42 protein-coding genes, 1 tRNA gene and 1 pseudogene are annotated in these 55,263 nt (G+C 71.1%); 16 read left to right on the forward strand and 28 right to left on the reverse strand.

The window, feature by feature from the left end; all coding sequences use genetic code 11:
• A partial coding sequence (pgl, locus tag MXD95_RS19195; protein WP_250642049.1) for a 6-phosphogluconolactonase occupies positions 1 to 660 on the forward strand: 660 nt, incomplete at its 5' end.
• Between the two features lie 69 nt (positions 661 to 729).
• Here pgl and MXD95_RS19200 read toward each other — a convergent pair.
• The 12 genes from MXD95_RS19200 to uvrC all read right to left on the reverse strand — a co-directional run bounded on the left by MXD95_RS19200 (position 730) and on the right by uvrC (position 15,654).
• Positions 730 to 1,116: an SHOCT domain-containing protein gene (locus MXD95_RS19200; RefSeq protein ID WP_250642050.1), complete on the reverse strand. Its 387-nt coding sequence runs from the start codon at positions 1,114 to 1,116 to the stop codon at positions 730 to 732.
• Positions 1,117 to 1,297: 181 nt separating this feature from the next.
• A complete protein-coding gene (locus MXD95_RS19205; protein ID WP_251078657.1) occupies positions 1,298 to 3,124 on the reverse strand; it encodes a serine/threonine-protein kinase in 1,827 nt (608 codons plus the stop codon).
• Positions 3,125 to 3,250: 126 nt separating this feature from the next.
• Complete coding sequence (locus MXD95_RS19210) at positions 3,251 to 3,586, reverse strand: RNA polymerase-binding protein RbpA (RefSeq protein WP_250642052.1); 336 nt, start codon at positions 3,584 to 3,586, stop codon at positions 3,251 to 3,253.
• A gap of 283 nt (positions 3,587 to 3,869) precedes the next feature.
• Positions 3,870 to 5,645 (reverse strand): ABC transporter substrate-binding protein, encoded by a 1,776-nt coding sequence (locus MXD95_RS19215; protein ID WP_250642053.1) that lies wholly within the window; start codon positions 5,643 to 5,645, stop codon positions 3,870 to 3,872.
• A complete protein-coding gene (secG, locus tag MXD95_RS19220; RefSeq protein WP_250642054.1) occupies positions 5,642 to 5,872 on the reverse strand; it encodes a preprotein translocase subunit SecG in 231 nt (76 codons plus the stop codon). Before secG ends, MXD95_RS19215 begins: the two co-directional genes overlap by 4 nt.
• A gap of 339 nt (positions 5,873 to 6,211) precedes the next feature.
• Complete coding sequence (tpiA, locus tag MXD95_RS19225; RefSeq protein ID WP_374122079.1) at positions 6,212 to 7,099, reverse strand: triose-phosphate isomerase; 888 nt, start codon at positions 7,097 to 7,099, stop codon at positions 6,212 to 6,214.
• Between the two features lie 69 nt (positions 7,100 to 7,168).
• Complete coding sequence (locus MXD95_RS19230) at positions 7,169 to 8,371, reverse strand: phosphoglycerate kinase (protein ID WP_250642055.1); 1,203 nt, start codon at positions 8,369 to 8,371, stop codon at positions 7,169 to 7,171.
• 144 nt (positions 8,372 to 8,515) lie between these two features.
• Positions 8,516 to 9,523, reverse strand: a complete 1,008-nt coding sequence (gene gap / locus MXD95_RS19235) for a type I glyceraldehyde-3-phosphate dehydrogenase (RefSeq protein WP_250642056.1) — start codon at positions 9,521 to 9,523, stop codon at positions 8,516 to 8,518.
• Between the two features lie 536 nt (positions 9,524 to 10,059).
• Complete coding sequence (gene whiA, locus MXD95_RS19240) at positions 10,060 to 11,037, reverse strand: DNA-binding protein WhiA (protein WP_250642086.1); 978 nt, start codon at positions 11,035 to 11,037, stop codon at positions 10,060 to 10,062.
• Between the two features lie 14 nt (positions 11,038 to 11,051).
• Positions 11,052 to 12,200, reverse strand: a complete 1,149-nt coding sequence (locus MXD95_RS19245) for a gluconeogenesis factor YvcK family protein (protein WP_250642087.1) — start codon at positions 12,198 to 12,200, stop codon at positions 11,052 to 11,054.
• Between the two features lie 83 nt (positions 12,201 to 12,283).
• Positions 12,284 to 13,153: an RNase adapter RapZ gene (rapZ, locus tag MXD95_RS19250; protein WP_250642057.1), complete on the reverse strand. Its 870-nt coding sequence runs from the start codon at positions 13,151 to 13,153 to the stop codon at positions 12,284 to 12,286.
• Entirely contained in the window at positions 13,150 to 15,654 is a 2,505-nt protein-coding gene (uvrC, locus tag MXD95_RS19255; RefSeq protein ID WP_250642058.1) for an excinuclease ABC subunit UvrC, read from the reverse strand. The genes rapZ and uvrC overlap by 4 nt, the downstream gene beginning before the upstream one ends.
• A gap of 284 nt (positions 15,655 to 15,938) precedes the next feature.
• On the opposite strand from uvrC, the gene MXD95_RS19260 reads away from it, so the two are divergent.
• Positions 15,939 to 16,319, forward strand: a complete 381-nt coding sequence (locus MXD95_RS19260; RefSeq protein ID WP_251078660.1) for an SsgA family sporulation/cell division regulator — start codon at positions 15,939 to 15,941, stop codon at positions 16,317 to 16,319.
• A gap of 74 nt (positions 16,320 to 16,393) precedes the next feature.
• On the opposite strand, the gene uvrA is transcribed toward MXD95_RS19260, so the two are convergent.
• On the reverse strand, positions 16,394 to 19,315 hold the full coding sequence (uvrA, locus tag MXD95_RS19265; protein ID WP_250642060.1) for an excinuclease ABC subunit UvrA: 2,922 nt from the start codon (positions 19,313 to 19,315) through the stop codon (positions 16,394 to 16,396).
• A 280-nt stretch (positions 19,316 to 19,595) separates the two neighbouring features.
• Between uvrA and MXD95_RS19270 the strand changes: the two genes are divergently transcribed.
• Entirely contained in the window at positions 19,596 to 20,258 is a 663-nt protein-coding gene (locus MXD95_RS19270) for an MBL fold metallo-hydrolase (protein WP_250642061.1), read from the forward strand.
• A 1,015-nt stretch (positions 20,259 to 21,273) separates the two neighbouring features.
• Here MXD95_RS19270 and MXD95_RS19275 read toward each other — a convergent pair.
• The 3 genes from MXD95_RS19275 to MXD95_RS28615 all read right to left on the reverse strand — a co-directional run bounded on the left by MXD95_RS19275 (position 21,274) and on the right by MXD95_RS28615 (position 22,776).
• On the reverse strand, positions 21,274 to 22,011 hold the full coding sequence (locus MXD95_RS19275) for a hypothetical protein (RefSeq protein ID WP_250642062.1): 738 nt from the start codon (positions 22,009 to 22,011) through the stop codon (positions 21,274 to 21,276).
• A complete protein-coding gene (locus tag MXD95_RS19280; protein ID WP_250642063.1) occupies positions 22,008 to 22,397 on the reverse strand; it encodes a hypothetical protein in 390 nt (129 codons plus the stop codon). The genes MXD95_RS19275 and MXD95_RS19280 overlap by 4 nt, the downstream gene beginning before the upstream one ends.
• A 109-nt stretch (positions 22,398 to 22,506) precedes the next feature.
• Positions 22,507 to 22,776, reverse strand: a complete 270-nt coding sequence (locus MXD95_RS28615; RefSeq protein WP_285223682.1) for a DUF397 domain-containing protein — start codon at positions 22,774 to 22,776, stop codon at positions 22,507 to 22,509.
• A gap of 429 nt (positions 22,777 to 23,205) precedes the next feature.
• Here MXD95_RS28615 and MXD95_RS19290 point away from each other — a divergent pair, with 429 nt between their 5' ends.
• The 4 genes from MXD95_RS19290 (at position 23,206) to MXD95_RS19305 (ending at position 26,373) form a co-directional block, all read left to right on the forward strand.
• Positions 23,206 to 24,423, forward strand: a complete 1,218-nt coding sequence (locus tag MXD95_RS19290; protein WP_250642064.1) for a helix-turn-helix domain-containing protein — start codon at positions 23,206 to 23,208, stop codon at positions 24,421 to 24,423.
• Positions 24,420 to 24,974 carry a GNAT family N-acetyltransferase gene (locus MXD95_RS19295; protein WP_250642065.1) on the forward strand — a complete coding sequence of 185 codons (555 nt, stop codon included), beginning with the start codon at positions 24,420 to 24,422 and terminating at the stop codon, positions 24,972 to 24,974. The genes MXD95_RS19290 and MXD95_RS19295 overlap by 4 nt, the downstream gene beginning before the upstream one ends.
• 60 nt (positions 24,975 to 25,034) lie before the next feature.
• On the forward strand, positions 25,035 to 25,853 hold the full coding sequence (locus MXD95_RS19300) for a hypothetical protein (RefSeq protein ID WP_250642066.1): 819 nt from the start codon (positions 25,035 to 25,037) through the stop codon (positions 25,851 to 25,853).
• 268 nt (positions 25,854 to 26,121) lie between these two features.
• Positions 26,122 to 26,373 carry a hypothetical protein gene (locus MXD95_RS19305; RefSeq protein WP_250642067.1) on the forward strand — a complete coding sequence of 84 codons (252 nt, stop codon included), beginning with the start codon at positions 26,122 to 26,124 and terminating at the stop codon, positions 26,371 to 26,373.
• A gap of 190 nt (positions 26,374 to 26,563) precedes the next feature.
• Here the strand turns inward: MXD95_RS19305 and MXD95_RS19310 are convergent, their stop codons facing one another.
• Positions 26,564 to 27,973, reverse strand: coding sequence for a glycosyltransferase family 2 protein (locus MXD95_RS19310; RefSeq protein WP_308301527.1), 1,410 nt, complete (start codon positions 27,971 to 27,973; stop codon positions 26,564 to 26,566).
• Positions 27,974 to 28,653: 680 nt separating this feature from the next.
• Between MXD95_RS19310 and MXD95_RS19315 the strand changes: the two genes are divergently transcribed.
• Positions 28,654 to 29,439, forward strand: a complete 786-nt coding sequence (locus tag MXD95_RS19315) for a helix-turn-helix transcriptional regulator (RefSeq protein ID WP_250642068.1) — start codon at positions 28,654 to 28,656, stop codon at positions 29,437 to 29,439.
• 105 nt (positions 29,440 to 29,544) lie between these two features.
• Here the strand turns inward: MXD95_RS19315 and MXD95_RS19320 are convergent, their stop codons facing one another.
• Positions 29,545 to 30,633: a TerC family protein gene (locus MXD95_RS19320; RefSeq protein ID WP_250642069.1), complete on the reverse strand. Its 1,089-nt coding sequence runs from the start codon at positions 30,631 to 30,633 to the stop codon at positions 29,545 to 29,547.
• 326 nt (positions 30,634 to 30,959) lie between these two features.
• Complete coding sequence (locus tag MXD95_RS19325; RefSeq protein WP_250642070.1) at positions 30,960 to 32,384, reverse strand: peptidase M50; 1,425 nt, start codon at positions 32,382 to 32,384, stop codon at positions 30,960 to 30,962.
• Positions 32,385 to 32,694: 310 nt separating this feature from the next.
• Between MXD95_RS19325 and MXD95_RS19330 the strand changes: the two genes are divergently transcribed.
• Both MXD95_RS19330 and uvrB read left to right on the forward strand, forming a co-directional pair.
• Positions 32,695 to 34,248: a PucR family transcriptional regulator gene (locus MXD95_RS19330; protein WP_250642089.1), complete on the forward strand. Its 1,554-nt coding sequence runs from the start codon at positions 32,695 to 32,697 to the stop codon at positions 34,246 to 34,248.
• 146 nt (positions 34,249 to 34,394) lie between these two features.
• The gene (gene uvrB, locus MXD95_RS19335; RefSeq protein WP_250642071.1) at positions 34,395 to 36,527 is read left to right on the forward strand and encodes an excinuclease ABC subunit UvrB; all 2,133 of its coding nucleotides are present in this window, start codon (positions 34,395 to 34,397) and stop codon (positions 36,525 to 36,527) included.
• Here the strand turns inward: uvrB and coaE are convergent.
• Positions 36,521 to 37,114 (reverse strand): dephospho-CoA kinase, encoded by a 594-nt coding sequence (gene coaE / locus MXD95_RS19340; RefSeq protein WP_250642072.1) that lies wholly within the window; start codon positions 37,112 to 37,114, stop codon positions 36,521 to 36,523. The genes uvrB and coaE overlap by 7 nt on opposite strands.
• Positions 37,115 to 37,195: 81 nt before the next feature.
• On the opposite strand from coaE, the gene MXD95_RS19345 reads away from it, so the two are divergent.
• Both MXD95_RS19345 and MXD95_RS19350 read left to right on the forward strand, forming a co-directional pair.
• The gene (locus MXD95_RS19345) at positions 37,196 to 37,936 is read left to right on the forward strand and encodes a hypothetical protein (RefSeq protein ID WP_250642073.1); all 741 of its coding nucleotides are present in this window, start codon (positions 37,196 to 37,198) and stop codon (positions 37,934 to 37,936) included.
• A gap of 329 nt (positions 37,937 to 38,265) precedes the next feature.
• Positions 38,266 to 39,306, forward strand: a complete 1,041-nt coding sequence (locus tag MXD95_RS19350; RefSeq protein WP_250642074.1) for a M4 family metallopeptidase — start codon at positions 38,266 to 38,268, stop codon at positions 39,304 to 39,306.
• On the opposite strand, the gene MXD95_RS19355 is transcribed toward MXD95_RS19350, so the two are convergent.
• The 3 genes from MXD95_RS19355 to polA all read right to left on the reverse strand — a co-directional run bounded on the left by MXD95_RS19355 (position 39,296) and on the right by polA (position 45,336).
• Entirely contained in the window at positions 39,296 to 39,796 is a 501-nt protein-coding gene (locus MXD95_RS19355; RefSeq protein ID WP_250642075.1) for a GAF domain-containing protein, read from the reverse strand. The genes MXD95_RS19350 and MXD95_RS19355 overlap by 11 nt on opposite strands.
• Positions 39,793 to 42,192, reverse strand: coding sequence for a putative bifunctional diguanylate cyclase/phosphodiesterase (locus tag MXD95_RS19360; RefSeq protein WP_250642076.1), 2,400 nt, complete (start codon positions 42,190 to 42,192; stop codon positions 39,793 to 39,795). The genes MXD95_RS19355 and MXD95_RS19360 overlap by 4 nt, the downstream gene beginning before the upstream one ends.
• A 477-nt stretch (positions 42,193 to 42,669) precedes the next feature.
• Positions 42,670 to 45,336 (reverse strand): DNA polymerase I, encoded by a 2,667-nt coding sequence (gene polA, locus MXD95_RS19365; protein ID WP_250642077.1) that lies wholly within the window; start codon positions 45,334 to 45,336, stop codon positions 42,670 to 42,672.
• Position 45,337: 1 nt separating this feature from the next.
• Here polA and MXD95_RS19370 point away from each other — a divergent pair, with 1 nt between their 5' ends.
• Positions 45,338 to 45,520, forward strand: coding sequence for a hypothetical protein (locus MXD95_RS19370; protein WP_250642078.1), 183 nt, complete (start codon positions 45,338 to 45,340; stop codon positions 45,518 to 45,520).
• Between the two features lie 98 nt (positions 45,521 to 45,618).
• On the forward strand, positions 45,619 to 46,164 hold the full coding sequence (locus MXD95_RS19375) for a hotdog fold thioesterase (RefSeq protein ID WP_480024006.1): 546 nt from the start codon (positions 45,619 to 45,621) through the stop codon (positions 46,162 to 46,164).
• A 418-nt stretch (positions 46,165 to 46,582) separates the two neighbouring features.
• On the opposite strand, the gene MXD95_RS19380 is transcribed toward MXD95_RS19375, so the two are convergent.
• The 3 genes from MXD95_RS19380 to MXD95_RS19390 form a co-directional block, all read right to left on the reverse strand.
• Positions 46,583 to 47,755, reverse strand: a complete 1,173-nt coding sequence (locus MXD95_RS19380) for a branched-chain amino acid ABC transporter substrate-binding protein (protein WP_250642079.1) — start codon at positions 47,753 to 47,755, stop codon at positions 46,583 to 46,585.
• A 276-nt stretch (positions 47,756 to 48,031) separates the two neighbouring features.
• Complete coding sequence (locus tag MXD95_RS19385; RefSeq protein ID WP_250642080.1) at positions 48,032 to 49,801, reverse strand: branched-chain amino acid ABC transporter substrate-binding protein; 1,770 nt, start codon at positions 49,799 to 49,801, stop codon at positions 48,032 to 48,034.
• Complete coding sequence (locus MXD95_RS19390; RefSeq protein WP_250642081.1) at positions 49,798 to 50,397, reverse strand: ANTAR domain-containing response regulator; 600 nt, start codon at positions 50,395 to 50,397, stop codon at positions 49,798 to 49,800. The genes MXD95_RS19385 and MXD95_RS19390 overlap by 4 nt, the downstream gene beginning before the upstream one ends.
• A gap of 300 nt (positions 50,398 to 50,697) precedes the next feature.
• Here MXD95_RS19390 and MXD95_RS19395 point away from each other — a divergent pair.
• Positions 50,698 to 50,770: transfer RNA gene (locus tag MXD95_RS19395), tRNA-Leu, on the forward strand.
• Between the two features lie 620 nt (positions 50,771 to 51,390).
• Here MXD95_RS19395 and MXD95_RS19405 read toward each other — a convergent pair.
• Positions 51,391 to 52,491 (reverse strand): annotated as a pseudogene (locus tag MXD95_RS19405) (recombinase family protein); the annotation flags it as partial.
• 1,267 nt (positions 52,492 to 53,758) lie between these two features.
• Positions 53,759 to 54,331 (reverse strand): hypothetical protein, encoded by a 573-nt coding sequence (locus MXD95_RS19410; RefSeq protein WP_250642083.1) that lies wholly within the window; start codon positions 54,329 to 54,331, stop codon positions 53,759 to 53,761.
• A 724-nt stretch (positions 54,332 to 55,055) separates the two neighbouring features.
• Between MXD95_RS19410 and MXD95_RS19415 the strand changes: the two genes are divergently transcribed.
• Positions 55,056 to 55,263 (forward strand): hypothetical protein (locus MXD95_RS19415; protein WP_250642084.1); only part of this gene is annotated, 208 nt, incomplete at its 3' end.

A 55,263-nucleotide genomic window follows, 5' to 3' on the forward strand; every position in this document is an offset into this window, starting at 1 on the left:
GGGGGGGGGGGGGGGGGGGGGGGGGGGGCGGGGGGGGGGGGGGGGGGGGGGGGGGGGGGGGGGGGGGGGGGGGGGGGCCCCCCCCCCCCCCCCCCCCCCCCCGACTCCCCCGACCGCAACGATCGGCAGGCCCGCGAGGCGCTGATCGACCACATCCCGGTCGACCCCAAGCGGGTCTTCCCCATGGGATACCTGGCCCCGCCGGCAGCTCCAGCCAGCGGGGGCGATGCCGACGGCCCGCCGGCCGGGGGGTACCCGGCCCCGGAGGCCGCCGCTTCGGAGTATGCGCGGCTGCTCGCCAGCCGGGCGGCGCCGGGTGCGAGCGTCCCCGTGTTCGACGTGGTGCTGCTCGGCCTCGGCCCGGACGGGCATGTCGCATCACTGTTCCCGAACCTGTCCGGCGTGACGGCGACGGAGGCCGTCATCGCCGTCCATGACAGCCCGAAGCCACCGCCCGTGCGCGTCTCGCTGACTCTGTCGACGATCCAGTCGGCCCGCGAGGTGTGGGTGATCGTCGCTGGCGAGGAGAAGGCCGAGGCGGTCGCCGCGGCGTTCTCCGGGGCCGGACCGATCGCCGTCCCCGCGGCCGGAGCGGTCGGCCGGGAACGCACCCTGTGGCTCGTCGACCGCGCGGCCGCCTCCCGCCTCGCGTCCGGCTGACGCCCGTTCCAGCCGCGTTCCATCCCCGCGTGCCGGCCGGCGCTTCTCAGCACCGGCCGGCACGCCTTCTCAGGTGAGAATCTTCGTCTTGCCGCGTTCGTACTCCACGTCGGAGATGACTCCCTGGTCATGCAGGTGGGCGAGCTTGCCAAGCTCGTCGGCACTGCTCGTCCCGGCCGCCTCGCGCAGATAGGAACGCCAGGCCCGCTCGTCCCGCTCGGCGACAGCCCGGCTGCGCTCGTGCATGCTCCCACCCCGGACGATCAGATAGCCGAGCACGCCCAGACACGGAAGCACGATGATGGCGGCGGTCCAGCCGGCCTTCCCCCATCCGGACAGATCACGACTGCGAAAGACATCCGTGATCACCGCCACCAACAGCCAGATCCACAACACGAACGCGAAAAACCACAGCATGTAGAGAAATACACTCAAGAGCGGAAAATCCGGATCCATCGCGGTACCTCCTGTAGCCACCGTTACGCGGGGCCCGCCAGGCCATTCCCACCCATTCCCAGAGCAGGCCACCGAGCCCAGACCCAGGTAATACCCGCTCACCCTCCGCGCCACCTCCCCACCCGCCCTCCGCCCCGCCCTCGCCTCGCCTCGCCTCGTTCTCGGCGCGACGAGGCGAGGGTCAGGGGGCCGCGCGGCGCAGGACGCCGTGACCGGAGGAGGTGAGCAGGGACGCGGAGTAGGAGAGATCGAGGTCGCCATCAGACCGCACGGTGACCACATCGACGTCCACGGCGGTGCAGGACGGCGCGCCGCCCGTGAGCTGCTCGTGGAACCGGGCGGAGGTGGCCCCCTGCCCGTCGTCGGTGGCAGGGACCTCGTGGCTGCTCGGATCGTCGTCGGCCCCGGCCGAGACCAGCCGCAGGTCGCTGGTGCAGCCGTCCCGCGGGTTACGCGCCGTGCCGACGGTCTCGCCGACCTGGCCCGCGCGCAGGGTCATCGTCAGGGGGAAGGACAGTGCGCCCTGCGCGACCGTCCCCTGCCACCGTCCGATCATGGCAGCCGGCACTGTCGCGATCAGTGGGCTGGGCGGAGCCGAGGTGGGAAAGCCGGACGGATCACGACCGTGGGCGTCGGCGTTCGACCCGCTGGCGGCGAGCAGATAGACGGCCCCCGCCACGAGCGCCGCCACCACCGCCACCATCACCATCACCGCGGATATGCCGGCGGGCAGCCATCCGCCGATCGGCAGCGTCCGGCCAAGGCTCGGCCGCCGCGGCCCGCCAGCGGCCGGATTCCGACCGCTGGATCGGCCGGGCGCCCCGAATCGGGCCTGGCCCGGAAGGCGGCCGAGCGGGACGGGAGCACCGGGGTCGAGAGACGACCGCCGTCGATCAGACGACGGGAGGGGTGGCGTGGCACTCGCCCCGGAGGCGGCAGGAGCATCCTCGGCACGGTCCGCTCGGGCAGCCTCCGCACCGGACAGGTCCGCCCCGCGATCCGTGGTGGTCGGGGTGAGAACGGCCGGCGCACGGGACAGGGCAGGCTGGCGGGCCCAGCGTAGTAGGGTCCCGGCACCGTCAGCGCCGAGTCGGGTCGCGGGGGACTTCGCCAGCAGGCCGGCGATGGCGTGGGCGACCGGACCGGCGCGGGTGAACTCCGCGGGATCGTCCTCCATGACGGCGCGGACGGTGGCGGCCAGGTCCTCTCGGGCGAACGGCGAGTGGCCCTCGACGGCCAGGTAGAGGCTCGCGCCCAGGGAGAACAGGTCGCTGGCGAGCGTCGCCGTCCCGTTGATCAGCCGCTCGGGCGCCGTGTAGGCGGGTGTGCCGCCCCCGCTGCGCAGGCGTTCCAGCGCGGCGACCACGAGCAGGCCACGATCGGCCGGCAGGATCTGGCCGTCCCCGCCGGCTCGAACCACCGGGCCGGGCCGGGCTGCGCCCGCCGAACGGTCGGGCAGGGTGGGGTCGGAGGCGTGGGCCGCGATACCGAAATCCGTCAGCAGCACCCGTCCGTCGTGGGCCAGCAGGACGTTCGACGGTTTGACGTCCCGGTGCAGAACGCCGAGCCGGGCGCCGGCGACGAGCGCGTCCAGAACGGCGAGGCCGATGTCGGCGACCTGGCTGACCGGCAGCGGGCCGGACCGGTCGACCACGGTGGCCAGCGTGTCGGCCGGCACGTATTCCATCACCAGCCAGGGCAGACCGTCATGTTCGACGGCGTCATGAACCGTGACGACGTGCGGATTGCCCCGCAGTTGGGCGGCGGCGCGGGCCTCACGCATCGCCGCGTCCACCTGACCAGCCCGCTCGGCGGCCTCGAGATCCGCCGGGAAACGGATCTCCTTGAGCGCGACGTCGACCCGCAGCACCTCATCGTGGGCCCGCCAGACCCGGCCCATCCCGCCGGCGCCGAGCCATGCCTCCAGCCGGTACCGCCCGCCGACGACCCGACCCACCCCGGCAGCGTCCCGGGCAGCCGGTGGCCCACCGCCAGTGCCAGCGTCCAGGGTCACAGGCCGTCCAGGGTCACAGGCCGTCCAGCGTTGTGGGAGAGGACGGCACGAAGCGCCAGGCGCACGGGCCGCGCGTCTCGGCTGGCCCTTGGAACGGGGGCGAGCCGGCCCCGTTCCAGCCTAGGAGGCGCCTCGCAGCTTCGCGAGCGCTTCGGCAAGGATCGCCTCGCCGTCCTTCTCGTTGCGCCGTTCCCGCACATACGCGAGATGCGTCTTGTACGGCTCTGTCCGCGGCGGGGCGGGAGTGTTCTCCCGGTCCCGGCCCGCCGGCAGGCCGCAGCTCGGACAGTCCCATGTGTCGGGGACCGCCGCGTCCGCCGCGAACGACGGCCTTGTCTCGTGCTCGTTCGCGCACCAGAAGGAGATGCGCTGGCGGGGCGCGGTCTCGCCCCGCTCAGCCTCTCCCATCGGTCCGGCCCCGACTCGGCTCCCCCGAATGGCGTTGCCACCTGCCACGGCCCGCGTGCTCCTTCGTCTCGTCCCATGGATGCGGCCCGCCGGCGCCGACCGACCCGCTCCCCCAGCACGGTGCCCACGTGCAGCGCACCGTGCTGGGCGGCGACCGGCCCGCAAGCCCGACGTTCCCGGCTCTCCCCCGGTTGTCCCTCCGGGTACGTCCTGGGGGGAGTGTAGGACGCCACAGCTCGACGTGGATGCACCGACCACCCCAAGTCGGCCACGCACACCCCGGACGATCATGAATGGCTGGCCCGCGACCCGCCCCGGGGCGGCAATGCGGTCAGCCGGAACCGAGGGAGATGGCGGTCGGATCAGCCGTGCCGATCGACGGCACGATCGTGAACGTGGTGACGTTGCCGCTGTGCAGCACCGGAGCGTGCACGACCGCGAGCGGGATGACCGCGGCGCTGGCGACGACGGTCTGCTCGAGCTCCGCCCAGTCGGTGGCCGCGTCCGACTCGGACCTCGCCCGCAGGGCGGCGTCCAGCTGACGCGCGGCGACCGGGTCCCGGTAACCGCCGTCGGCGGGCCGGGAGCCGACCCAGGTCTCGTCCAGCAGCGGTTGGAAGACGGTGCGCCCCGCGTCGCCGAACCAGGCCGGCATGATGCGGGTCAGTGCCAGGTCCCAGAACTGGCCGTTCGGCGCGACGGCGGCGGCGGTGTACTTGTCACCGGTGCGGATCCGCACGTCCAGGCGGATCCCGGCGCGGGCGAACGAGGTACGCAGGGACTCGGCGACCGCGGCGTCCGCCTGGCCGTCGGAGGTCAGCAGGGACAGCGCCGTCACGGGCCCACCGGGTGTGTCACGCAGCGCCTCCCGGCAGCGGTCCGCGTCGCCTGTGCCGCCCGCGCTCGGGAACGGATCGGCCTCGGTGTAGCCGGTCATCGGCTCCTGCAGCAGGCTGGTGGCCGCCGTGGCGAACTCCGGGCCGCCCAGCGCCGCGGCGAGACTCGTCCGGTCCACACAGTAGGGCAGCGCCTGGCGGATGCTCTGTTCGCGCAGCGCCGCCGCGGACGGGCCGTCCAGACCGACCGTGAGCGCCAGGGTGGTGCCGACCTGGTCGACCTCGAGCCGGTCGTCCTTCGCCTTCGCGAGTTCCTCGGCCCGGGCCGTGGGCAGCACGGCGCCAAGCGACATGTCGGCGTTGCCGGCCTCGAGCTCCTGCAGCATCTGATCCGAGGTCTGCCCGTCCGTGATCGTGATGTGGTCGACCAGCGCGGGACGGATCGGATCCGACGAGGCGTTCCACGACGGATTGCGGGACAGCCGGAAACCGGGACTGTCGTCCTGCGCCACGGTGAAGCGGTACGGCCCGGCCGAGACGAGGTTGTGGAGGTAGTCCAGCGAGTTCGGCTGATAGGCCAGCACCTCCAGCGGCACCGGGGACGCGGCGGGCAGGGCGAGCACGTCGACGAAGTCGTTCACCGGCGCGAGCAGGTGGAAGGCGACGGTGTCATCTCCGACGATCTCCACGCCCTCGATCGTGTTGCTCTCGATGAACGCGGCGGCGTCCGCGAGCGGCGTGGCGGCGAGCTCGTCGCAGAACTGGCTGAACCCGACGATCGTCGCGGCGAAGTAGCCGCGCAGCGGCGACGGGTTCGGCGGGGTGCACAGCCGCTTGACCCCTCGGGCCACGTCGTTCGCCGTGATCCGGCGCTGGTTGGGCGTGTCCCACCGGGCCGCCGCGCGCAGCCGCACCGTGTACACGAGACCGTTGTCGGAGACCACCGGCGCGCCGACGGCCAGATCCGGGCGGGGAACCGTCGACCTGGTCGGATCTCTGTCGGTCGGGTAGCTGTACAGCTGGCGGGTGACGAGCCGAGCCACCGCCTGCTCGCCGGACGAGACGGCCCAACCCGGATCGCCGTTGGGCATCCGCCCGGTGACGATGCGCAGCGTCCCCCCCGGCTTCGCCACCGGCGCCGTGGTGGCCGCGGCGGACGGGCTGGGGGTCGCGGCGATCGGACCATCGTCGCTGCCGCCGCCGCTACATGCCGCAAGGAGGGCAACGGCCGCGACCAGCGCGGCCACCGCCCGGGCTGACCGCGGGCTCAATTTTTCAGCAGCAGACCGAGGCCGATAATGCAGACGAACCACACGCTGCCCACGATGATCGTCAGCCGGTCGAGGTTCTTCTCCACCACGGAGGACCCGCCGAGCGAGGACGACACGCCACCGCCGAACAGCGTCGACAGGCCGCCGCCCTTCGCGCGGTGCAACAGCACGAGAAGGATCATCAGAATACTCGCGATGATCAGGGCGATCGACAGACCGACCGTCATTTTCGGACCAGCTCCCGCTCCCGGGGGAAGCGGTGGATCACCGCATCCCGATTGATCGTCGCGCCGGCGACGAGCCCGCATGTCACAGCGGCTCACGTTTCACCGCCGGGCTCGGGTCCGTCAGACCTGAACCGGCGTGAGATGCAAAAGTATCGCACCCGGCCAGGCCTGCCCCGCCCACGCGGCCCGGGCACTCCACCAGACCTCGCCCATCACGCACACAGCACCAGCGCCGCCCACCTCGCCGCGCATCCAGCCCCACCCAGCCGCACCTTCAGCAGCAGAGCGACCACCGCGGGCCCGCCCGAAGCAAAATTCCCGGACCGACCCGCCGGCCGGTCAGGCGGCGGGGCCGCTGCGGACGATGCCGACGAACTCCTCGGCGACGAGGCTCGCGCCGCCCACCAGGCCGCCGTCGACGTCGGGCATCGTGAACAGCTCGCCGGCGTTGGCCGCCTTCACCGAGCCGCCGTAGAGCACCCGGATGCCGTTCGCGACCTGTTCGCCGTACAGCTCGGCGAGCTTGCCGCGCACGGCGGCGCACATGTCCTGCGCGTCCTGCGCGGAGGCGGTGCGACCGGTGCCGATCGCCCACACCGGCTCGTAGGCGATGACAATGGTCGCGGCCTGCTCGGCGGTGATTCCAGCCAGCGAGCCGGCGAGCTGGCCGAGCACGTGCTCGACCTGGGTGCCGGCGACCCGGATCGCCTCGACCTCCCCGACGCACAGGATCGGCGTGATCCCGACGGCGAAGGCGGCCTTGGCCTTGGCGGCCACGGTGGCGTCGTCCTCGTGATGGTCGGCGCGGCGCTCGGAGTGCCCGACGACGGCGTAGGAGCAGCCGAGCCTGGCGAGCATCGACCCGGCGATGTCACCGGTGTGGGCGCCCGACGCGTGCGGGGAGAGGTCCTGCGCGCCGTAGCCGAGCGCGAGCTTGTCCCCGTCGATGAGGGTCTGCACGCTGCGGATGTCGGTGAACGGCGGGATCACGACGACCTCGACGGCCTCGAGCTCGGCGGGTTTGAGATCGAAGGCGATTTTCTGCACCAGCGCGATCGCCTCGAGATGGTTGAGGTTCATTTTCCAGTTGCCGGCGACCAGCGTCCGGCGCCCGCCACCGTTGGTGGATGTCGCGCTCACGGCTGAGCCCTTCTCGGATCGGCCCTTCTCGGATCGGCCCTTGTCGGAACGGCCCTTGTCGGATCGTCCGCGTCCCAGTGGTGGCATGTCCCGGTGTCCCCCGGTCCTTCCTGACGTGCGGTGCCCGGCGAACGCACTGCCGGGCGAGTGCGGCGCTCAGACGTCCAGGGCGGCGAGGCCCGGCAGGTCCTTGCCTTCGAGGTATTCCAGGCTCGCCCCGCCGCCGGTGGAGATGTGGCTGAAGTCCGCGTCGGGGATGCCCAGGCTGCGCACGGCCGCGGCGGAGTCACCCCCACCGACGACGGAGAAGCCGGAGCCGGCGGCGATGGCCTCGGCGACGCCCCGGGTGCCGGCGGCGAACGGCGCCAGCTCGAACACGCCCATCGGCCCGTTCCAGAAGACGGTAGCGGCATCGGCGAGCCGGGCGGCGAAGGCCGCCGTGGAGGCGGGGCCGATGTCCAGGCCCAGCCAGCCCTCGCCGATCGCGTCCGCGGCGACGGTCCGCGTGGCCGCGTCGGCGGCGAAGCGGTCGGCGATGACGACGTCGGTGGGCAGCACGATGCGGTCACCGCCCTCGGCGAGCAGCGACGTGCAGGTGTCGATCATCTCGGCCTCGAGCAGCGAGGCGCCGACCCCGTGGCCGAGCGCGGCCAGGAACGTGAAGCACATCCCGCCGCCGACCAGCAGGGCGTCGACCTTCGGCAGCAGGGCGCGGATCACGCCCAGCTTGTCGGAGACCTTCGAGCCGCCGAGGACCACCGCGTAGGGGTGGGCGGGGTCGCTGGACAGCCGGCGCAGCACGTCGAGCTCGGTGAGCACGAGGCTCCCCGAGGCGTGCGGCAGCCGCTTGGGCACGTCGACGACGCTGGCGTGCGCGCGGTGCACGGCGCCGAAGGCGTCCCCGACGTAGAACTCGCCGAGCGCGGCCAGCTCGTCGGCGAACGCGGCGCGCACCGCGACGTCCTTGCTGGTCTCGCCCGGGTGGAACCGTAGGTTCTCCAGCAGTGCCACCTCGCCGTCGCCGAGGGCCGCGACGACCTCGCGGGCGCGGGAACCGGCGATGTCACCGCTGCCGTCACCGGCGAACGCGACCGGGCGGCCGAGCAGCGCGCCGAGGCGGGCGGCGACCGGCTCCAGCGAGTACTGCGCGTCCGGCTCCCCCTTGGGCCGGCCCAGATGGGAGGCGACGATCACCCGCGCGCCGCGGTCGAGCAGCGCGGCGATCGTCGGGACACTTGCCCGGATCCGGCCGTCGTCGGTGATGCGCGGAATGTCACCCGACCGGTCCAGCGGGACGTTCAGGTCACAGCGGACCAGAACGCGGTGCCCGGCGACCTGCAGGTCGTCGATCGTCCTCACTCTGTGTTACTCCTGGGGCTCGAGCCGGGGGGCCGGCGGCAAGGGGGTGGGCAGCAGTCGCGACAGGCGGCGGCCGGCACCACCGCGGTCCCGGCCCGATCCCGCCGCCGGCACCGCGAGGGCGGCCGGCGGCGGATGCCCGGGCTAGAGGCGGGCGGCGACGAGCGCGGTCAGGTCGACCAGACGGTTGGAATAGCCCCACTCGTTGTCGTACCAGCCGATGACCTTGACCTGGTTGCCGGCGGACATCGTCAGCAGCGAGTCGAAGGTGCACGACGCCGGGGTGTTGACGATGTCGGAGGAGACGATCGGGTCCTCGGTGTAGACCAGGTAACCCTTGAGCGGGCCCTCGGCCGCCGCCTTGAACGCCGCGTTGACCTCCTCCTTGCTCGCCGGCCTGGTCAGCGTGGCGACCAGGTCGGTGACCGAGCCGTCGAGCACGGGAACCCGCATGGCGAGGCCGTCGAGCTTGCCCTTGAGCTGCGGCAGGACCAGCGCGGTGGCCTTGGCGGCACCGGTGGTGGTCGGGATGATGTTCTGCGCGGCGGCGCGGGCCCGACGCAGGTCGGAGTGCGGGAAGTCGAGGATGACCTGGTCGTTGGTGTAGGCGTGCACGGTGGTCATCAGGCCCTGGGCGATGCCGAACGCCTCGTCGAGGACCTTCGCCAGCGGCGCCACGCAGTTGGTGGTGCAGGAGGCGTTGGACAGGATGTGGTGCGTGGCCGGGTCGTAGGCGTCGTCGTTCACGCCCATGACGACGGTGATGTCCTCGTCCTTGGCCGGGGCCGAGATGATGACCTTCTTCGCGCCGGCCGCCAGGTGCTTGCCGGCGTCGGCGGCCTTGGTGAAGCGGCCGGTCGACTCGATGACGACGTCGACTCCCAGCTCACCCCACGGCAACGCGGCCGGGTCCCGCTCGGCCAGTACCTTGATCACCGAGTCGCCGGCCTTGATGCCGCCGTCGGTGACGCTGACCGGCGCGGCGAGCGTGCCCAGCGTGGTGTCGTACTTCAGCAGATGCGCGAGGGTCCTGCTGTCGGTCAGGTCGTTGACGGCGACGATCTCCAGGTCGTCCCGCTTGCTCGCCGCGAGCGCCCGCCAGAAGTTACGGCCGATCCGCCCGAAGCCGTTGACACCCACCCTTGTCGCCACGTCCTGGACTCTCCCTACCGTCGTGTGTCTCGTCGTGTGTCTCGTCGTTTGACCGTCACGACACCGTCGCGCCATGACGCCGTTCGGTATGACGTTGTCGAGGGAGGAGCCTAACGAGTTCGCACATCATCGGCCGCAATCCGAAGCGTGCGGTGTTGGTCTCCTCACACGAGGTCGCATTTCCCTCGCCCGTGCCGATCGCCGACAAACGCTGCCGGGCAGCCGCGCACGGTCGCGCCCCGCGCCGCCTCGACGGGCCCCGGGCCAGCACCGACCCGCCAGGCGAGTCCCTGCCGACCGCGCCCGGTTCCCACCTGGGGATGCCGGGCCGGGGCCCTGGTTCCGCCCCCTGTGGGCGATCCCGATAGTGCTATCCAGGGCACATTATTCCATCCCGACCACGGCTCACCGATCAGGCCGCAGCAGCCTCGCGAGTCAAGGCCCGGATCAGTCCCGGCGAGACTCGCCCCACCCAATTTCGTCTAACGATGCAGCGAATTGCCCGAAATCGACGGAGAGGCTCTGGCCGCGGTCAATCAGGCGTTCTCGAGTAGATCCGGGGAGACACTCGCCTCGGTGTTGGGGATACCGAGGGCGTTGGCCCGCTTGTCGGCCAGTGCCAGCAGCCGGCGGATGCGCCCGGCCACCGCGTCCTTGGTCAGCGGCGGGTCGGCCAGGGCCCCCAGCTCCTCCAGCGAGGCCTGGGCGTGCTCGAGACGCAGCCGGCCGGCGGCCAGCAGATGCTCGGGCGCGTCCTCGCCGAGGATGCGCATCGCCGCCTGCACCCGCGCCCCGGCCGCGACCGCCGCCCGCGCCGAGCGGCGCAGGTTGGCGTCGTCGAAGTTGGCCAGCCGGTTCGCGGTCGCCCGGACCTCCCGGCGCATCCGCCGTTCCTCCCAGGCCAGCAGGCTGTCATGCGCGCCGATGCGGGTCAGCAACGCGCCGATCGCGTCGCCGTCGCGAATCACCACGCGGTCGACCCCGCGCACGTCCCGGCTCTTGGCCTGCACACCGAGCCGCCGCGCCGCGCCGACGAGCGCGAGCGCCGCCTCCGGCCCGGGAGAGGTGACCTCCAGCGAGCAGGACCGCCCCGGTTCGGTCAACGAGCCGTGGGCGAGGAACGCGCCCCGCCAGGCCGCCGCCGCGTCGCAGGCCGAGCCGGTGACGACCTGCGGGGGCAGGCCACGCACCGGCCGGCCGCGCTGGTCGAGCAGCCCGGTCGAGCGGGCGAGCTGTTCACCGTCGCGCTCGACCCGCACGATGTAGCGCACCGAGCGGCGCAGCCCACCCGCGGCGAGCACCGCCACGGTGGACGGGAAGCCGAACACCTCGGCGACCTCTCGGCGCAGCCGGCGCGCGGTCGCCCCGGTGTCCAGCTCGGCCTCGACGACGATTCGGCCCCCGACGATGTGCAGGCCGCCGCCGAAACGCAGCAGTGCTGCCATCTCCGCTCGCCGGCAACAGGGCTTCGCGACCCGTAGCCGGCTCAGTTCGTCCTTGACGGTGGCCGTCATCGCCGCCACACCGATCACTCCTTGGCTTCGCCAGATGAGGTCCAGCGGACCACTCCGCCAGACGAGGGGCACACCGGCCGGGCGGCTCCGTTGACCGGAGCCCCGGTCTGTGCCGGAGGCACGGCTGCCGCGGGTGCCGTGGATGCCGTGGATGCCGTGGATGCCGCGGATGCCGCGGGATCCTCCGCCGCGAACACTGCCTGGAAGGCTGCGGCAAGCCGGGCCGGGTCGTGCACGGACGCGTCCGGGACCCGCACCGGAGCCAGATAGAGCTGGGCACCCAGGCGGGCCGCCGCCGCGGCAAGCGGTTCGAGTTCAGGCACCGCCGTCGGATCCGCCAGGACCACGTCGAGGTGCAGGCCGGGCACATGCCGGCGCAACGCCTCCAGATGTGCCTGCGGGGTGTAGCCGGAGGTCTCCCCCGGTTGGGCCGCCAGGTTGAGCACCATGAGTGTGCGGGCCCGGGACGAGGTGATCGCCTGGCGCATCCCGGGCACCAGCAGGTGCGGCAGCATGCTGGTGTAGAGCGAGCCCGGCCCGAGGACCAGCCAGTCCGCGGCACGGGCAGCCGCCACCGCCTCCCGGCAGGCCACGGGTTCGGCTGGAGCCAGGCGCACCCCGCGCACCCGGCCGGTCGTGGTGGCCACCGCGGCCTGCCCGCGCACCTCGCTGGTCACCTCAGGCGCGTTCGGGTCCAGCCCGGCGACGTCGGCGACGATGTCGATCCCCGCCGTCGCCAGCGGCAGCACCCGGCCCCGCACTCCGAGCAGCCCAGCGGCGAGGTCGAGGGCGGCCACCGGCGATCCGACGCGTTCGGCGAGCCCGGTGAGCACCAGGTTGCCGACGGCGTGCCCGCCGAGCGGACCGGGCCCGCCGAAGCGGTGCTGGAACAGATCGGCCCAGGCCGCCGGGCCCCCGTCCGATCCGGCGAGGGCGGCCAGGGCCATCCGCAGGTCGCCCATGGGCAGCGCGCCGAGTTCGGCTCGCAGCCGGCCGGAGGACCCCCCGTCATCACCCACTGTCACCACCGCGGTGAGCGCCGGGGTCAGCCGGCGCAGCGCCGCCAGCGACGCGGCAAGGCCGTGCCCGCCGCCGAAGGCGACGACCGCCGGCGCCGGACGTGCCGCCGCCGACCCGCCGGGACCCTCGCCCGGACGCGGCACCGCCCATGCGCCGTTCTGCCCGCCGGGCCGGATGATCGCCGAGCCACCCTGACCGCCGTCCTGCTCACCGGAACGGATCACACTCACTCCCGACCCAGGTCGCGGTGAACCACGCGGACGCCGACGCCGTCGGCCGCCAGGCGCGCGCCGATCTGCTCGGCCATGGCGACACTGCGATGCTTGCCGCCGGTGCACCCGACCGCGAGGGTCAGGTAGCGCTTGCCCTCCCGGGCGTACCCCTCCCCCACCAGATGCAGCAGCGCCGCGTACTGGTCGAGGAACTCCGCCGCTCCCGACTGGGCGAGCACGTAGTCGCGGACCTGCGGATCCCGCCCGGTGTAGGGCCGCAGCTCCTCCACCCAGTGCGGGTTGGGCAGGAACCGGCAGTCGGCCACGAGATCAGCGTCCAACGGCAGCCCGTACTTGTAGCCGAACGAGACGACGGTGGCGTTGAGCCGGTGCGCGCGGGGCTGCCCGAAGGAGGCGTCGATCTTCGCCCGAAGCTCGTGCACGTTGAGGTCGGTCGTGTCGAGCACGAGGTCGGCCTCGCCTCGTAGCTCGGCGAGCAGCGCCCGCTCCCGGCCGATACCGTCGACGACCCGCCCGTCGCCCTGCAGCGGATGCGGCCGGCGGACATGGTCGAACCGGCGGATCAGCGCGTCGTCGCTGGCTTCGAGGAACAGCATCCGCGGCTGCATGCCGCGGATGTCCAGGGACGCGACCGCCGCCCGCAGATCCGAGAAGAACGCCCGGCCCCGGACGTCCACGACCACGGCGATCCGGCTGACCGCCCCGCCGGACCGATGACCGAGCTCGGCCATCGTCGACAGCAGCGCCGGCGGCAGGTTGTCCACGACGAACCAGCCGAGATCCTCCAGGCACTTCGCGGCCGTACTCCGCCCCGCCCCGGACAGGCCGGTGATGATGGCGAGCTCGAGAGTCGGCGTGGTCATGACGTCCGCCCCGCGTCCGCATGCTCCGCCCGCCTGGCACGCTTCGCCTGGTCAGCGGGGTCAGCCTGGTCAGCGGGGTCAGGCTCGCCAGCGGGGCAGGCATCGTCGAGGATCTCCCCGGTGGTCGGGTTGACCGCGGGAGCCGGCGCGTCCGCCTGGCCCGGCGCCGTGCGGGCGAGGGTCGCGACGATCGCCTCCGCGGTCCGCGGACCGATCCCGGGCACCACCGCGAGTTCCTCGGCGCTGGCCGCGCGGATCTTCGTCACGGACCCGAACGCGCGCAGCAACGCCTTGCGCCGAGTCTCGCCCAGGCCCGGCACCTGGTCGAGCGCGGAGGCCACCATCGCCGTGGACCGCTTCTGCCGGTGGTAGGTGATGGCGAAGCGGTGCGCCTCGTCCCGCACCCGTTGCAGCAGGTACAGCGCCTCGGAGGCGCGGGGCAGAATCACCGGCTCCTCGCTGTCCGGCAGCCAGACCTCCTCCAGCCGCTTCGCGAGCCCACACAGGGCCACCCCGCCGGGCCCGTCATCGATGCCGAGTTCTTCGAGCGCTCGTGCCGCGGCCGCGACCTGCGGCGCACCTCCGTCGACGACGACGAGGTTCGGCGGGTAGGCGAACTTCCGTGGCCGCCCGGTGTCCGGGTCGATCGGCTGCCCGCCACCGACGACGGCCTCGCCGCCGACGGACACTGTCCGGGACGCTCCGTCCGGCGGGCCCGCTCCCCGCGCCGCGAGGCCGCTGCTGGCCGGGCCACCGCTGTCCGCCGGCAGGCCGCCATCCGTCACGGGGTCGGCCTCCGCCGGTAGGCCGGCGATCTCGCCGGTTCGCGCCTGTTCCGCGAGATACCGGGAGAACCTGCGGTGAATCGCCTCGTACATGCTCGCGACGTCGTCCTGCCCACGTGCCCGCGCCGCGCGACCGCCACGGGCGTTCTCGCCGCCCGTGCCTCTCACGTCAACGCCGCTCACGTCGGTGGCGCCGCGGTCGGTGGCGCCGCGGTCGGTGGCGCCGCGGTCGGTGGCGCTCAGGCTGGTGGAATTGCCGCGGATGGAGAAGCGGCGGTACTCCGACTTGCGGGGCAGACCGTCCTCGAACACGACCATGCTGGCCACGATGTTGGTGCCCTGGATGTTCGAGACGTCGTAGCACTCGATGCGCAGCGGTGCGTCCGGCAGGTCCAGGGCCTCCTGCAGCTCGGCCAGTGCCCGGCTGCGGGAGGTCAGGTCGCTGGCCCGCTTCGTGCGGTGCAGCGCGAGCGCTTGGGCGGCGTTGCGCTGCACCGTCTCCAGCAGGGTCCGCTTGTCGCCGCGTCGGGGCACCCGCAGCTCCACCCGGCCGCCGCGGGCCACCGTCAGCAGTTCGGTCACGGCTTCGGCGTCAGGGGGCAGAACGGGCAGGAGGATCTCGCGCGGAATCCCGGCGCCCTCGACTTCCACACTCGCCCGCCCCGCGGGTCGGCGGGCGTCCCCCCGTACCCGGCTCCCGTCCTTCGACCCGACGACATCGGAGGCAGGAGCGGCGGGCACATCGACGTCACCCTCGACGGGGGTGCTCGGCGGGGCCACGCCATCGAGGTACTCCTGGGTGAGGAACTGCTCGACGAGATCGGCCGTGGTCACGTCCTCAACCTTGTCGACGACCCAGCCACGCTGGCCCCGCACGCGCCCGCCCCGGACGTAGAAGATCGCGACCGCCGCCTCCAGCTCGTCCTCGGCGAAGGCGACCACGTCGGCGTCGGTGCCGTCAGGGAGCACGACCGCCTGCTTCTCGATCGCCCGCCGCAGGGCGCCAGCATCGTCGCGTAGCCGGGCGGCCCGTTCGTATTCCTGGGCCGCGGCGGCGTCGCGCATCTCGGACTCGATCCGCCGCAGGAACCGGCCGGTCTGGCCGGACATGAAGTCGCAGAAGTCCTCGACGATCTCCCGATGCTCGTTGGCGTCGACCCGCCCGACACACGGCGCGCTGCAACGGTCGATATATCCGAGCAGGCAGGGCCGGCCGACCTGGGTGGCACGCCGGAACACTCCGGCTGAGCAGGTCCGGGCCGGAAACACCCGCAGCAGCTGGTCCAGGGTCTCGCGAATCGCCCAGGCGTGAGCGTAGGGTCCGAAATACCGCACGCCCCTGCGCTTGGGCCCACGCATCACCTGCAGGCGCGGAAACTCCTCGTGGAGGGTCACGGCGAGACTCGGATAGCTCTTGTCGTCGCGGTAGCGGACGTTGAACCGCGGATCGAACTCCTTGATCCAGGTGAACTCAAGCTGAAGGGCCTCGACCTCGGTGGTGACGACGGTCCAGTCCACCGCGCAGGCGGTCCGGACCATCCGCTGGGTGCGGGGATGCAGTGTGTGCGGAGCGGCAAAGTAGTTCGCCAGCCGGGCCCGCAGGTTCTTGGCCTTGCCGACGTACAGCACACGGCCGTGCTCGTCGCGGAAGCGGTAGACGCCGGGGGTCTCGGGGATCGAGCCCGGCGCGGGCCGGTAGGACGCCGGATCAGCCATGAACCGAGCCTACGGCGAGCATCATCCGGGACGGGCAGCACCTGCACGTAACTATTTCATCACGCATAGCTTGCACCCTGGTCGGCGGGGTCCCCACTGTCGGCCCGCGGACCACCGCACGGCACGCCTGGAATCCAGGACGTAAAGTGATCACATCCACACCTTCCGGTGTTCGGGGCTTGCCCGCTGGCGCCCGGGGCGAGGGGCTGCGACCCTCGACCCACCGGATGGCGAGCCGAGGGAGCCAGCGCGTGTTTGGAAAGGACGTCACGGCGGAGTTCGTCATGGACGACGGGGCCGGCCGCGGGCGAGTCACGGTGTTCCAGATCTGCTGGCGTGCGTGCGACCCGCTGGCGGTGTCGCTGGCGCTGGTCTCCCGTCCCGAGCACCCCGCGCTGCCGCAGGGTAACTGGGTCGCGCCGCGGGATGCGCTGCGCGCCGGGCTGGAACGCACCGTAGGCGACGGCGATGTGCGCATCAGTCCCGACCCGGTGCAGGGCGGCGTTCGTCTGGAGCTGGCCGACGGGGAGAAGAACACCGTCGTCGTGCTGGCGACCGGGTCGCTGCGCCGTTTCCTGGACCGGACCGAGCGGCTCGTGCCCACCGGCCAGGAACACACCGAGCGGGAGCTGGACACGGTGCTCGCCGACCTCCTGCAGGACTGACCGCCCCGGAAGACGCAGAGTGCGGACGCGGACGCGGACGCCGACGGCGCCAGCCAGCCCTCGCCGCCGCCGTTTCAGTGGGCCGCGGCCTCGGCGACGCGCGGGCGTCGGGCGTTATCGCCATCACCGCCGGCCTGGGCAGGCGCCGCGGCCCGATCACCAAGGATCTCCCGCAGGAACGCAGCCGTGTGGCTCTCGGCGACTGCGGCGATGATCTCCGGCGCTCCCTGGGCGACAACCCGACCGCCGCCGGTGCCACCCTCCGGGCCCATGTCGATGACCCAGTCGGCCGTCTTGATCACGTCGAGGTTGTGCTCGATGACGATGACGGTGTTGCCGGAGTCCACCAGCCGGCCAAGCACGCCAAGCAGCTTGCGGATGTCCTCGAAGTGCAGCCCGGTGGTCGGCTCGTCGAGCACGTAGACGGTCCGCCCGGTGGAGCGCCGCTGCAGCTCGGCGGCGAGCTTGACCCGCTGCGCCTCCCCGCCGGACAGGGTGGGTGCCGGCTGGCCGAGGCGGACGTAGCCGAGGCCGACGTCGTTGAGAGTGCGCAGATGCCGGGCGATCGCCGGCACGGCGGCGAAGAACTCGGCGGCCTCCTCGATCGGCATGCCGAGCACCTCGGCGATGCTGCGGTTCTTGTAGTGGACCTCGAGCGTCTCCCGGTTGTACCGCGCGCCGTGGCACACCTCACAGGGCACATAGACGTCCGGCAGGAAGTTCATCTCGATCTTGATGGTGCCGTCACCGGAACACGCCTCGCACCGGCCGCCCTTGACGTTGAACGAGAACCGGCCGGGCAGGTAGCCGCGCACCTTGGCCTCGGTGGTCTCGGCGAACAGCCGGCGGATGTGGTCGAACACACCGGTGTAGGTGGCCGGGTTCGACCGCGGGGTGCGACCGATCGGTGACTGGTCGACCCGCACGGCCTTGTCCAGCTCCTCGAGCCCGCTGACCGTGCGATGCCGGCCCGGCACCTCGCGTGCACCATTGAGCCGGTTCACGAGCACCGCGGCGAGGATGTCGTTGACCAGCGTCGACTTGCCCGAGCCGCTCACGCCGGTGACGGCGACGAAACAGCCGAGCGGAAACGAGACCGTGACGTCGCGCAGGTTGTGCTCGCGGGCGCCGTGGACGGTGAGTGCCCGGCCCTTCGTCGGCACCCGGCGGATGTCGGGCACCGGGATCCGCCGACGACCGGACAGGTAGGCGCCGGTCATCGACTCCTCGCTCGCGAGCAGCTGCTCGACCGGCCCGGACACGACAACCCGCCCGCCGTGCTCACCGGCGCCCGGGCCGATGTCGACCACCCAGTCGGACGCGCGGATGGTGTCCTCGTCATGCTCGACGACGATCAGGGTGTTGCCCAGGTCACGCAGGCGCTCGAGGGTCTGGATAAGCCGGCGGTTGTCCCGCTGGTGCAGGCCGATCGAGGGCTCGTCGAGCACGTAGAGCACGCCGACGAGCCCGGAGCCGATCTGGGTGGCGAGCCGGATACGCTGCGCCTCGCCGCCGGCCAGGGTGCCCGCGGCCCGGTCGAGGGAGAGGTAGTCGAGGCCGACGTCGAGCAGGAACGACAGCCGGGCGTCGACCTCCTTGAGCACTCGGCCGGCGATCACCCGCTCCCGCTCGGTGAGCTCCAGGCCCCGCAGGAAGGTCGCGCACTCCCCGATCGCCATTCCCGACACCTCGGCGATCGAACGCCCGCCCAGGGTGACCGCGAGCGACTCGGGCCGCAGCCGCGCGCCCCGGCACGCGGAACAGGGCACGTCGCGCATGTAGCCCTCGTAGCGCTCGCGGCTGCTGTCGGACTCCGCCTCGCGGTGCCGGCGGCCGATGAACCCGATCACTCCCTCGAAGGAGGTGTAGTAGGAGCGCTTGCGGCCATAACGGTTGGTGTAGCCGACGTGGATCTCGGTGTCGCCGCTGCCGTGCAGCACCGCCTTGCGAGCCCGCTCGGGCAGCCCCTCCCAGGGGGTGTCCATCCGGAAGCTGAGATCCTCGGCGAGGGCGGTGAGCAACCGCTCGAAGTACTCCTTGTTGTGTCCGTTGGACCACGGCGCCACCGCGCCGTCCGCCAGCGAGATCGTCGGATCGGGGACGACGAGCTCCGGGTCGACCTCCTTGCGGGTACCGATGCCGGTGCATTCCGGGCAGGCACCATACGGCGAGTTGAACGAGAACGACCGCGGCTCAAGCTCCTCGAAGGAGAGATCGTCGTACAGGCAGGCGAGGTGCTCGGAGTACATCCGCTCGCGCTCGGGATCATCGGCGGGCCGATCGACGAAGTCGACGAGCACCAGCCCGCCGCCCAGGCGCAGCGCGGTCTCCACCGAGTCGGTCAGGCGCCGCTTGACCGACTCCTTGACCGCCAGCCGGTCGACCACGACCTCGATGGTGTGCTTGCGCTGCTTGGCGAGCTTTGGCGCCTCGGTGAGGGCGACCACCGTGCCGTCGACCCGGGCCCGGGCGAATCCGGAACTCTGCAGCTCGGCGAACAGATCGAGGTACTCGCCCTTGCGCCCGCGCACGACCGGCGCGAGCAGCTGGAAGCGGGTACCGTCGGGCAACTCGAGGAGCCGGTCGACGATCTGCTGGGGGGTCTGCCGGGAGATCGGCCGACCGCACTTCGGGCAGTGCGGCCGCCCAGCTCGGGCGTAGAGCAACCGCAGGTAGTCGTACACCTCGGTGATCGTGCCGACAGTGGAACGCGGGTTGCGCGAGGTCGACTTCTGGTCGATGGACACCGCCGGAGACAGGCCCTCGATGAAGTCCACGTCCGGCTTGTCCATCTGGCCGAGGAACTGGCGGGCGTACGCCGACAACGACTCCACGTAGCGTCGCTGGCCTTCGGCGAAGATGGTGTCGAACGCGAGGCTCGACTTACCCGACCCGGACATCCCCGTGAAGACGATCAGCCCGTCCCGGGGCAGGTCAAGATCGACGTCACGGAGATTGTGCTCACGCGCGCCACGCACGACAAGTCGGTCGGCCATCGTCGATCCCTCATGATCTTCCGGAAATCGGACCTGAGCGGCTGCCGCCATGCTACGGATGAGGTCCGACAGTTCTGGCGTGGCCACCGCCCGGGGCAGGCACGCCGACCGAAATGTGACCGCCGCCGCAGGCGACCGTCGTCCTGTCCGCCACGATGCACTGAGCCCCACGACCGCACCGGGCCCCACGATGCGCCGGCAACCAGTGACGGCCGCGTCCACCTGTGGGGACAACTGTCCGCCGGCAGGTGGTGTTCCACCGACATCAGGGAGGCCACTGATGAGCAACGCATACACCGGACAGGTCAGCGTCGGCGGTCCGGCCGACACCCGTCCTCTGCCCGGCCTGACGGTGACGAAGGTCGCCGTCGGCCCCATGAACAACAACGCCTATCTCCTGCGCTGCCCCGACACCGGCGAGCAGCTGCTCATCGACGCCGCGAACGAGCCCGCCACTCTGCTCGACCTGATCGGCGAGGCGGGTCTGAGCACCGTGGTCACCAGCCACCGCCACGCCGACCACGTGCAGGCCCTCGCCGAGGTCGTCGCCGCCACCGGAGCGGCCACGCTCGCCCACGCCGACGACGCGGACGCGATCCCCGTACCGACCACCCGCACCCTGCACGACGGCGACGAGGTGACCGTCGGCCGCGCTCGCCTGCGCGCCATCCACCTCGTCGGCCACACCCCGGGCTCCGTCGCGCTGCTCTACGACGCCGATCCCGCCGCCCCGCACCTGTTCACCGGCGACTGCCTGTTCCCCGGCGGTCCCGGCAACACCTTCGGCGACGCCGACGCCTTCACCACATTGATGGACGACCTTGAAGCGAAGATCTTCGGGCCGCTGCCGGACGCTACGTGGATCTACCCAGGTCACGGGTTCGACTCGACGCTCGGCACTGAGCGTCCCCACCTCGCGGAGTGGCGGGCCCGCGGCTGGTAACCCGGCGATCGCGATCCCCAGCCGAAGGGGGCAGCGGACGATCCGTCTAACCGTCTAAGGCGTCCCCCGGTACGACATGGGGGGATTCGTCATGCGACAGACCTGCATCACCTCGACCGACTCACCGCGGCGCCGGCTCATGGACACCACCGAGCTAGCGCGCGTGTCCGGTTGTGATCACAGCCCTGGGGAGCCCTGACCCGGATCACCGCCACCCCGACCCTCGCGCAGGTGATCAAGAACCTCAGGCGAGGCTGCGCCAAGATGCGGCTACCTAGTCCCCAAAGCCCGGTTGCCGCGCATAAGGGTGTTGCCCCCTGTCCTCATGACTCTGCGCGAGGACGGATCCGCTCCCATACACGTCGAACGAGACCGGGACGAGGATTCGGGGGTGTAATTGGTACTGGCGGTGGGAGCGCCGGCGGCTGCGCCGAAATGGGCGATACCAGAGGCGGCGGTGTCAACTGTGGCTCGGTTCCCGACGTAGGCGGATGCGCCTCGTCCGAACCAGTGGGGAGAGCGGGGTTGGTTGGATCGAGCCGGGAAATTTGCGACGGCGACAGGCGATCATCTCCCACGTTGGACGTCGGAGGCGTGAGCCCTGGCCTCCAAGAGGATGGGGCGAAGCGGTCGTCCTCTTCGTCACCCTCATCGCTATCCGCTTCGACGCCGTCGTCATCCACAGCTTCCGGTTCATCGCGAGTAATCTCGCTCTCCAGCTGACAGGCGAAGCACGCGTCTTCGATGTCCCCGATGCACGGGCAGTCTGCGCCATCCATCAACATCGACTTCCCACTTGCAGGGTCAACGAGAGAGCGCAGGCACTTCAGGCATTCCGCCGAATGCGCTACCTCCGACCCAGTACCGAAGATGTCCATTGGCCGACGATCGCAGAGCTGACGCGCCGGTACGGACCTGTTGGCCCGGAATGCTCGGCTCGGTCACCAGGTCGGCGGTGCATCTCCGGTAGCCACCAGTCACGCACGGGCTGTGGGCAGCGGGTCGCCGCGTGGCGTTACTCGGCGGGTTCCTCGCCGATCCGGGCCCGCCCAGTGTCGGTGACGAGCACGCCGCCTTCCAACTGGGTCAGAAGCCCCTCACGGGCCGCGCGGAACACCCATACCTCCACCAAGCCCGGTTCGAGAGCGAGGCGCAGGGCGAGAACAGCGGGGTGCAGCGGATGACGCCGGCTGGGCTGCTCCGCGGCGATCGCTGCCCACATCTCCCGGTCAACCAGCGGTGCCCGCCGGATCCTCTGGACATGGTCCAGCCCAGGACGAGTGGCAGACCAGTACCGCCCCTCGGAGAGGCCGAGCCAGCCGGCGGCAGCGTACGTCGCCAGCCGCAAAGCCAACCAGGTCCGATCGGCCGGCCCTGCGGGGACGTCGAGCTGTGCGGCGATGCAGTCGGTGGTGGTGTCATACGCCTTCGGGTGGGTGCCGATGATCGCCGTCCACAGCTCCCGGGGACTGATCCCCGCGGCGGGGCGGCATGCGGTGCTGCGCAGCTCGGGGAACGCGGCCAGCCGGTAGACCGCCGTGCCGTGCCGGGTTCGATCGGCGGCCAGCAAGCCCAGCGCGGCCAGCACGTCGAGGGTCCGGCCGATGTCCGGGGTGAGGAGGCGCATCCGGTCGGCGACCCGCTGGGCGGTGAACCGGTTCAGATGATCGGCTGCCCGCCGGTGCGCCCAGTTCAACGCCTGGTGCAAGGCGGCAGGGTCGACCGCGGCGACGGGAGTCGGCCGTGGAGTCACGATCCGGCCTGCGACAGGGTCTTGTCGACGGACTCGGGGTCGCTGGCGCGGGGAAGCCGGTCCAAGGCCCCCGTGCGGACAGCGGCAACAAGGACACCCCATACGGGGCGGGGAAGCCGGACGGTGGTGAGGTGCAGATAGCCGAACACGATCTGTACTTCGTCGTCTGCGAAAAGGATTCGACCGAGGTACGGGCCGACCGGCGCCCAGCCCTCACCGGACGAGCCGATCAACTCCTCGGCTCGGATACCGGTGGCGATCGCCTGCCAGACAACCCCGGGGATCCGAATCTCGTCATCGACACCGACAACGCGGTAACCGATCACGGTTTCGTTGTCCGCACGGCTGACACGGATGGTGGGAGTGGGTGTGGCCGGGCTAGGCATGATCTCTCCAAGCTGAGCCCCGCCCGCAGCGGGCTGCGGCCGGCACCGCGGGCGGGGAGCTGTGGGGGTCCGCCCGCTGGCGTGCGGACGACCCGGTCAGCGGATGCGGTCAGGTGATGTCGTCGAACTCGCCGTCCTGCACCGACGCGAGGAACACGGCGGCTTCGTTGCGGGAGAACGCGAGCGCGACATCCGGGTTCTTCGAGTCGCGGAGCAGGACACCGCCGCCGTAGCTGGCGACCTGGACGCACATGCCGCCGGCGCCGTTGCTGCGGCTGCTCTTGCGCCAGGCCAACCCGTCGAGGTTGACGCCGGTGATATCGGGCTTGATGTCGTCGGGGTCGAACTCGTCGACGGGGATGAGATTCGGAGCTGGCATCCGCAGGTCTCCAGACGTGAGAAGGCGGGGCAGGGATGTCTGCCCGCGCCTGGGGCGGGGCTGCCCTACCCGCGGGCCCATCACGGGCGTGATCACTCCGAACCGGCAGGGAGCCGGGCCAGGCACGCCACGGATGCGGGTAGGGCAGCCGTCTGGCGCCGCCAACCCGGGGGAGCTGGCAGCTTCATCAGCCCGCTACGTCCGCGGTCAATGCGGACAGACGGGCATCGGCTGGGGGTTCCGGACGCCACCGTCCAGGGAGAGAATCTGTCCGTTCGAGTGGCGATCCGGTTACCTTGCCGACATGAGCAAGTCTCTAAACGCCACCGGGCGGCTGCCAGACGTGCGCGGGTGATGTGCGGTGCTGTGCGATGTGCGCTGACGTGCCGGTCGCGTGCGATGGGCCAGCCGAAACGGGGAGGGGACGCGGTGGACGGCGAGGATGACAGCGCGGCGGCGCTCGGCCGGCGGATCCGGCAGCTACGTGGCCGTACGAGTCAGGACACGCTCAGCCGCCGCATCGGGTTCCACCGGACCCGGATCTCCAAGGTTGAAAACGGCGAGATGCCTTCGGCGGACCTGTGTTCCGCGCTGGACGCCTATTGGGGTACCGGCGGTGAGCTCGCGGCCTGGCAGGCCCGCCTGGACGGCAGCGGGGAGGCAACGGCGAACCGGCGGGAGGTCTTCGAGTTCTCCGCTGCCGGTCTGATCGCCGCGGAGACGTATCGGCGGCGGACACGCATCGGCCCGGATCCGCTGACCCTCGCGGAACTGGACGATGCGATCGACCAGCACGCCGCGGTGTTCACCACCACTGCGCATGACGCGCTCGCACCGCTGGTGTACCGGACGTGGACGTCGGCGGAAACGCTGTTGGACGCGGGGGCGAAGGCGCGGGCGCAGGCGAAGCTGACGGCGATCGCCGGCTACTCGTCGTACATGTTGTCCAGGCTGGCGTTCAACCTGGGCGATCAGGCGGCATCGAGACGGTTCGTCACGCAGGCCGGCGACCACGCCGAACAGGTTGACGATCCGGTTCTCTCTGCGTCGGTCGCAGCGATGACGTCGACGTTGGCGTTTTACGGTCAGCAGCATGCGACGGCTGTGGATCTTGCCCGTCGCGCACCGGATCATCCGTACACCCGTGCCCGGCTGGCCGCCTACGAAGCTCGGGGCCTGACTGTTTTGGGCGACCGGGATGGCGCGCATGCGGCGCTCGACCGGATGCGCCGTTCCGCCGTCGACGTGCCGCCGCGGCCGGGAAGCTCACCGTTCGGTGCAGCCAACGCCGAGTGGTTCCGGGCCGGTCTGCTTGCCCGCCTCGGTGCGGGCCGCGAGGCCGAACCGATCGCCCGGACCGCTGTTGACGCGTTCGACCGTGGTCAGGCCGTCGGGTTCGAAGATCACGGGCATGCCCTGCTGGTTCTCGCGACAACCTTGGTCTACCGGGACCAGCCCGAACCGGCCGAAGCAGCAGCACTCGGGCAGCAGGCGGTCACGATTCTGTCCGCCAGCCCCACCCACACGCTACGCGGCAGGGTGGGACGCCTCGGAAACGATCTTTCCGCTCATGGGACGATTCCCGAGGTCGCCCAGTTCCGGGAACAGCTCACGGCAGTGAGCCGACCGGCTTTGATGGGTGGGTGACATTCGAGGTCGCCGAGCCGATACCCGCCCTGTTCGTGCCCACGGTGCGCACGGAGCGGCTGGTCCTGCGGGGCTGGACCGCCGCGGACATCCCTGCCTATACGGCAATGGCGTTGAACCCGGAGATGAGCCGGTACACGGGGAGCCCGTCGGATGAGGCTTCGGTCTGGCGGATGTTCACCCATCAGATCGGCCACTGGGCGTTGAACGGCTTCGGGATGTGGCTGGCCCACGAGGCGTCGACCGGCGAGTTCGTGGGACGCGCCGGGTTGTACCGGGACTTCGGCTGGCCCGGCCTGGAAGCCGCCTGGACAATACGCCGGGACCGCTGGGGTGAGGGCTTCGCGACCGAAGGCGGTGCCGCAGCGGTCCGCTACGCCTTCACCCACATGGACACTGACCAGGTGATTTCAATCATCCACCCGGACAACACCGCGTCGATCCGGGTAGCCGACAAGTTGGGCATGTCGTTCTTAGACTCCACCGAGCGCAACGGGCGGCCCCGCAGCATCTACGCGATCAGCCGGGCCGCGTGGGAGGAACTGGCCTGAGCGCGGAACGCGCGCCTACCCGCAGGAACCGTGACGCCGTCCCACTGGGTGCGGCGAGTAGTGTCCGGCCGCATACAGATAGTCAGGATCGCGGGGATCTGCGCAACTCTGTTCCTCGCCGCCTCATGCGGAAGCGGCGGCGGCTCGAACTCGACGACGGAGCCGGCACCCCCGACCGCCGCAGCCCACTCACCCCGCCCGTCCCCCGGTGACATCGCCGTCCGATTCGTCTCCGGTCTGACGAACACCACCCTCAAAGGGCAGCAGGACACGGTGCCGCTGACCTCACCGAACTCGCCGGCCAGGGCGTACATCAGCTACTTGGTGGCGTACACGGACGCTCAGACGTCGGCAGGGGGCACGCTGCCGACCGGCCGGTTCACGAGTCAGGGGAAGCCGGGGACGCTGACCGAGTGCGACAACATCGCCGAAGATCGGCATCCGTGCGTCGCGTTCTCGAACTTCCATCTCGACGGCCAAGGGCTCATCTCCACCTTCGACATGGATGGCCAGCCGGTGCGGACAGCCGTTGCCGTCGGCGGACCGGCGCAGACCGCCAGCGGCGTCACAGTCCAACCGATGGGCGCCTACTCGGACACGGGCAACGGCGCTGTCGTCGTCGCGTACAAGGTGACCAACGGGACCTCGAGAACCGTCACGATGGCCTACAACGCAGCTGAGATGGTCTCAGGCGGTTCACAACACGACACGGTGGGCGGCACCGGCCCGAACACGCTGCCACCGTCCGTGAGTGGCATGTTCCTCGCCCAGTTCAGCGCACAGGACCCGACAGGCACGTTCCAGGTCGAAGCCGACTACCAGGCCGACGGTGGAGGGCCGCTGGCGAATTTCACGGTCAAGCTGATCTCTCCGGCCTGACCGGGCGAAGGGCCACGTGAAGGCCACTTCCAGACCAGGGTGCAGGCGGGCATCCTCACTGACATGGGCGAGCAGCGCCACGAACAGATCCGTCCGGCGATCTTCCTGCGGTGCAAGCTACACCGGCGTCCCCGCCGGCCGGTGGACGTAGTCCTGACCCTGTATCGGCCGCTCCCTCGGCGTACGTGCCAGGACTGCCGCGAGGTTCGAGCTCCCGATCAACGGTCGTAGATTCTCCCGCTGCACCAGCTGCGACGGATCGGGACGGGTGACGAAAGTGAGTGACAGCGAACCGGCCGCGCCCGACGAGGTCATCGCTCCGCTACTCGTCCTCGTGGCCTGCAACAAGTGCCGGCGTCGCCGCGGCGCCCAGCTGCACCAGACCGGCCGTGCAGATCCGGGGGGGACCTGCCCACACGGCAAGACGCTGCGCACCATCTGGGCCCCCGGTCACGGCCCCGGGTCGCCGCCGAAGGTCGACCCCTCGACACCGGAGGAACGCCGCTGGGGCGCGGTCTGATCGCGACACACCAGCCCGGTCAGCCGTTCGACAACCCTGGTCCACCGGGATCAGCCCGAGCCTGCGAAAGCCGCGACGGCTCGGCGGCCGGGCGGTGACGATCCTCGCGGCCAGGCAGGCCGGGGGCTAGCCACGAGGCGTTCTCCCCGGCCTGCACGAGCGCCACGGTCATGACCGGCGTGCGGCCGCGTCAGCCCTGATAGGGAGCGGCGTCGACGTTTCGGAAGGCGGCGGGTCGCCGGGCCGGGATCGGGATCATCGGCGTCGGGCCGGTGGGCACCGGCTTGGCCGTGACCGATCCGGACGTGGCCAGGCCGGATCGAACCGGCCCGGTCCGCATCGGGCCGGACCGCATCGGAGCGGGCGTTTCCGGCCCGTTCCTCCCGACCCCGGACGGTTCCGGACCAGACGGGGCGGGGATAGGCCGCGCCGGACCGGACCCGGGCGGACTGGCGAGCCCGGTTCCGGACGGAACCACCGAACCTGAGGCCGCCGAGTCGGGCGCCGCCGCACCGGGCATCACGGCACCGGACGAATCAGGACCCGAAGGAGCAGGACCTGACGGGACAGGACCCAACGGGGCGGGGTTACTCACCGGCTCGAAGCCGGCCGCGTCGTGATGCGGTCGAGGGACGCGGCCGAGGCGGAGCCGCTCCTCCATGGGAACGGCCCGCCAGCGGGAGCGGACGGCGGGTTCCCAGGACGGCCGGGTCAGGCCGCCGACGAGGCCGGCGAGGATGCGCGCCGCCCGCTGCGCGTCGCGGGGATGTCCCGCGGCAAGTTTGCGGATGGTGAGCAGACCAAGCTGACCCGCGTGCACCAGGGGCCAGCTGCGCCCGACCGTGGCCCGGTGCCGCCGGGCGTAGACGGCTGCGGCGCGGCCGAGTTCGGCGTGCAGCAGCGGTGAACGCCCGACGGTCTCCCCGCCCCGGTGCACGACCGGCCACTCATCATCCGCCCAGACGATCCGCCCCCCGGAGGCGTACAGCCGGGCAAACAGGTCGGTCTCCTCGTAGTACATCCAGAAAGACGGGTCGAACCCGCCGAGTTCCAGATAGGTCCGTACCCGGATCGCGAAAAACGCGCCGACCGGGTACCGCAGGTGCGGCCAGCGCGCGATGGCGGCGGCCTCACCGCGTACGGAGATGAACGCATTGGTCCGCGGCGTCGGCAGCACCGCCTGGGAGCGGCTTACCGGGCCGCCGATACTGTCCAAGAACGGAAATCCGACCGCGTCGATCGACGGCGGATAACGGGCGAGAAGGTCGGGAAGCGCGGCCACGGTATCGGCGGGAATCGTCACGTCACTGTTGATCACTAGTACCCAGTTGAGCGCATCGTTCCCGCTCGTTCCGCTCGGCCAGCTCGAAGCACCTCCCTCCTCCACGACCCGGCGGACGGCGATGTTGACAGCAGTGCCATAACCGACATTGCCCTGGCCCTCGATGACGCGCACGCCGTCCGGGACCAGATCCCCGTTGAGCGTGCCGTTCTCCACCAGAACGACCTGGCACCCCTCGACGGTGACCAAAGCCGACAGCAACTGGGATAGATGGGACGAGCCGCCGTGAGACACGACGACCGCGCACAGACTGTGCATCATCCGCCTTCGCTCGGAAAAGAATAATGACTGGAGGACCATTCGAACAGGCGGGCGGGGCCACCACATGCCTGCGGACACACCGGATACAGGTGCGCCCAATCGGTATCTAGCCGTAGCCGCCGCGGCATGCCACCAGATTCGCCGACTCCGCGGAAACCAGCGGAAAACGTCCCAGTCCGGCCCTCGATCCGGACACCGATCGCCACTAGAGTAACGACCTCTCCGAGATGGTCCACGTTTTCCCCCGGCGAGTCGCATCCGATTCACCGGCACGCCAGAAAAAGCCTGGTTAGGGAAGAAGTGCCCGACTGGTCGGCGCCGATTCCCAGCCGCACCCGGGCGGGCCGCCAGATCGGTGGAGCAGCCAAGAAATCGTGCAACTCAACGGCGCCGGAAGGCAAGCTGGACACCCCGGCGACATCCGACGAGAACACGACAGGACTTGAGCGAGACAAGGCTCACACACCGGGCGACGGGCGAAGTCCCACTGGACGAGCCGGCCAGACCAGGCCTCGTCGCCCCGATCGCCAGCACCAGTGGACGGCGCCTCGCGACGCCAGGTCCAGCGACTCATGACAACCTCGGCCGGATCTTGGCCGGATCTCGGCCGACAAGAAGATCATAGGAGTCCTGCCGTTTCGCCATCAGTCAGGACAGCGTCCTGTCAACGTAAGGACATGCCGCACCCAGATCGGTTGACCGCGATCGTCGAGGAGTTGCGCCTGGCCGGACCCGCCGGGCGCACCGCAGCGAGTCTGGCAGCGCGGTTGGATGTGAGTGTCCGCACAATCCGGCGGGATCTCCTGACCCTGCAGAGTGCGGGTGTGCCGGTGGGCGGGATTTCCGGGCCAGGCGGCGGCTATGTGCTTGCCCAGCATGCGACGGTGCCGCCAGTCACCTTCACCCAGGGGCAGGCGGGTGCCGCAGCCGTGGCGCTGGCCGGCTCCAGCCCGCTCACCCGCGATGGGGCGGCGGCGCTGGAGAAGCTGCTCGACAGCCTTCCACCGACGTTGCAGCAGCAGGTCGCCGAGCGGGCGGCCGGATCCACGGCGGGCGCGGTGGCGGTGGCGAGCCCGCCCGCGGTCGCGCGCACGGCGCTCACCGCCACGATCGAGGAGGCGCTGCGCGCCGGCCAGATCCTCGCGATCGACTACCAGGACGCCGCGGGCAGCCGTACCGTGGGCCGGCGGATCGAGCCGACCCTGCTGGCCCTCACCGCCGGCCAGTGGTACCTGCTGGCCTGGTGCCTCGAGCGGCAGGGCCCGCGGTGGTTTCGCTGGGACCGCATCTCCCGAGCGATCAACACCGGCCATCCGGTGGAGGAGCGCGATCTGTCGGCCTTCTTCACCGCGCCTCCGCCGGGCGCCCGGCGCCTCCGGCACCGTCCTGCGCCGGGCGGCACAGGCGGCCCGGCCAACTCCCGTGCCGGCATGGCCAGCCCCGCCGGGCCGGGTAGCAGGTAAGGGCAGCCAGGCAGGACGATCACCCCGGCCGCATCGGTCCGGCCAACCCCTCGTTGTGGGCTGGCCGGACCGATGCGGTCGTGGGCGAGCGCCGAGACCGGGCGGCTACCGGGGGCGTCCCGCCTCGACCGCGTCCACCGGCCGTGCGGTCTCTTCCGGCCGGGCGATGTCATCCGGCCGGGCGATGTCATCCGACGCGGCATCGTCGGCCGCGATGTCACTCGCCCCGGCGTCGCCGGGCACGGCGGCCCTGCCTGACCCGGGACTGTCCGGCGCGTCATCGCGCGCCGGAGGCTCCGTGAGCAGCGACCAGACCACCGAGGCGGTCAGCACGACGGCGATGAAGCCGAGCGAGAGCGCGATCGGCATGTGCCACACGTCGGTCAGCAGCATCTTGATGCCGATGAAGGCCAGGATCGCCGCAAGCCCGGTAGCCAGGTGGTGAAAACGCTCCAGCAGGCCCGACAGAAGGAAGAACAGCGAACGCAGGCCGAGAATCGCCAGCGCGTTGGCCGTGTAGACGAGGAACGTCTCGTCGGTGACGCCGAGTGCCGCCGGCACCGAGTCGAACGCGAACAGGACGTCCGCGGTCTCGACCACCACGAGAACGGCGAGCAGCGGAGTGGCGACCAGCCGCCCGGCCCGGCGCAGCACGAACCGTTGGCCGTGGTATTCATCGGTCACCGGCATGACACGTCGCAGCAGGCGGGTCGCCCGGCTCTTACCCGGGTCCATCTCCACACCGTCGTCACGCACCATCTTGATGGCGGTGTAGACCAGAAACGCACCGAACAGGTAGATGACGAAGCTGAACCGGTCCAGTACGGCGATACCGGCGGCGATGAACAGAAAGCGCAGCACCAGCGCGCCGAGCACCCCGTAGAACAGCACCCGATGCTGGTAGGCGCGGGGCACCTTGAAGTACGAGAAGATCAGCGCGAACACGAACAGGTTGTCGACGGACAGGCTCTTCTCGAGCAGATAGGCGGCCGTGTACTCACCGGCCGCGCCCGGACCGTGCCAGGCCCAGATCACCCCGGCGAAACCGAGGCCCAGGGACACCCAGAGCACGCTCCACCAGGCAGCCTCCCGAAGGGAGATCACATGGGCACGGCGATGGGCCAGCAGGTCGATGGCGAGCAGAGCGAGCAGGCCACCGATAAAGGCGAACCAGGCCCATAGCGGGACGTGCACGAAGTTCTCCAGTTCTGGGGCGGGGAGGAAAGCACGGGCAGGGAGACGAGAAAACGGATCGGACGAGCAGCAGAGGCGTTGTCGCCCCGGGCGGACGGGCTCCGTTGCCAGCAGCCTCCCGGGGCACGATCACCGCAGGTCACGCGACACCATCAAACAGGGCGTATGCAAATAATTACGTTCTGTAGTTGTCGATGGGTGCGACCGTCCCACGCCCGGGGGGATCAGCCATTCCCGGCGAGGGACCGAGCACAGCGAGAGCCGGTCGGCCGGTTGGCCAGAGCCAGATGGTCAGTCGATCAGCTGGTGAGCAGACCGGCAGATGGTCAACGCCAGAGGTTGCCCGGGCGCATGGGGCCGATGCCCTGGCCCCGCAGCGGCGCGGTTTCGATCGCCCGGCCGAGTTCGGCCGGGCCGACGGTGCCGACCAGGCGCGGGCTTCCGTCCGCGGTCGGCTCGATCACGACGACACATCCGGCGGCCGGCCGCTCGACCAGACGGGCCGGAAGCTCGGCCAGCTCGTCGTCCGGGGCCGCGGTGGCCACCGCCGACAGCGGCACGAGCACCCGGTTCACCCGGGTGATCCCGCGGTCGTCCATCGGCACGACGGCGAGGTCACGCAGCAGTGCGACCCCGGCAAGCCCGCCCTCGAAATCGGCCACTCCGAACACCCCCTGACGCGAGGGCAGAACCACCTCCCGCAGTGCGTCGTCCACCGTCGTCCACGCGGACAGCGTCGGCGCGGCGGGCGCCATGACGTCCCGAGCCCTGAGCCCGGCGAGCGCCGCGGAGGTGCGTTGCTGAGACTGGGCGAGCCGGGAGGCACCCAGAGCCATCCAGCCGAGCAGGACCGCCCACAGAGCGACGAACCCGACCACGAACACCCCGGCGGCGCCCAGTGCGATGAGAGCCCAACCGCTGATCACCCCGGCGCGGGTGGCGGCGCGTTCGGCGTTCACCCGGCTACCTGTGCGTCGCAACACTCGGTCCGCGACCAGACGACCACCGGCGCTGCGCGGACTCGGCAGCACCTCGACAAAGGTGAGCAGCAGCGCGAAGGTACCGACCCACAGCGCCACCTGCCCGGCCAGCGCCGTCGTCCCGCCGGGCAGGAAGACGCCAAGCATGACGAGCATCGCTCCGGCAGGTGCCATGACGGCCAGGCCCGCTCGGGCCAGCCGTGCCTCGACCCGGATGGCATCGGCCTGCGCGTCGGTGCCGCCCAGCATGCCCGCCGGACCCGTCGGACCCGTCGGCACCCTGCCATCCCCCGGCCAGTCGGCCGACGTGGGTGGAGCCATATCCCTTAGTCCCCCACCACGAACCGGCCTCTCCTGGCCGTCACCGGCCGTGCGCCCGCCGATGGCCGAGGCGGACCGGCCGTCCACGGCTGATCCGTCCGCTGGTGCGTCCACGACCGCGCCGGGTGTGCCCCGGCCCGCCGGCCGACGCCCACCAGGGGCGATCACCAGCCGACTGCCGGCCGCGCTCAGGGTGATACCGACGACCGTCAGCCCGGCCCGCGCCGCGGCCCGTGCCCGCATCAGATCCGCCGCCAGCAGAACGGCGCCGAGCAGAACCGCGCCGATCAGGCCGCCGCACAGGTAGGCGAAGGCAGGACGGTCCGGGACGGTGGCCGGCAGCGTGAGCGCGCCGAGCAGGACCGTGACGAGCGTCGCCGAGATGGCGAATCCCGGACGCACCGTGATCGGCGGGACACCTCCCCGCCTGGTGACGTCGTGGGTGCTCATGTCCGCTCAGACTCCCTTCCGGGTGATGGGCGCCGGGCGCCGACTGCCGGTGTGGCAATCGTCTGACGACCGGGCTTCTGCATTACTCAACGAACGTCCTGCCCTTCGAAGTCCCGGCAGACACCGCGCGGAGTGCACGAGTTCGCCTATGATTTCGCTGCCGATCCTCGGCAACTATGGGGATCCGGTAAGCCACCGAAGCTGATGCGGAGGAGGACGCCAGGTGCCCGACGGTCCCCGTGGCAGAGCGGCGCGCGGCAGAACGGGAGACGGCACAGCGGCAGGTGCCGTTGGCAGTCCGGCCGGCGACATCCCGGCGGACGACGCGTCCGATCTGACCCTCGTCGACTACGACGACGCTCCGGCGGGTCTGCCGGAGACGAGCCTGACCCGGCTGCCACGAGCCGCCGTGCTCGCTGCCGCCGACTCCCGGCTGCATGCCGGTCTGCTCGGCGACTACCTCACGGTCCTCGCCGGCGCGGCCGACAGCGGGCGACGGCTCACCCGGGCCGAACTCGAGCAGTTCCGCGCCCTCGGACAGGTCGCGGCCGAGTCCGGCGCGCCGCTGCGCGCGCTGGTCGATCTCTATCTGTCGGCGACCTGGCGGGTGTGGCCGTCCCTGCCGGCGGTGCGCGCGGCCGACCGGGCGGCTCGCGACGTCGGCGCCGGTCCCGGCCGGGAACCCGGCGCCGGGCCGAGCCATGAGACTGGGCCGCCCCGGGAGACCGGGCCAGGCCGGGTGGCGGCGGCGGTCTCGCGCACCCGGGCAGCCGCGTCCGCGGTGCTGCGGGCCAGCGACGACGCGGTCGCCGCGGTCTGCGAGGGCTATGAGGCGGCCCGCACCGCACGGGCCCGCTCCGAGGAGGCGCTGCGCCGCGAGCTCGTCGACGACCTGCTCACCGGGTCATCAGCCGTCGGCCAGCTGCTCGAGCGGGCCGCCGCGTTCGGCCTGCGGCTGGAGGCGCCGCACACGGTGCTGGTCGTCGCCGGTAACCGGCGCTTCCTCGACGGTCGGGCGCTGACCCGGGCGGCCGAGGCCCTGGTGCGGGAACACAGCCTCACCGGGCCGCTCGTCGCGACCCGCGACGGCCTGCTCGTCTGCGTCGTTCCGGCGCACAGCGAGCTCGCCCGCGGCCCCGGGCCGACGGAACCCGGCGGCCGCAGGAGCGGCCCGTCCGCCGAGCGTGCCGTGGCCGGAGACCCGGGAGCCCGCCGTCCCGTCCGGCCGGCCGGCCGTCGGCGGGCGGATGCCGCCGGGTCGTCCGGCCCCGGTCTCGGATTCTCGCCGCTGCCGACGTTCGCCTCGCCGCCGGAGGCCGCCACCGCCGTGGCGGCGCTGGCCGGCCGGTTGCGTACCGAGCCGGGGCTGGTGTGGCGGATGGGGACGAGCCGGGCCCGCAGCGGCGTCGCCGGGGTGCGCATCGGCTTCGAGGAGGCGCGTTCGGCCGCCGAGCTCGCGGGTCGCCTGGGCCTCGCCGGCACGGTCGTGCACATCGATGACCTGATCATCTACAAGGTGCTCCTCCGTGACCGGGAGGCGCTGGCCGAGCTCGTCGATGCGGTGCTCACACCGCTGCGGGCCGCCCGCGGCGGCGCCGGCCCGCTGCTGGACACCCTCGACGCCTACTTCTCCACCGGAGGCGTGGCGCTTGCCGCCGCCCGCCGGCTGCACCTGTCCGTGCGGGCGCTGACCTACCGGCTTGACCGTATTCACAGCCTCACCCGCCACAACCCGACCTCCCCGACCGACCGGTATGTCCTGCAGACGGCGGTGCTCGGCGCCCGCCTCATCGGCTGGGACCCGGCCGCCGGCGCAACCGCGACAGGCGCGAGCACCGCCCGCGGATACACAAACCGTGAGTGACCGGTTTCGCGGCGCGTGCCCCGAGGATGCTGACCGGTCGCACCGGCCCGGCCGGGACCCCATGACGACCCGCCCTGCCGCGCGGGACCGGCTCGGGCCTGCCCGCCGTGCGGAAACTGTCGGAGGGCTGTGGTGTTCTGGAAGACGTGAGCACAACCTTCGAACGGCCCACCACCGACCTCGAGCGGACGCGCGCCCCGTTCAAGGTCGTGTCCGACTACGCCCCGGCCGGTGACCAGCCGGCAGCCATCGACGAGCTGACCCGGCGGATCGAGGCCGGGGATTCCAACGTCGTTCTGCTCGGCGCGACCGGGACCGGCAAGTCCGCGACGACGGCCTGGCTGGTCGAGCGGCTGCAGCGGCCGACGCTGGTCATGGCTCCGAACAAGACGCTCGCCGCCCAGCTGGCCAACGAGTTCCGGGAGCTGCTGCCGAACAACGCCGTCGAGTACTTCGTCTCGTACTACGACTACTACCAGCCCGAGGCGTACATCGCGCAGACCGACACCTACATCGAGAAGGACTCGTCGATCAACGAGGAGGTCGAACGCCTGCGGCACTCGGCCACCATGAGCCTGCTCACCCGGCGTGATGTCATCGTCGTCGCGTCCGTGAGCTGCATCTACGGCCTGGGCACCCCGCAGGAGTACATCGACCGGATGGTGAAGCTGCGCGTCGGCGACGAGATCGAGCGCGACGTGTTGCTGCGTCGGTTGGTCGACGTCCAGTACGCCCGCAACGACCTGGCCTTCACCCGGGGCACGTTCCGGGTCCGCGGCGACACGGTGGAGGTGTTCCCGGTCTACGAGGAGCTCGCCGTGCGCATCGAGATGTTCGGCGACGAGATCGAGCGTCTCACCTACCTGCACCCGCTCACCGGAGAGATCATCCGCGAGTCGCGGGAGATCTTCGTCTTCCCCGCCACCCACTATGTCGCCGGCCCGGAGCGGATGGAACGGGCGATCGCCGGCATCGAGGCGGAGCTCGAGGAGCGCCTAGCGACGATGGAGGGTCAGGGCAAGCTGCTCGAGGCGCAGCGGCTGCGCATGCGGACCACCTACGACATCGAGATGATGCGCCAGGTCGGCTTCTGCTCCGGCATCGAGAACTACTCCCGGCACATCGATGGCCGTGCGGCCGGAACGGCGCCGCACACCCTGCTCGACTACTTTCCCGACGACTTTCTGCTGGTCATCGACGAGTCGCACGTGACGGTCCCGCAGATCGGCGGGATGTACGAGGGCGACATGTCCCGCAAGCGCAACCTGGTCGACCACGGCTTCCGGCTGCCGAGCGCCATGGACAACCGCCCACTGCGCTTCGAGGAGTTCCTCGAACGCATCGGCCAGACGGTCTACCTGTCGGCGACCCCGGGCCCGTACGAGCTGGGTCTGGCCGACGGCATCGTGGAGCAGATCATCCGCCCGACCGGCCTGCTCGACCCGGAGATCATTCTCAAGCCGACGAAGGGGCAGATCGACGATCTCGTCGGTGAGATCCGGGCCCGCGCCGAACGCGACGAGCGGGTGCTGGTCACCACGCTGACCAAGAAGATGTCCGAGGACCTCACCGACTACCTGCTCGAACTCGGCATCCGCGTGCGCTACCTGCACAGCGAGGTCGACACGCTGCGCCGGGTGGAACTGCTGACCGAGCTGCGTCGCGGCGAGTTCGACGTTCTGGTCGGCATCAACCTGCTCCGGGAGGGACTCGACCTGCCCGAAGTGTCGCTGGTCAGCATCCTGGATGCGGACAAGGAGGGCTTTCTGCGCTCAGAGCGCTCGCTGATCCAGACGATCGGCCGTGCGGCGCGCAACGTGTCCGGCCAGGTGCACATGTATGCCGACAGAATCACCCCGTCGATGCGTCATGCCCTCGACGAGACGAACCGTCGTCGCGCCCTGCAGACGGCCTACAACGCCGAGCGAGGGCTCGACCCCCAGCCGCTGCGCAAGAAGGTCATCGACATCCTCGATGACATGGTCCGCGAGTCCGCCGACGGAGAGCTCATCGGCGGGGGCGGCCGGGCGCAGTCACGGGGCAAGGCACCGGTGCCGGGGATGAAGTCCCGCGGTGGTCGGGGTGACGCCGTGGGCCGTTACGCTGCCGAGTTGGCCGGCATGCCGTCCCACGAGCTTGCCCAGCTCATCCGCCAGCTCGACGACCAGATGCACGAGGCCGCCCGGGAGCTGCAGTTCGAGCTGGCCGCCCGGCTGCGCGACGAGATCGCCGAGCTGAAGAAGGAGCTTCGTGGCATGGGCGCCGCAGGCGTTCAGTGACCCGCGTCGCGGCGTTTCACCAGGGCCTCCCAGACCTCGTCGACGCGGGCGTCCAGGTCGTCAAGGTCACCCGCGTTGTCGATGACCAGGTCAGCGACCGCACGACGTCGTGCGTCGTCGGCCTGGGAGGCCATCCGGGCCTCGGCCTCGTCGCGGGGTAGCCCACGCGCCTCGAGCCGGCGAAGACGCAGCTCCCGTGGCGCCTCGACGACCAGAACCAGGTCGTAGCCGCCCTGGGCACCCACCTCGACGAGCAGCGGGATGTCGTGCACGACGATCCCGTCCGCCGTCGCGTGCGCGACTCGGTGCGCGGTCTCGGCCTGGACCAGCGGATGCACGATCGCTTCCAGACGGCGGCGAGCCGCCTGGTCCGCGAACACGATCCGGCCCAGCGCCGGCCGGTCCAGACTGCCGTCCGCGGCCGCCACCGCGGGACCGAATTCCGCGAGCACGGCCGCGAGGCCGGGGGTGCCGACCGCCACCACATCCCGGGCGATCCGGTCGGCATCGATCAACAACGCGCCGCGCGCCACCAGCCGCGCCGACACCGCGCTCTTCCCCGAGCCGATGCCTCCCGTAAGTCCCACCCTGAGCACCCTGCCGAGTCTGCCAGCCGCGGCGGTCATCCGTCCGACCCGGCGGGCGGGAGCAGCCCGGATGATGTGGCGATGCAGGCCGACCCGACAACGGACACGACCGGGATTCCCGCCCCCGGCCGGGTACGGCGCGGGGTCCGTTGGTCCCGTCAGCTGTGGCCGGTGCTGCTCACCGGGACACTGCTTGGACTCGGCGCGCTCGGGCTTGCCCTGCTTCCCGTGCTCAGCCGCCGGGCACCGCTGCTGCTCGTCGCGTTACGACCCACCTGGGGGGTGCTCGTCCTCGTCGGCGGCTCGGTCCCGTTCGTCCCGGCGCTGCTGGTGGCGGCGTTGCTGCGCGGCCTGCTCGACGTCGGATACTTCGCTCTGGCCCGCGGCAACATTCGTTCGGTGCTGCTGCGCTCACTTGGCGGCAGCCGGCTCGTCACAGCCCTGGCCCGTGCGCGTACCCAGCGACCGCTGCTGTGGTTCTGCCTGGTGAACACCAATGTCGCGGTGGACGCGGCGCTCGGCGCGGGTGGCGTGTCGACCCGTCGGTTCCTGTGCTTTCTGGTGCCCGGCTCCCTGCTGCAGACCGCCGTCTACCTCACCGCGGCGCGAGCGGCCTCGCCCTGGATGCGCGGCCCGGTCGACTGGCTGGACGCCCACCTGACCTGGTTCGTGCTCGGCGGCCTCGCACTCGCGGCCGCGCGGGCCGCGCTGCGATCTCGCCGGCGCTCGCGACCTCGCGGCTCTGGCGGGGACACACCGAGCCTCGACGTCCACTTTCCGCATTCAAATAGTGACGCTCTGGACATTCCGGCGGGTGAGTAGGAGGGTCGGGATGACGCGGATCAGCCGATCCGTCACCGAGCCGCCAGAGCCGACTCGGCCCGGTCATTCATCCTTCCCCGGAGCTCGCCATGACCCCCGCGCGCCCCTCCCCATTCGACAGTCCGCTGCCGTCCGGTCATCGCCTCGCCTCCCGCAGGCCCTTCCCGAGCCCTGAGCCAGGTTCGGAGCACGGCCGCGGACCGGCACACGAATCTGGACTGGCCCCCGAACCCCTGCCGTCCTACCGGCCAGCGCCCTCCCGCGGCCGGCCAGCGCCGTCCGGCCCCCCGCACTGGGCCGGGCACCGGCTCCCCCGGCACCGGCCGACGGTGGCCTGCGCGGTTCCGCCACACATCCTCGAGCGCATCGCCCGGCATGGAAGCGAAGACCAGCGCGCCTGGGCGCTCGCCAGCCTGGCGCGGGACAGCTCGCACCGCATCATCCGCGCGCACGAATCCCTGCTGCGGGCGTCCGCCGACGGCGGCGAGCCGACCACCCCCGCCGAGCGTCCCCGTCCACACCGGACAGTGGCCGACGCCGCTGGCGCCGAGACCCTGCCGGGCACCTCCCTGCGCGGCGAGGGTGACGACGCCGTCGAGGATCCCGCCGTCAACGAGGCCTACGACGGGCTCGGCGCCACGTTCGACTTCTACTCCTCGGCACTCGGCCGCAACTCCGTCGACGGCGCGGGCATGGCGCTGGTTGCCAGCGTGCACTATGGGGATCACTACGACAACGCCTTCTGGGACGGCCGGCAGATGGTCTTCGGGGACGGCGACGGCGAGCTGTTCCGCCGGTTCACGGTGTCGTTGGACGTCATCGGGCATGAACTGACCCACGGCGTGACCGAGCACGAGTCGACCTTGGCCTATATCCACCAGTCGGGGGCGCTCAACGAGTCGATCAGTGACGTGTTCGGTTCGTTGGTGCGGCAGTATGCCCGGGGCGAGGCCGCCGAAGAGGCCGACTGGCTGGTGGGCCGCGAGCTGCTCACTGATGCGGTGCACGGAGTCGCGCTGCGCTCCATGCGGGCCCCCGGCACCGCCTATGACGACCCGGTCCTCGGCGTCGATCCCCAGCCCCGGCACATGTCCGGCTATGTGCGCACCACCCTGGACAACGGCGGGGTCCACATCAACTCCGGCATTCCCAATCGGGCGTTCTACCTCGCCGCGATCGGCCTCGGCGGCCATGCCTGGGAAAAGGCCGGCCAGATCTGGTACGCCAGCGCGCGCGCCACCCGGATCCCGCCGAACGCCACGTTCCGCTCGTTCGCGGCGATCACCATCCGTCTGGCCGACGAGATGTTCGGTACGCAGGAACGGCGCGCGGTCGCCGAGGCCTGGCGGGAGGTGGGGGTCACCCGGTAAAGCCGCGATGCGCAGCGGCGTGCTCGGGCAGATCGGACAGGGGCCAGAGCCCCATCCGGTCCTCGCTGGCCCGCAGGCGCACGAGGGTGTGCGCGGACTGCCGGGCCAGCAGGGTGAGCGCCCGCACCACCACCGGGTCGACCGCGCTGCGGCTCTCGGTCCAACGGGCGGCAATCGCGCCGAGCAGGCCACCCTCCCCGGGCAGCGGGACGAGGAACACCGAGCCGAGCCGGAACCGGGTCGCCATCTCGCTATTGATCAACGGCGACTGGCGAGCGTCCTCGAGAAAGAGTGGGCCCTGCGAGTGCAGCGCCGCCTGCAGCATCCGGCCCGCCTCCGGCTGGCGGGCCTCACCCAGCGGGATCATCGGCGTACAGCCCGGCAGGGTGCGGGAGGCGAACACCCGGTAGATCGTCGAGCCCGGCGTGTCGGACAGCAGCAGCACCAGGTCATCGGCGCCGACCAGGGTCTGGGCGACGTCGGTGATCACGCCAGTCGCGCGATCGAGATCCTGGGCGAACCAGAGCCGTTCAAGATCGGCAAGTGCCTCGCTGACCAGCGACAGGACACTCGCCTCGCGCGCGCCTCGAGCAGGGCGACGATCTGGCCGGCGAGGTCGCCCAACAGCCGCCGCTGCCCCGTCGTGAGATGGTGCGGCGTCCGGTCGACCACCACCAGCGCGCCGAGCGCCGACCCGTTCACAGCGATGATCGGCGCTCCGGCGGCAAACCGGATCTTCTCCCCGGCGGCGTAGCGCCGGCGTCCCGCACCGGTCTGGACGCCGCCGGAGGAGAGGTCCTGGATCTCCACGAACGCCCGCTCGGCAACCACCCTCGTGGCGATCCCGGATTCGCGGGCAAGGATCGACGAAGCGGTCCCCACATGCGTCTTCGACCACTCGCGGTCACCTTCGACAAAGACGATCGTGGCCGCGGCGCAACCCGTCGCCTCGGCGGCAATCGATGCGATCGCGTCGAACGCGGGTTCCGGTGCCGTCCGCAGAATGTGCCGCTCATCCAGAATGGTGAGCTCCGCGAGCCGCGGGCTGCGCAGCGCCCCCGGCCGCACGCCGTTCGCGGCGGCCGTGCCGTTGACAGCCAGACCGTTCCGCGCAGCGGGACCGCCCGACGAGGCAGAACCGTTCGACGACGCGAAACTGTCGGGGCTGGCGGTCCAGTCTGCTGTCGGGGATGTGGCTGTCGGGGATGTGGCTGTGGGGGATGCGGCGGCGGCGGCGCGGCGCGGCGCGGCCGGTCGGCGATGCGCGCGGGGGGGATGACCCACGCCCGCCTGCGCGCGCAGCAACGCCGACATCCGCGCGGCCGGCACCGGCGGGGAGATCGCCGCTCCCTGGAGCAGGTCGCAGCCCAGATCGATCATCATCGTCTGGGTGCGCTCGTTCTCGATGCCCTCACCGACGACTCGCAGGCCAAGGCGGTGCCCGAGCTCGATGACGGAGCGCACGATCGCCGCGTCCGGAGCACTGCCGCTGGCATCGGCGACGAATACTCGATCGATCTTGACTTCGTCGAACGGAAGGGCCTTGAGAATCTCCATCGAGTTGTACCCGGTGCCGAAGTCGTCCAAGGACACCTCGACCCCCTGGGCACGCAGTTGATGCAGCATGGCCGCTGCTCGATCCGGCTGGGTCAGTACCGCGCTCTCGGTGATCTCCAGCGTGAGGGCGTCGCTGGGCAGTCCATGTGCGTTCAACGCGCCGACGACGACCTGCGGAAGATCGTCCAGGACGAACATCCGCGGCGAGAGGTTCACCGACACCGCGAGTCGCAGACCGCTGGCCGCCCAGGCCGCGCACTGGCGGGCCGCCTCGTCGAGGACCCAACGGGTCAGGTCCGCGATCATCGGTGCACGTTCGGCCATCGACAGAAAATCACCGGGCGCCAGCAGCCCGCGGGCGGGGTGCTGCCAGCGCAGCAGCGCTTCCGCGGCCACGATCACACCGGACTGCGCCGACTTCAGCGGTTGATAGTAAAGCACCAGCTCCTGATGGGCTATCGCCGTGCGCAGCTGGGCGTACAGGGCAATCTGCGCGGACTGGACACCGATGACGCCGGGCGCCCACACCCCGACGCTCTCCCCTTCCTGGCGCGCCCGCGCCAGCGCCGCGTCGGCGCAGATCAGCAGGTCCGCCATCGTGGTGTCGTCGCGGGGCGCGACGGCGATCCCGACCGAAGCGTCGACCGCGACGTCCACCCCGCAGACCCGGAACGGTCCCTGCACCTGGCGCAGCACCCGCTGACCGAGCGCGAGGTCCTGGCCGGTCCCGGACGTCGTCTCCCGCAGCAGTCCGGGCTCCGGCGGCCGCGCTGTCGACGTACCAGCCGCGGACATCCCTACCGTCGGCGTCCCTGCGTTCGGCGTCCCGACGGTCGGCGAGAGGGAGCCACCGCGGAAGACCAGGACGAACTCGTCCCCGCCGGCGCGGCCGATGAGGGCGGCCCGCGGAGTCATCTCTCGCAGGCCGCGAGAGATGACCTGGAGCAGCTGGTCGCCACCGGCGTAACCCAGCGCACTGTTGATCTCGTGAAAGCGCGTGATATCGACCAGAACGAGGACAACCTCGTGGCCGTCAGCGAGGATTCCCGCGACTGCCTGTTCGCCGCGTTCGAGGGTTCCCGCCCGGTTGGGCAGCTCGGTCAGGATGTCGGTTTCTCCGGGCACCCGGGCCGGACGGGCACGCTCCGAGCCAGCGGCATACCCCGCGACAAGGCAGAGGACCGCGCCGACGGGAGCGAACCAGCCATTCCACCAGGAGCGCGGGGCCAAAGCCGTGAGCACGGACACGAGCAGGAAAACCACGGCAATGCCGGACAGAACCAGAAGCGGGGCTCGCCCATGGTCGCCGCGTGCATGCTCGCTGCTCACGAAACGATTCCTTCCCCCGCCGGCCCAACCCACCAGAGCCGCCACATTCGGGACCGCCACGCCCCGCAGATCCCGCCGAGACCAACCGGCAGCGGTGGCGTGCACCGCGCGGCCGGGGCATCCCACCGGCCAGGCGGCATCGCCCGGTTACCCGGGTTCACCGCGCCACGCAGACGACCACTTAAAGGGTGGGCTCGAATTGCCGTGCTACCGCCAGGACGAGGATCAGGCTTACTTCTGCATATCCGGCGTGGACCGTCGTCTAACCTGCCACCAGCACCTTCACCCTGTGCGGATGCTTCTCTCGAGACCTAAATCCCCATGTCTCCAGATACGTGTAGAACGTATACGTTGAAACAGGATTCGTCCACTGCGGATGGTAGTGCACCAGGCGAAGTCGCAGTCGGACGGAACGCTTCGAGGAAGCCGGTCAGCCGCGACCCACGGGGGCCGCTACCGCTCTGGTCTGACGTTGACCTAGTGGGCGGCGTCGTCCCAGGTTCGGCCGGAGCCGACGCTCACGTCAAGGGGCACCGACATGGTGTAGGCGGCGGCCATCTCGGAGCGGACCAGCGCCTCGATCGACTCCCGCTCGCCGGGCGCGATCTCAAGGACGAGCTCGTCATGCACCTGCAGCAGCAGCCGGGAGGTGAACCCGCCGTCCCGCAGCGCCCGGTCAACCCCGAGCATGGCGATCTTGATGATGTCCGCGGCGGAGCCCTGGATGGGGGCGTTGAGGGCCATGCGTTCGGCCATCTGGCGGCGCTGGGAGTTGTCGCTGGTGAGGTCGGGCAGGTAGCGGCGCCGGCCGAGGATGGTCTCGGTGTAGCCGTCACGTCGAGCGCGCTCGACGACGCCGCGCAGGAAGTCCCGCACCCCGCCAAACCGGGCGAAGTAGGCCTCCATGTGCTCACGCGCCTCATCGGGGGCGATGCCGAGCTGGGAGGCGAGACCGAACGCGGACAGCCCGTAGGCGAGACCGTAGGACATCGCCTTGATCCGCCGCCGTAGCTCCGGGTCGACCTCGCTGACCGGCAGGCCGAAGGCCTCGGCGGCGACAAAGGTGTGCAGGTCCTCCCCGGAGCCGAACGCCTCGATGAGGCCCTCGTCGCCGGAGAGGTGGGCCATGATCCGCATTTCGATCTGGGAGTAGTCCGCGGTGAGCAGCGTCTCGTAGCCAGCTCCGACGACGAAGGCCTGGCGGATCTGACGGCCTTCGGCGGTGCGGATCGGAATGTTCTGCAGGTTCGGGTCGGTCGACGACAGCCGGCCGGTGGCCGCTATCATCTGGTTGAACGTGGTGTGGATCCGCCCGGCGCCGTCGATCATCGGCAGCAACGAGTCGACGACGGTCTTGAGCCGGGCGACGTCGCGGTGGCGCAGCAGCGCCGGCAGCAGCGGATGGTCGGACTGCACCGCAAGCCAGGCCAGCGCGTCGGCGTCGGTGGTGTAGCCCGTCTTGATCTTCTTCGTCTTCGGTAGGCCGAGCTCTTCGAAAAGGATCTGCTGCAGCTGCTTGGGCGACCCAAGGTTGAACGCCCGCCCGACGATCTCATGCGCCTGCGCGGCGACGGCTGCGACCTCGCCGCTGTAGTGCTTCTGCAGCTCGAGCAGATGCTCCTGATCGGCCGCGATGCCGGCCCGTTCCATCCCGGCGAGCACCGTGACCAGCGGCAGTTCCATGTCGCGCAGCAGCGTGGCGGCCGAGCGGCGTTCCAGGTCGGCGTCGAGTTCGTCGGCGAGGTCCAGACACGCCCGCGCCCGCACCGCGTCAGCCTGCGACTGCTCGGCCTCGCCGGAGCCGTCGAGGGTGAGCTGCCCGCCGTCGGTCGGTTCGGCGGACAGATCCCGGTGCAGGTAGCGGGCGACCAGGTCGCCGAGGTCGAACGAGCGCTGACCGGGCAGGGCGAGGTAGGCCGCCAGCGCCGTGTCGCTGGTGACGCCGGCGAGGGTGAGGCCGAGTTCGGCGAGCGCGAGCATCGGGCCCTTGACGTCGTGGCCAGCCTTGGGCTGGGCGGGATCGGCGAGCCAGCCGCCGAGTGCCGCGAAGTCGGCGGGCGTGAGCAGGGTCGGGTCGATCCAGGCGGCCGCGCCGTCGGAGGTGGCAAGCGCCAACCCGGACAGCACGCCGGTGCCCCGTCCCCAGCTGCCACGGGCGTGCACGCCGGCGCGGGTGGCACCTCGGGAGTGCTCGGCCAGCCAGCCGGCCACCTCGTCCGGGCCGAGCGTGCTGACCTCGACCTCGAATCCCTCCTCGACCGGCGGCGGGGCGGTGGCCAGCGCGGCGTAGAGCCGCTCGCGCAGCACGCGGAACTGCAGCGTGTCGAACAGCTGGTGGACGGCCTCCCGGTCCCACGGGCGCAGACGCAGCTCGTCCGGGCCGACCTCCAACGGCACGTCCCGCGAGAGCTCGGTCAGGGACCGGTTGCGGATCACCGAGGCCAGGTGCGAGCGCAGCGACGCACCGGTCTTTCCACCGATCTCGTCGGCCCGGTCGACAAGCTCGGCGAGCGAGCCGAACTGCTGGATCCACTTGGTGGCGGTCTTCTCCCCCACCCCGGGCACCGACGGCAGGTTGTCGGACGGGTCGCCGCGCAGGGCGGCGAAGTCGGGATACTGCACCGGCGACAGTCCGTACTTCGCCTGCACCTCCTCCGGAGTGAACCGGGTCATGTCCGAGATGCCCTTGCGGGTCATGAGCACGGTGACCCGCTCGTTGACGAGCTGCAGCGCGTCCCGGTCACCGGTCACGACCAGCACGTCCATCCCCGCCTCGCCACCGGCCGTCGCGAGCGTGGCGATCACGTCGTCGGCCTCGAAGCCCGGGGCGCTCACCCCCGGCACCGCGAGCGCGTCGCAGACCTGATGGATGAGGCTGACCTGCCCGACGAAGTCGGCCGGGGTCTCCGCTCGGCCGGCCTTGTACTCCGCGTACTGCGTGTGGCGGAAGGTGGGCGTCGGCAGGTCCCAGGCGACGGCGACGTGGGTGGGCCGCTCGTCCCGCAGGACGTTGATCAGCATCGAGGTGAACCCATAGACGGCGTTCGTCGGCTGGCCGGTGGTCGTGGAGAAGTTCTCCACCGGCAGCGCGTAGAACGCCCGGTAGGCCAACGAGTGCCCGTCGAGCAGCAGCAGGCGCGGCACGGTGGCGCCCGCCGCCGCGGCGCCCGCGGTGGCACGGGTGGCCGACCGGGCCGCAGCCGCCCGACCGGACGACCTGGCCGAGGACGACGCGGCCGAGGTCGAGGACGATGCGGCCGGCGACGCAGCCGGGGGCGACGCGGCCGAGGATGGGGTCGACGAGGTGACGGACACGCGGCGAGTCTAGGCCGTGGGTCCGACAGTATTCGTGGCCCGTGGGAGGTCTGTCGCCGCTGGTACCACATCGCGAGCCGCGTGGGTCGCGACGTGGTTAGGCTGGGAACCGTGACCATCGCGGACGCCGGCCGGCCGAGCGGCCCCAGCACCCCCGTCGCGGGGCCCACACACGGCGGTGCCGAGCCCCCACCCGCGGCCTCGGGCGAAGCCGACGTGGTCGCGCTGCTCAACGCCGCCCGCGGCGAGATGGAACAGCGACTGGGCATCTCGATCGTCGAGGCCAGCGCGGAGCGCCTGGTCGCCACCATGCCGGTCGAGGGCAACCGGCAGCCGTACGGGCTGCTGCACGGTGGCGCCTCCGTCGTCCTCGCCGAAACCGTCGGGTCGATCGGCGCCGCGCTCGGCGCGCCGGCCGGTTCCGCCGCGGTCGGCATCGAGATCAGCGCGACCCATCACCGCTCCGCCACCTCAGGGACCGTCACCGCCGTGGCCACACGCGTGCACGGCGGCCGCACGCTGGCCACCTACGACATCCGCATCACCGACGAGGGTGGGCGAGCGGTCTGTACCAGCCGACTCACCTGCATGATCCGACCCAACCTGCCGCCGGACGCCCATCAGCGCGGCGTTGCTCCCACCGCCCCCGCGGCCTGATCGCCGTGCTCCCGCACCCGGCACCGGTCCGTCCGCCCGCACAGCGACACCGAGGCGGGATGAACCTGGGCAAGCCGGCCGAACCCGGCAGGAACCAACAGTCGGGACACGTCAAGAAGTGGACGTGCCGAGCGCGGTGGTAATCCGAACGGACACACCAGGGCCAGTACGGTAGATTGACCCGATGCGGCGGGGGGCCTAGCCTCATCGCCCGTGGCACCCGGGGCGCGCGAGTAGACAACGTACGGACGCGGGGAAGGTCCGGACGGCACCAAAGCCGACCCGGGTGCCACAAGCATGCCTCGCCGTGCCGCACATGCGACCGGCGGCCAGTGGTGACGTGCGCGGGGACGGGCGTCACCGGGACGTGTACCGTCCCCGGCCAGCAACCCGGTGGCCCGCCCCCGCGGGTCGGGGGTCAGGGGCGGGTGAGTGTGTCGACGGGGCCCAGCACCGTCCGCTTGCCGTCGCGCACCTGGAAGACGTACACGGGCGATCCGTCCACGTTGCCGTCTTTGCGGAAGGCGATCCGCTTCGTGACGCCGGGGATGTTCACCGAGCCGAAGGCCGTCACCACAGCGGAGCGGTCCGCCGTGTCACCGAGGCGATGCAGCGTGTCGATGATCGCGTTCGTGGCGTCGTACGCCTCGCCGGAATAGGTGCCCGGGCGGACGCCGCTGTTGACCGCACGGAACTTCGCGACGAAATCGGAGGCGGCCGGGTCGCTGTTCGGGTCCCCGCAGGCACAGGTGAGCAGCACGCCGTCGGCGTTTCCGGCACCGGCCTGGCGGATGAGCTGGTCGTCGTTCGAACCGTCCCCGGCGACGATCTTCCCGGTGAACCCCTGGCCGCGCAGCGCCCGGACGAGCGGAGCGAGCTCGGAGTAATACCCCGAGTAATAGAGGACGTCCGGTTCCGCCTTCATGATCTTCGTGGCTTCGGGCGTGTAGTCCTGCGTCGGGTTGATCCCGTCATGGATGACGTTGATACCGTGCGCGGCCAGCGCCTGTTCCAGCGCCGTGGACAGGCCGGTGCCGTACGCACTGCGGTCGTCCAGCGAGAAGACCGTGCGCGCCTTCAGCACCGTGGACACGTAGTCGGCGGCGGCCTTGCCCTGCACGGCGTCGGAGGCGATCACCCGGCGGAAGGTTCTGAAACCGAGGCCGGTCAGGTCCGGGGCCGTGGCCGACGGGCTCACCGACAGCATCCCCGCCCGGCTGTACAGCGGCTCGCTCGTCTTCGTCGGACCAGAGAACACCGGCCCGACCACGGCGAGGACGCTCGGGTTGTCGATGAGCTTCTGCGCCGCGGTCGGGCCCTGGCGCGGATCCCCCTGGTCGTCGGCGGCCACGATCCGCAGCTGGAACTGCAGGTCGGGACGCTGGTTGGCGAGGTCGACGGCGGTGAGCATGCCGTCGTAGGCGTTGATGCCAAGCTGCTGGGCGTCTCCGGACAACGGCCCCTGGAAGCCGAGAACATACTCCTTCTTGCCTCCGCCGCCGGCGGGTCCGCCGCATCCGCCGAGAACGGCCGCCGCCACCAGCGACCCCGCGACCCCGAGCGCTCCCGCGCGCCCTCCCGCCACCCGCATGCCTCGCCCTCCGCAGCTTCGCCGTCCCCGTCGATGACGATAGGCATCCGACAGATAACCTGTTGTGACGAAACCTAGCGGGGAGGCTCTGTGGATGAGCAGCGATGAGTAAGCGTGTCGTGACCTTTGTGACTCCGCAGCGGCGGGCGGCTGCCTGTGGACGGTCGCGCCGGAGTGGCGGCGAAACGCCATGCGCGGATGCGCGTGATGGCGTACGGGGAGGTACGGGGGGATACGGACCGCCGCAACGAGGCGACGGTCAGTGGGTCCGAGAGGTCAGTGGGTCCGAGAGGTGAGGGCGACGAAGCGGTCACCGAGCACGGTGTAGAGCACGACCGACGGAGCCCGGATGTCCCCAAACCGGTCGAAGGCGATTGTCCCGCTGACGCCGACGAAGGTGGCACGGCCTATCGCGGTGACGAGGTCGCGCCGGGCGGCGGCGTCCACGCCGGGGCGTCCGGGCAGGACGGTCGCGGCCGCGCGGATGATCGCCCGGGCAGCGTCGTAGGCGTAGGCGGCGACCGCCGGGACGGCCTCGGCCTGGCGTTGGGCCAGCTGCACCGCCGCGTCATGGTCAGCCTGGTTATGCGTGCCGGCGGTGGACGTCGCCGCGTCGCCGCCCCGGGTCTGCCTCCCCGCGTCCGGACGGGTGGAGTTCTCCACCGCGCTCGCCGCCGGCTTGGGCGCCGGTGCTCCATCCCCGTCGGACGTCGCCGATGCGCTCGATCCGGCCCCGGCCGGCCGATCCGCACTGCGGGCCGAGCCGCTGCCCGAGCCGCCGGCCGAGGCACCGCGGCTCGTTCCGCCACCGCCCGAGCCGCCCGAGCCGACGGTGGCGGAGCGAGCGCCGTCGGCACCGCTGTCGTCGGCGGTGGGGCCACCGAAGTGCTGCGCGTAGGCGGCGACGAACGCGCCGGCCGCGGGCAGCCGGGTCGGCGGGGTCAGCAGGCTGGTGATCAGGTCGCCGTAGTCCGCGGACTTCGCCTCGTCCGGGTAGCGGGGATTCAGCAACGCATCCGAGCCGAGAATCTGCGCGGTCATCCGGCCCTCGGCGAGGCGGGCCCGCAGCTTGCCGGCGAACGTCGCGTCGGCATCGAGGTAGACGAGGTTGGGCGCCTCCCGCTCGAGCGACGCCGCGATCTCCTCGACCTCGGTGTCGTCGCTCTCGCCGGCGGCCACCGGGTATCTCGCGGTCACCGAGGCGCCGAGTGCGATGGCGCGGGTGGCGAATCGGTCGGCCAGGGTCTCCCCGTAACGGGGCTCGCCGTCGACGATCGCGATGTGCCGGCGGCCCAGGGTGTGGACGGCGTATTCGGCCGCCACCTGGGCCTGCAGGTCGTCGGTGCCGCTCAGGCGGAAGTAGCTCGGGTAGGGACGGGTACGCGGCTCGGCGTCGAGACCGGTGAGGACGGGGTCGGCGTTCGACGGCGAGACGACCGCGATGCCCGTGGCGGCGAGCGTCGGCACAGCGACCCGCGCGACCAGGGAACTGACCGGGCCGACCACCGCGATGAGCCGGTCGTTCGCGGCGAACGTGTCGGCCGCCTGCGCTCCGCCGTCCGGCCGGGCCAGGTCATCGCGGCTGGACAGCTCCAGGCGCCAGCCCGGCACCGCCCCCGACTCGTTGGCCTCATCGATGGCGAGCGCCACCGCGTTGCGCACGGCCGTGCCAGCGGTGGACAGGTCCCCGGACAGCGGCGCCATGACACCGATCGTGGCCACCCTCGTCCCCACACCGCCAGGCCCGCCCGCATCGCCGCCACCGAGCAGCGTGGCGAGGGCGAAGCCCAGCAGTGAGGGCACGGCCAGCACGACGACGCCGAGCAGGGCGAGCAGTACCCGGCCCCGGCCGCTGCGTGCCCGCGCGTGCACCCACCGCCCGAGCTGACCTCCCCGCACACCGACTCCGGCGGCCAGCCCACGCAGCCGTCCAGGCAGCCCACGCAGCCGGCGCCCCGATACACCCAGCCATCCGCGCAGCACACCGATCTCGGTACGCAGGGTGGCCCGCACCCGGGCCTTCGCCCGTGCGACGGGCGACGTCACGAGGTTGGCAGCGCCTCACCTGACAGGACGGCCTCGGCGACAGCCCGCATGGTGCGCCGCTGGTTCATCGAGGTCCGCTGGATCCAGCGGAACGCGTCCGGCTCGGTCATGCCGTGCTCGGTCTGCAGCACGCCCTTCGCCCGTTCGATGATCTTACGCGCCTCCAGGCGGCCCTGCAGGTCCTCGACCTCGGCCTCGAGGCTCACGATCTCGGTGAAACGGCTCATCGCCATTTCGATGGTGGGCAGCAGGTCCTTCTTCTGGAACGGCTTGACCACGTACGCCATCGCGCCGGCCTCGCGGGCCCGCTCGACCAGTTCCCGCTGACTGAACGCGGTGAGGATCACCACCGGGGCGATGCGGTCCTTCGCGATCCGCGCGCCGGCCTCGATGCCGTCCATCCGGGGCATCTTGACGTCGAGGATGCACAGGTCGGGCCGCAGCTTGCCGGCCAGGTTGACCGCCATCTCGCCGTCGCCGGCCTCGCCGACGACCTCGTACCCCTCCTCCTGGAGCATCTCCCGCAGGTCGAGCCGGATAAGCGCTTCGTCCTCGGCGATCAGGACCCTGCGCGGGTTCGAGGAGGGCTGGCTCATCGCGGCGTACTCCCGGTCTCGTCAGATATGACACCAGTGTGGCAGGGCAGAGGCGACGACCACCCGGACATGGGAAGGCGAGAGGTCGAAACGCACCCTACCCGGATAGAGTCTGCGGCGAGACGTTCCGGTCCGGATCGACCAGGATGGCCCCGCCCGCCGTCCCTCACCGCCAGGCCAGGCCGCTCCGCCTGCACCACACCGCACGTGGCGCCGCACCGGGCCGGCCTCGACCGAGCCCGACCGAGCTGCATCGCGGTCGGTATCATCCGTATGACCCGCAGGACGTCCCACCCGCAGGCCCCGGTACTCCAACGGCAGAGAGACGGTGCTCAAACCACCGACAGTGTGGGTTCGAATCCCACCCGGGGTACGTACAGCATCCACACTCCGTGGATGCCCAGTGGCCGCCGGGTGCGGCCCGGGGACGGCGGCCGTCACTCCCGCCAGATGGGCAACCTTGTCGAGGTCTGCCACCGGAATCTTGATCATCATGTGCACCTCCTGCCTTTCGTGATCGAGGTGGACGGTGAGCTGAGTGCTTTCGTAGAGGCGTCGCTGCAACGCCTCCGGCGCCTGGCGGAGCTTGAGGTGCAGCTCCGGCAGGGCGTCGAGGAGGGCGAGGCTGTCGTGGCCTGGCCGGTCGGGTTCGGTTTCGCCCGCCGCGTCGAGATCCTTGATCTTCCCGAGGGCGGTCTTACGCTCTGCGTCGAGCTGGTTGTAGCTACTGCGCAGTCCCTGGGTGAACGGGTCGTCGGGGTCGCCGTCCTGCGCCTGGCGGAGCAGGTTGCCCTGCCTGCGATCAAGCTCGTCGATCTTCCTCTGGAGTCGGCCTCGCTCGGCTACTCGTTCCCGCGCGGCTCGGTCGTCGTAGGTCGCGAGTTCGGCGCTCAGGAGGGCGATCCTGTCGCGTCCGAAGACGCGTTCGGTGTAGAAGTCGGCGATCGCGGCTTCAAGGACGTCTTCGCGGATGCGGACGCTCTTGGGGTGTCCGGCGAAGTTGTCGTCACGGCCTCGGTTGTTCGCTCGGGGCCAGCACTTGTAGCAGACAGGTGCACTGGAGTCGCGGACGGTTCCGAACATCCGCCGCCCGCAGGTGCAGTGGATCATGCCCCGGAACAGGTAGGTCCGTTTGGTCGCGGGGTGGCGGTTGAGTTCGTTGTGCTCGCGGGAGCCGCGTCGGGTCTGCCGGTTGGCGTTGAACTCGTCGAACATCCACTTCGGGATCAAGGGTTCGTGGACGGGTTCGGATGACCACACCCACTTCTCCGGCCCGTTGACCGCCCCATGCCGGGACCGGGTCGCCCGCCGGTTGAACACCTGATAGCCGGTGTACTTCGGGTTACGCAGCAGATCGGCCACCGTGGACTTCGACCATGCCCCTCGTGCCCGGCGGGCCCCGCCGGGCGGCTCAGGTGGGGGGTAGCGCTCCAGGTCGGCGTTGAGCTGCTCGGCGATCTCGCCATAGCCAAGCCTGCGGTAGTAGCGCCAGTGCGCGATTTGCGTGACTGTCTCCCCGCGTGCCCCGTCGGGTTCGAGGCGGGTCTTGGTCGCCCCCCGGTCGGCTTTTATCGAGTTCGGGTGCCGGTAGCTCTTCGGCCGGTAGCCGTAGGGCGGTTTGCCGATGTTCCAGCCGTCGCGGACATGGGTGCACAGCCCGCCCCAACTGCTTTCGAGGGTGTTCCAGACCTCGTACTCGGCGACCGACTGGTTGATCCGCCGTTGCAGGATCGCGGAGGCCCGCGGCCCGTCGACCTTGATCGGTTCGTTCCACGCCAGCAGCGCCACGCCGGCCTGTTCGAGCCGGCGTTCGATCGCGAGGTTCTCGTACATTCGCCGGGCGATCCGCGACATCGACTCGCAGATCACCGCATCGAACCGGCAGTTCGGATGATCCGCCTCGGCCAGCAGGTCGTCGATGCCGCCGTCGCGGGGGATCGGGATGTCGAACCGGGACACGTCGGCCCCGTGGCCGCGCTGATCGAGTTCCTTGCGGCCCGACTCCACGTCAACACAGAGCCTCCAGACGTCGCAGGAAAGGACGAAACAGAGGCAGAGGAGGCCAGGATCGGGCAGCCGCTCCCAGCAGGGCACGGGGCAGTATCCGGCTCATCGACAACAAAGGTAACACCCGGACGAGCCGGAAGGGAACCCAACAAGCACGGGAAATACTCCGATCCGGGAATTGACCGCGGACACAGCACCGCCTGAGCTGGATGCGGATTCCCACCCGCCGGAGAGTCCGAGGAAGGACCAGGAATAGAGCCGGGTCCGGACCCGGACTCCTCCCTCGCCGCTGCGCCAGGGCGAGGCGGATCGGCGGGAACCGCCGGCGGTCCCGAGGGCGCGGGTGCGGGATGCGGTCCGTCTGGCTGCTGCGCTGCAAGGGTTACCGGGCGCAGCGGGCGGGAGTGCCGGGACGGTCGGGGTTCGTGTTGGCCTGGCCGGTCACGAGGCGGGCCTCCTTCCGTGCGACGCGAAACGCCGCTATATAGGAATCCGGTTTTCAGGCCCACTTCGGATAGTTGATCTCCAGAGTTGTTGAAAAGTTGTTCGATGGGCGGCGGAAGAGAATTGACTCGGAGGACCGCCGAAAAGCACCGCCTCCACTCCCCGACTAGTAGGAATGGGGCCCACCCACCGGACCGCCAGGATTAGAGATCAAAATATGGTCCGACATGCGTCCACAGGGAAATTGGTGCCATTGACTAGTCCAATCGGATGATGATCGCCGAACGACGCGACAACCTCCATCGCGAAGATCACAAGCGCCCGTCGTTGTCGCTGGCAGCTTCGGCCCTCGGGAGCGACCGACGAAGATCACCACGTCGCGCCATGAGCGACCATCGGCCCGGCCGGCAGGCGGATCGGGCCTCGCGCGGCCTGCCGCGTGACGATCGGGACGGGTGCGCCGCCCTAGGGATAGGGATGTTGGAAGCGACCTGCGGGAGCAGCCTCGGGGAGTCGCCAACGCGGCGCACGCTGCCTGGCGTCAGCCGTTCGCGCACGCAAGGGAGATCGTTTCGCGGGCATGGCGGCCGTCCTTTCCGATGCCTCGGGATTCGGGCAGGCCTAGCGCACCACACCGTGCCCAGCGAAAAGCCAGCACGATCTACCACATCCTGCCCAGCAAGATCGCTGGGCAGTCAACCGAGCACAGCCGACCGTGCAGCCGCTCCCCACCCGTCCGGCCCGCAGCCGTACGCCGGCGGCAGGATCCGATCACCATCAGGCCTCTGACTTGCAACGCTGTGATTCGCGAGCATGCACAGGAGACCGCTGGGCACACCGTCAGCGGCCCTGCGTGGCAGGCTCCGCTGGCACCTGCAGAAACCGACCGGGCCTCAGAGCAGAGGTGGGATCACGCGGCCACGATCGTGGCCGCAAGGGCGACCCGGTGATCCTTCGCCCAGGGCGGCCCCAGCATTGCCCGTGGTCCGCGCAGCACCTCATCCGCGTGCTTGCCCAGGAGGCGGGCCGCCTCAGCCTCAACGGTTTTCGGGTCATAGAGATGGATCGCCCAGCCGCGGTTCCGCGCCACGTCGGCCAGCACCTGCCGGTACATGATGGCGTCGGCACGGCTCTCGTACGGGACGCGTCGTTGTACGGCGATGTCGGCCGGGAAGCCAGCCGGCCAGGTCCGCAGCGAGAGCGAGCTGATCGGTGCGGACAACACTGCGGCCAGCTCCTCGAAGGCCGCCGAAGCGGCCCGAACCACGCAGGCACGGACATCGGCCACCAGAGCCGCGAGTTCGGTGTCGCTGAGCCGCTCCCCCGACCGGTGGAGCTGGTGAGGACCGCCGGCACGGTGGATCGACGCCACTGGCAGGCCTGGTTCGATCAGCTCGATCCGCCGGCGGTCCACGACCCGATGATCCCCCGTCGCCGTGACAGCCACGGCCCAGCCGAGATGATCAGCGGTGCCCAGACGCATGGCAGCTCATGGTGCCACCATGAGCGGGAACAGCCGCAGCGACCTCGAAGACGCCAGATAGGCAGATCTGGGCTCCGGCGCGGTCGGAGTCCGACCGTTCCCCCTGAGACGCGCCGACCGGCCGACCCGGTCCGACGATCGCCCGTCTATCCATGAAACAGGGCAAGGATCACCCCGACCGTCCGCAAGGGCACGAACCCGCCCATTCCCAAGGTCCGGGTCCGGACCCGGACCGGGTCGGGTCCGGTCGGCGATCCGACCGAGCTCCGCCCGCCAACGGACGGAACCGACCAAGACCATCGGGAACGGCCCGCCCGGCACGACAGGTAATGCTCAGAGCCGGCAGGTTCAGCAGGGCCCGCGAGGCGAAAGCGCGGGTCGCCGCCAGCGAGGCCAGCACGGATTAGCAGAACCGGGCGTTCAGAACATCGCACGCATCCGGCGGAATGGGCGGGCAGGTAGGTGGACGGGCGGGCATGTCGGCAGGCAGGTGGGTGGGTAGGGGGATGGGCCCGCTGGAGCCGGCGAGAACAGCGCGGACGCCAGGACCGGCAGATGAAAACCACCGGTGTCGGCACAGGCAGGCATGCCCCACGGGGACGGGACCAATTCGGGTCGGCGAGACCGGCCCGGCGCCGCTCCGTGCCGAGCCGCAGGCGGACAGGCCAGAGACCGCGGGGACGGGCAGGGGCTCCGCAGAACTCGGCGAGGCCCGCAGGACCTGGTGAGACCAGCACGGGCCGTTGGGGCCGGTCCGACCAGCGGAGCCGCCAGAAGCAGCAAGGACGGCGAGTCACGCGACCAAGGCCAAGCACACGAGCGGGACCGGCAGAACTGGCACTGTGGCGAGGCCACCGAGGCCACCGAGGCCACCGAGGCCACCGAGGCCACCGAGGCCACCGAGGCCACCGAGGCCACCGAGGCCACCGAGG

Source organism: Frankia sp. AiPa1 (assembly GCF_023243075.1).
Classification (GTDB): Bacteria; Actinomycetota; Actinomycetes; order Frankiales; family Frankiaceae; genus Frankia.

Bases quoted from the DNA above. Each gene is read 5' to 3' on its own strand.
- MXD95_RS19200 (WP_250642050.1), bottom strand. From the start codon at position 1,116: ATGGATCCGGATTTTCCGCTCTTGAGTGTATTTCTCTACATGCTGTGG.
- secG (WP_250642054.1), bottom strand. From the start codon at position 5,872: ATGACGGTCGGTCTGTCGATCGCCCTGATCATCGCGAGTATTCTGATG.
- tpiA (WP_374122079.1), bottom strand. From the start codon at position 7,099: ATGCCACCACTGGGACGCGGACGATCCGACAAGGGCCGTTCCGACAAG.
- whiA (WP_250642086.1), bottom strand. From the start codon at position 11,037: ATGACGGCCACCGTCAAGGACGAACTGAGCCGGCTACGGGTCGCGAAG.
- rapZ (WP_250642057.1), bottom strand. From the start codon at position 13,153: ATGACCACGCCGACTCTCGAGCTCGCCATCATCACCGGCCTGTCCGGG.
- uvrC (WP_250642058.1), bottom strand. From the start codon at position 15,654: ATGGCTGATCCGGCGTCCTACCGGCCCGCGCCGGGCTCGATCCCCGAG.
- MXD95_RS19260 (WP_251078660.1), top strand. From the start codon at position 15,939: ATGGACGACGGGGCCGGCCGCGGGCGAGTCACGGTGTTCCAGATCTGC.
- uvrA (WP_250642060.1), bottom strand. From the start codon at position 19,315: ATGGCCGACCGACTTGTCGTGCGTGGCGCGCGTGAGCACAATCTCCGT.
- MXD95_RS19270 (WP_250642061.1), top strand. From the start codon at position 19,596: ATGAGCAACGCATACACCGGACAGGTCAGCGTCGGCGGTCCGGCCGAC.
- MXD95_RS19280 (WP_250642063.1), bottom strand. From the start codon at position 22,397: ATGCCTAGCCCGGCCACACCCACTCCCACCATCCGTGTCAGCCGTGCG.
- MXD95_RS28615 (WP_285223682.1), bottom strand. From the start codon at position 22,776: ATGCCAGCTCCGAATCTCATCCCCGTCGACGAGTTCGACCCCGACGAC.
- MXD95_RS19310 (WP_308301527.1), bottom strand. From the start codon at position 27,973: ATGCACAGTCTGTGCGCGGTCGTCGTGTCTCACGGCGGCTCGTCCCAT.
- MXD95_RS19315 (WP_250642068.1), top strand. From the start codon at position 28,654: ATGCCGCACCCAGATCGGTTGACCGCGATCGTCGAGGAGTTGCGCCTG.
- MXD95_RS19325 (WP_250642070.1), bottom strand. From the start codon at position 32,384: ATGAGCACCCACGACGTCACCAGGCGGGGAGGTGTCCCGCCGATCACG.
- MXD95_RS19345 (WP_250642073.1), top strand. From the start codon at position 37,196: ATGCAGGCCGACCCGACAACGGACACGACCGGGATTCCCGCCCCCGGC.
- MXD95_RS19380 (WP_250642079.1), bottom strand. From the start codon at position 47,755: ATGCGGGTGGCGGGAGGGCGCGCGGGAGCGCTCGGGGTCGCGGGGTCG.
- MXD95_RS19390 (WP_250642081.1), bottom strand. From the start codon at position 50,397: ATGAGCCAGCCCTCCTCGAACCCGCGCAGGGTCCTGATCGCCGAGGAC.
- MXD95_RS19410 (WP_250642083.1), bottom strand. From the start codon at position 54,331: ATGCGTCTGGGCACCGCTGATCATCTCGGCTGGGCCGTGGCTGTCACG.